The 54916-nt window shown below is 64.6% G+C and carries 59 protein-coding genes, 3 tRNA genes and 1 pseudogene (1 of these 63 cut by a window edge); 31 read left to right on the top strand and 32 right to left on the bottom strand.

Going from position 1 to position 54916, the window contains the following annotated elements:
* Positions 1 to 339 carry the end of a hypothetical protein gene (locus AB0J09_RS06980; RefSeq protein WP_360686387.1) on the top strand. 483 nt of this gene lie to the left of the window's left edge, so 339 of the gene's 822 nt are visible here — the last part of the coding sequence; the start codon falls outside the window, past its left edge; the stop codon is at positions 337 to 339.
* Positions 340 to 391: 52 nt separating this feature from the next.
* Here the strand turns inward: AB0J09_RS06980 and AB0J09_RS06975 are convergent, their stop codons facing one another.
* The 5 genes from AB0J09_RS06975 to AB0J09_RS06955 form a co-directional block, all read right to left on the bottom strand.
* Positions 392 to 817: an arsenate reductase ArsC gene (locus AB0J09_RS06975; protein ID WP_360686384.1), complete on the bottom strand. Its 426-nt coding sequence runs from the start codon at positions 815 to 817 to the stop codon at positions 392 to 394.
* Positions 810 to 1925, bottom strand: a complete 1116-nt coding sequence (gene arsB / locus AB0J09_RS06970; RefSeq protein ID WP_360686381.1) for an ACR3 family arsenite efflux transporter — start codon at positions 1923 to 1925, stop codon at positions 810 to 812. Before arsB ends, AB0J09_RS06975 begins: the two co-directional genes overlap by 8 nt.
* 11 nt (positions 1926 to 1936) lie before the next feature.
* On the bottom strand, positions 1937 to 2278 hold the full coding sequence (locus tag AB0J09_RS06965; protein WP_229824702.1) for a metalloregulator ArsR/SmtB family transcription factor: 342 nt from the start codon (positions 2276 to 2278) through the stop codon (positions 1937 to 1939).
* Positions 2279 to 2590: 312 nt separating this feature from the next.
* Positions 2591 to 3598: a GNAT family N-acetyltransferase gene (locus AB0J09_RS06960; RefSeq protein WP_360686378.1), complete on the bottom strand. Its 1008-nt coding sequence runs from the start codon at positions 3596 to 3598 to the stop codon at positions 2591 to 2593.
* Between the two features lie 244 nt (positions 3599 to 3842).
* Complete coding sequence (locus AB0J09_RS06955; RefSeq protein ID WP_360686375.1) at positions 3843 to 4166, bottom strand: metalloregulator ArsR/SmtB family transcription factor; 324 nt, start codon at positions 4164 to 4166, stop codon at positions 3843 to 3845.
* 316 nt (positions 4167 to 4482) lie between these two features.
* Between AB0J09_RS06955 and AB0J09_RS06950 the strand changes: the two genes are divergently transcribed.
* Positions 4483 to 6114 (top strand): restriction endonuclease, encoded by a 1632-nt coding sequence (locus AB0J09_RS06950; protein WP_360686372.1) that lies wholly within the window; start codon positions 4483 to 4485, stop codon positions 6112 to 6114.
* Positions 6115 to 6287: 173 nt separating this feature from the next.
* Here the strand turns inward: AB0J09_RS06950 and AB0J09_RS06945 are convergent.
* The 6 genes from AB0J09_RS06945 to AB0J09_RS06920 form a co-directional block, all read right to left on the bottom strand.
* Positions 6288 to 6353 (bottom strand) — tRNA-Arg (locus AB0J09_RS06945).
* Positions 6354 to 6667: 314 nt separating this feature from the next.
* Positions 6668 to 7381 carry an Eco29kI family restriction endonuclease gene (locus AB0J09_RS06940; RefSeq protein WP_360686369.1) on the bottom strand — a complete coding sequence of 238 codons (714 nt, stop codon included), beginning with the start codon at positions 7379 to 7381 and terminating at the stop codon, positions 6668 to 6670.
* 397 nt (positions 7382 to 7778) lie between these two features.
* Positions 7779 to 8390 (bottom strand): hypothetical protein, encoded by a 612-nt coding sequence (locus AB0J09_RS06935; RefSeq protein WP_360686366.1) that lies wholly within the window; start codon positions 8388 to 8390, stop codon positions 7779 to 7781.
* 9 nt (positions 8391 to 8399) lie between these two features.
* On the bottom strand, positions 8400 to 10055 hold the full coding sequence (locus tag AB0J09_RS06930; RefSeq protein ID WP_360686364.1) for a DEAD/DEAH box helicase family protein: 1656 nt from the start codon (positions 10053 to 10055) through the stop codon (positions 8400 to 8402).
* Between the two features lie 8 nt (positions 10056 to 10063).
* Entirely contained in the window at positions 10064 to 12340 is a 2277-nt protein-coding gene (locus tag AB0J09_RS06925; RefSeq protein ID WP_360686361.1) for an ATP-binding protein, read from the bottom strand.
* Between the two features lie 276 nt (positions 12341 to 12616).
* A complete protein-coding gene (locus AB0J09_RS06920; protein ID WP_360686358.1) occupies positions 12617 to 13372 on the bottom strand; it encodes an Eco29kI family restriction endonuclease in 756 nt (251 codons plus the stop codon).
* A gap of 117 nt (positions 13373 to 13489) precedes the next feature.
* On the opposite strand from AB0J09_RS06920, the gene AB0J09_RS06915 reads away from it, so the two are divergent.
* From AB0J09_RS06915 to AB0J09_RS06905, 3 genes are all read left to right on the top strand, one after another.
* Positions 13490 to 14815: a DNA cytosine methyltransferase gene (locus AB0J09_RS06915; RefSeq protein ID WP_360686355.1), complete on the top strand. Its 1326-nt coding sequence runs from the start codon at positions 13490 to 13492 to the stop codon at positions 14813 to 14815.
* A gap of 395 nt (positions 14816 to 15210) precedes the next feature.
* Positions 15211 to 15588: a very short patch repair endonuclease gene (locus AB0J09_RS06910; RefSeq protein WP_360686395.1), complete on the top strand. Its 378-nt coding sequence runs from the start codon at positions 15211 to 15213 to the stop codon at positions 15586 to 15588.
* Positions 15589 to 15717: 129 nt separating this feature from the next.
* Positions 15718 to 17202, top strand: coding sequence for a PIN-like domain-containing protein (locus tag AB0J09_RS06905; RefSeq protein WP_360686352.1), 1485 nt, complete (start codon positions 15718 to 15720; stop codon positions 17200 to 17202).
* Between the two features lie 403 nt (positions 17203 to 17605).
* On the opposite strand, the gene AB0J09_RS06900 is transcribed toward AB0J09_RS06905, so the two are convergent.
* Positions 17606 to 18514, bottom strand: coding sequence for an HNH endonuclease signature motif containing protein (locus AB0J09_RS06900; RefSeq protein WP_360686349.1), 909 nt, complete (start codon positions 18512 to 18514; stop codon positions 17606 to 17608).
* A gap of 722 nt (positions 18515 to 19236) precedes the next feature.
* On the opposite strand from AB0J09_RS06900, the gene AB0J09_RS06895 reads away from it, so the two are divergent.
* Complete coding sequence (locus AB0J09_RS06895) at positions 19237 to 19464, top strand: hypothetical protein (protein WP_360686346.1); 228 nt, start codon at positions 19237 to 19239, stop codon at positions 19462 to 19464.
* A gap of 270 nt (positions 19465 to 19734) precedes the next feature.
* On the opposite strand, the gene AB0J09_RS06890 is transcribed toward AB0J09_RS06895, so the two are convergent.
* Positions 19735 to 20070, bottom strand: coding sequence for a hypothetical protein (locus tag AB0J09_RS06890; protein WP_360686343.1), 336 nt, complete (start codon positions 20068 to 20070; stop codon positions 19735 to 19737).
* 164 nt (positions 20071 to 20234) lie between these two features.
* On the opposite strand from AB0J09_RS06890, the gene AB0J09_RS06885 reads away from it, so the two are divergent.
* Positions 20235 to 20414 carry a hypothetical protein gene (locus AB0J09_RS06885; protein ID WP_360686397.1) on the top strand — a complete coding sequence of 60 codons (180 nt, stop codon included), beginning with the start codon at positions 20235 to 20237 and terminating at the stop codon, positions 20412 to 20414.
* Between the two features lie 97 nt (positions 20415 to 20511).
* On the opposite strand, the gene AB0J09_RS06880 is transcribed toward AB0J09_RS06885, so the two are convergent.
* The 3 genes from AB0J09_RS06880 to AB0J09_RS06870 all read right to left on the bottom strand — a co-directional run bounded on the left by AB0J09_RS06880 (position 20512) and on the right by AB0J09_RS06870 (position 24156).
* On the bottom strand, positions 20512 to 21690 hold the full coding sequence (locus AB0J09_RS06880; protein ID WP_360686340.1) for a hypothetical protein: 1179 nt from the start codon (positions 21688 to 21690) through the stop codon (positions 20512 to 20514).
* A gap of 157 nt (positions 21691 to 21847) precedes the next feature.
* A complete protein-coding gene (locus tag AB0J09_RS06875; protein ID WP_360686337.1) occupies positions 21848 to 23137 on the bottom strand; it encodes a hypothetical protein in 1290 nt (429 codons plus the stop codon).
* A 266-nt stretch (positions 23138 to 23403) separates the two neighbouring features.
* Positions 23404 to 24156, bottom strand: coding sequence for an XRE family transcriptional regulator (locus AB0J09_RS06870; protein WP_360686334.1), 753 nt, complete (start codon positions 24154 to 24156; stop codon positions 23404 to 23406).
* A gap of 154 nt (positions 24157 to 24310) precedes the next feature.
* Between AB0J09_RS06870 and AB0J09_RS06865 the strand changes: the two genes are divergently transcribed.
* The 3 genes from AB0J09_RS06865 (at position 24311) to AB0J09_RS06855 (ending at position 25744) form a co-directional block, all read left to right on the top strand.
* Positions 24311 to 24646 carry a hypothetical protein gene (locus tag AB0J09_RS06865; protein ID WP_360686331.1) on the top strand — a complete coding sequence of 112 codons (336 nt, stop codon included), beginning with the start codon at positions 24311 to 24313 and terminating at the stop codon, positions 24644 to 24646.
* 12 nt (positions 24647 to 24658) lie between these two features.
* Positions 24659 to 25111 (top strand): GntR family transcriptional regulator, encoded by a 453-nt coding sequence (locus AB0J09_RS06860; RefSeq protein WP_360686328.1) that lies wholly within the window; start codon positions 24659 to 24661, stop codon positions 25109 to 25111.
* A gap of 66 nt (positions 25112 to 25177) precedes the next feature.
* On the top strand, positions 25178 to 25744 hold the full coding sequence (locus tag AB0J09_RS06855; protein ID WP_360686325.1) for an HD domain-containing protein: 567 nt from the start codon (positions 25178 to 25180) through the stop codon (positions 25742 to 25744).
* Here the strand turns inward: AB0J09_RS06855 and AB0J09_RS06850 are convergent.
* Positions 25712 to 26188 carry an NUDIX domain-containing protein gene (locus AB0J09_RS06850; RefSeq protein ID WP_360686322.1) on the bottom strand — a complete coding sequence of 159 codons (477 nt, stop codon included), beginning with the start codon at positions 26186 to 26188 and terminating at the stop codon, positions 25712 to 25714. The genes AB0J09_RS06855 and AB0J09_RS06850 overlap by 33 nt on opposite strands.
* A gap of 3 nt (positions 26189 to 26191) precedes the next feature.
* Entirely contained in the window at positions 26192 to 26932 is a 741-nt protein-coding gene (locus tag AB0J09_RS06845; protein WP_360686319.1) for a helix-turn-helix transcriptional regulator, read from the bottom strand.
* Positions 26933 to 27083: 151 nt separating this feature from the next.
* Between AB0J09_RS06845 and AB0J09_RS06840 the strand changes: the two genes are divergently transcribed.
* A complete protein-coding gene (locus tag AB0J09_RS06840) occupies positions 27084 to 27290 on the top strand; it encodes a hypothetical protein (RefSeq protein WP_360686316.1) in 207 nt (68 codons plus the stop codon).
* A complete protein-coding gene (locus AB0J09_RS06835) occupies positions 27287 to 27478 on the top strand; it encodes a hypothetical protein (RefSeq protein WP_360686313.1) in 192 nt (63 codons plus the stop codon). The genes AB0J09_RS06840 and AB0J09_RS06835 overlap by 4 nt, the downstream gene beginning before the upstream one ends.
* Here AB0J09_RS06835 and AB0J09_RS06830 read toward each other — a convergent pair.
* Positions 27438 to 27803 carry a winged helix-turn-helix domain-containing protein gene (locus AB0J09_RS06830; protein WP_360686310.1) on the bottom strand — a complete coding sequence of 122 codons (366 nt, stop codon included), beginning with the start codon at positions 27801 to 27803 and terminating at the stop codon, positions 27438 to 27440. The two genes, AB0J09_RS06835 and AB0J09_RS06830, sit on opposite strands and share 41 nt — an antisense overlap.
* Positions 27804 to 27910: 107 nt before the next feature.
* Here AB0J09_RS06830 and AB0J09_RS06825 point away from each other — a divergent pair, with 107 nt between their 5' ends.
* The 10 genes from AB0J09_RS06825 to AB0J09_RS06780 all read left to right on the top strand — a co-directional run bounded on the left by AB0J09_RS06825 (position 27911) and on the right by AB0J09_RS06780 (position 37042).
* On the top strand, positions 27911 to 28240 hold the full coding sequence (locus tag AB0J09_RS06825; protein WP_360686307.1) for a hypothetical protein: 330 nt from the start codon (positions 27911 to 27913) through the stop codon (positions 28238 to 28240).
* Positions 28233 to 29552: an FtsK/SpoIIIE domain-containing protein gene (locus AB0J09_RS06820; RefSeq protein WP_360686304.1), complete on the top strand. Its 1320-nt coding sequence runs from the start codon at positions 28233 to 28235 to the stop codon at positions 29550 to 29552. Before AB0J09_RS06825 ends, AB0J09_RS06820 begins: the two co-directional genes overlap by 8 nt.
* A 21-nt stretch (positions 29553 to 29573) precedes the next feature.
* Positions 29574 to 30236 carry a DUF2637 domain-containing protein gene (locus AB0J09_RS06815; protein WP_360686301.1) on the top strand — a complete coding sequence of 221 codons (663 nt, stop codon included), beginning with the start codon at positions 29574 to 29576 and terminating at the stop codon, positions 30234 to 30236.
* A gap of 20 nt (positions 30237 to 30256) precedes the next feature.
* Complete coding sequence (locus AB0J09_RS06810) at positions 30257 to 30598, top strand: hypothetical protein (RefSeq protein ID WP_360686298.1); 342 nt, start codon at positions 30257 to 30259, stop codon at positions 30596 to 30598.
* Positions 30599 to 30616: 18 nt separating this feature from the next.
* Positions 30617 to 30778, top strand: a complete 162-nt coding sequence (locus AB0J09_RS06805) for a hypothetical protein (protein ID WP_360686295.1) — start codon at positions 30617 to 30619, stop codon at positions 30776 to 30778.
* 216 nt (positions 30779 to 30994) lie between these two features.
* Positions 30995 to 32377 (top strand): replication initiator, encoded by a 1383-nt coding sequence (locus AB0J09_RS06800; protein WP_360686292.1) that lies wholly within the window; start codon positions 30995 to 30997, stop codon positions 32375 to 32377.
* Positions 32374 to 32565 (top strand): helix-turn-helix domain-containing protein, encoded by a 192-nt coding sequence (locus AB0J09_RS06795; RefSeq protein WP_360686289.1) that lies wholly within the window; start codon positions 32374 to 32376, stop codon positions 32563 to 32565. Before AB0J09_RS06800 ends, AB0J09_RS06795 begins: the two co-directional genes overlap by 4 nt.
* A complete protein-coding gene (locus AB0J09_RS06790; RefSeq protein WP_360686286.1) occupies positions 32562 to 33926 on the top strand; it encodes a tyrosine-type recombinase/integrase in 1365 nt (454 codons plus the stop codon). The genes AB0J09_RS06795 and AB0J09_RS06790 overlap by 4 nt, the downstream gene beginning before the upstream one ends.
* A gap of 1038 nt (positions 33927 to 34964) precedes the next feature.
* The gene (locus AB0J09_RS06785) at positions 34965 to 36749 is read left to right on the top strand and encodes a hypothetical protein (RefSeq protein WP_360686283.1); all 1785 of its coding nucleotides are present in this window, start codon (positions 34965 to 34967) and stop codon (positions 36747 to 36749) included.
* A 2-nt stretch (positions 36750 to 36751) separates the two neighbouring features.
* Positions 36752 to 37042, top strand: a complete 291-nt coding sequence (locus AB0J09_RS06780; protein ID WP_360686280.1) for a hypothetical protein — start codon at positions 36752 to 36754, stop codon at positions 37040 to 37042.
* A 14-nt stretch (positions 37043 to 37056) separates the two neighbouring features.
* Here AB0J09_RS06780 and AB0J09_RS06775 read toward each other — a convergent pair whose 3' ends face one another.
* The gene (locus AB0J09_RS06775; protein ID WP_360686277.1) at positions 37057 to 37554 is read right to left on the bottom strand and encodes a hypothetical protein; all 498 of its coding nucleotides are present in this window, start codon (positions 37552 to 37554) and stop codon (positions 37057 to 37059) included.
* A 300-nt stretch (positions 37555 to 37854) separates the two neighbouring features.
* On the opposite strand from AB0J09_RS06775, the gene AB0J09_RS06770 reads away from it, so the two are divergent.
* Positions 37855 to 38853: a serine/threonine-protein kinase gene (locus tag AB0J09_RS06770; RefSeq protein WP_360686274.1), complete on the top strand. Its 999-nt coding sequence runs from the start codon at positions 37855 to 37857 to the stop codon at positions 38851 to 38853.
* Positions 38854 to 39097: 244 nt separating this feature from the next.
* Here AB0J09_RS06770 and AB0J09_RS06765 read toward each other — a convergent pair.
* A tRNA-Arg gene (locus AB0J09_RS06765) sits at positions 39098 to 39170 on the bottom strand.
* Between the two features lie 816 nt (positions 39171 to 39986).
* Between AB0J09_RS06765 and AB0J09_RS06760 the strand changes: the two genes are divergently transcribed.
* A complete protein-coding gene (locus tag AB0J09_RS06760) occupies positions 39987 to 41024 on the top strand; it encodes a D-alanyl-D-alanine carboxypeptidase family protein (protein ID WP_360686271.1) in 1038 nt (345 codons plus the stop codon).
* A gap of 2 nt (positions 41025 to 41026) precedes the next feature.
* Here the strand turns inward: AB0J09_RS06760 and mscL are convergent, their stop codons facing one another.
* From mscL to AB0J09_RS06730, 6 genes are all read right to left on the bottom strand, one after another.
* Positions 41027 to 41419, bottom strand: coding sequence for a large conductance mechanosensitive channel protein MscL (gene mscL, locus AB0J09_RS06755; protein ID WP_360686268.1), 393 nt, complete (start codon positions 41417 to 41419; stop codon positions 41027 to 41029).
* Positions 41420 to 41440: 21 nt separating this feature from the next.
* Positions 41441 to 42028 (bottom strand): RcpC/CpaB family pilus assembly protein, encoded by a 588-nt coding sequence (locus AB0J09_RS06750; protein WP_360686265.1) that lies wholly within the window; start codon positions 42026 to 42028, stop codon positions 41441 to 41443.
* The gene (locus AB0J09_RS06745; protein WP_360686263.1) at positions 42025 to 42831 is read right to left on the bottom strand and encodes an S-methyl-5'-thioadenosine phosphorylase; all 807 of its coding nucleotides are present in this window, start codon (positions 42829 to 42831) and stop codon (positions 42025 to 42027) included. Before AB0J09_RS06745 ends, AB0J09_RS06750 begins: the two co-directional genes overlap by 4 nt.
* 107 nt (positions 42832 to 42938) lie before the next feature.
* A complete protein-coding gene (locus AB0J09_RS06740; protein WP_360686260.1) occupies positions 42939 to 43253 on the bottom strand; it encodes an FmdB family zinc ribbon protein in 315 nt (104 codons plus the stop codon).
* A 67-nt stretch (positions 43254 to 43320) separates the two neighbouring features.
* Positions 43321 to 44826, bottom strand: coding sequence for a potassium/proton antiporter (locus AB0J09_RS06735; protein ID WP_360686257.1), 1506 nt, complete (start codon positions 44824 to 44826; stop codon positions 43321 to 43323).
* A gap of 23 nt (positions 44827 to 44849) precedes the next feature.
* Positions 44850 to 45419, bottom strand: coding sequence for a 5-formyltetrahydrofolate cyclo-ligase (locus AB0J09_RS06730; RefSeq protein WP_360686254.1), 570 nt, complete (start codon positions 45417 to 45419; stop codon positions 44850 to 44852).
* Positions 45420 to 45443: 24 nt separating this feature from the next.
* Here AB0J09_RS06730 and galU point away from each other — a divergent pair, with 24 nt between their 5' ends.
* From galU to AB0J09_RS06695, 7 genes are all read left to right on the top strand, one after another.
* On the top strand, positions 45444 to 46346 hold the full coding sequence (gene galU, locus AB0J09_RS06725; protein WP_360686251.1) for a UTP--glucose-1-phosphate uridylyltransferase GalU: 903 nt from the start codon (positions 45444 to 45446) through the stop codon (positions 46344 to 46346).
* The gene (gene glp, locus AB0J09_RS06720) at positions 46333 to 47520 is read left to right on the top strand and encodes a gephyrin-like molybdotransferase Glp (RefSeq protein WP_360686249.1); all 1188 of its coding nucleotides are present in this window, start codon (positions 46333 to 46335) and stop codon (positions 47518 to 47520) included. Before galU ends, glp begins: the two co-directional genes overlap by 14 nt.
* Positions 47517 to 48002 carry a cyclic pyranopterin monophosphate synthase MoaC gene (moaC, locus tag AB0J09_RS06715; protein ID WP_360686246.1) on the top strand — a complete coding sequence of 162 codons (486 nt, stop codon included), beginning with the start codon at positions 47517 to 47519 and terminating at the stop codon, positions 48000 to 48002. The genes glp and moaC overlap by 4 nt, the downstream gene beginning before the upstream one ends.
* The gene (locus AB0J09_RS06710) at positions 48002 to 48481 is read left to right on the top strand and encodes a MogA/MoaB family molybdenum cofactor biosynthesis protein (protein WP_360686243.1); all 480 of its coding nucleotides are present in this window, start codon (positions 48002 to 48004) and stop codon (positions 48479 to 48481) included. The genes moaC and AB0J09_RS06710 overlap by 1 nt, the downstream gene beginning before the upstream one ends.
* A gap of 54 nt (positions 48482 to 48535) precedes the next feature.
* The gene (locus tag AB0J09_RS06705) at positions 48536 to 49180 is read left to right on the top strand and encodes a GNAT family protein (RefSeq protein ID WP_360686240.1); all 645 of its coding nucleotides are present in this window, start codon (positions 48536 to 48538) and stop codon (positions 49178 to 49180) included.
* Positions 49181 to 49304: 124 nt separating this feature from the next.
* Entirely contained in the window at positions 49305 to 49883 is a 579-nt protein-coding gene (locus AB0J09_RS06700; RefSeq protein WP_360686237.1) for a hypothetical protein, read from the top strand.
* Positions 49884 to 49931: 48 nt separating this feature from the next.
* Positions 49932 to 50008, top strand: a tRNA-Ala gene (locus AB0J09_RS06695).
* A gap of 244 nt (positions 50009 to 50252) precedes the next feature.
* Here AB0J09_RS06695 and AB0J09_RS06690 read toward each other — a convergent pair.
* From AB0J09_RS06690 to AB0J09_RS06670, 5 genes and pseudogenes are all read right to left on the bottom strand, one after another.
* Positions 50253 to 52040 (bottom strand): hypothetical protein, encoded by a 1788-nt coding sequence (locus AB0J09_RS06690; protein ID WP_360686234.1) that lies wholly within the window; start codon positions 52038 to 52040, stop codon positions 50253 to 50255.
* On the bottom strand, positions 52037 to 52465 hold the full coding sequence (locus AB0J09_RS06685) for a hypothetical protein (protein WP_360686232.1): 429 nt from the start codon (positions 52463 to 52465) through the stop codon (positions 52037 to 52039). Before AB0J09_RS06685 ends, AB0J09_RS06690 begins: the two co-directional genes overlap by 4 nt.
* A gap of 93 nt (positions 52466 to 52558) precedes the next feature.
* The gene (locus AB0J09_RS06680; protein ID WP_360686229.1) at positions 52559 to 53476 is read right to left on the bottom strand and encodes a TIGR03564 family F420-dependent LLM class oxidoreductase; all 918 of its coding nucleotides are present in this window, start codon (positions 53474 to 53476) and stop codon (positions 52559 to 52561) included.
* Positions 53477 to 53511: 35 nt separating this feature from the next.
* The gene (locus AB0J09_RS06675; protein ID WP_360686226.1) at positions 53512 to 54165 is read right to left on the bottom strand and encodes an NAD(P)H-binding protein; all 654 of its coding nucleotides are present in this window, start codon (positions 54163 to 54165) and stop codon (positions 53512 to 53514) included.
* Between the two features lie 88 nt (positions 54166 to 54253).
* A pseudogene (locus AB0J09_RS06670) lies at positions 54254 to 54616 on the bottom strand (tyrosine-type recombinase/integrase); the annotation flags it as partial.
* Positions 54617 to 54916 lie beyond the last annotated feature (300 nt).

Below are 54916 nucleotides of genomic sequence, written 5' to 3'. Positions count from 1 at the left end.
CGTCGTTCCTCTGCCGGAGGCCATGCCAGCATCAAGGCGATCGCGCTGGAGATGGACGTGCACGATCAGATGCGCGCCGCCGTGCCCGAAGTGGCGCGCGAAACGGTCGCAGAAATCACCCAGCGGGTACGGCGCCGCGACATGGCGCTGGAGTTCGAGGTCAAAGACCAGTTGCGCGCGCAGGTTCCGCAAGTCAGCAAGGAGATCATCCGGGCTCTGGCCGAGCAGGTCGCGCGCCGCGACCCACTGTTGGAGGTGGACTTGCTCGACCACATGCGGGCCGCGGCGGCGGACGCGGGACGCGACGTGGTCACGGAGATGGCTCGTCGCCTCACCTGACGTCCCGTCGACCGGCACCAGCCCGCCCGCCGGCGACCCGGCGCCATCGCCGCTAGGGCAGCAGATCCGCCACCAGCTTCGCGACGCGATCCTTGATCTCCTCCCGGATCGCCCGCACGGCCGCGATGCCCTGCCCGGCCGGGTCGTCGAGCTTCCAGTCCTCATACCGCTTGCCGGGGAAGATCGGGCAGGCGTCCCCGCAGCCCATGGTGATGACCACATCCGAGGCCTCGACCGCGTCGATGGTGAGGATCTTGGGTTGGGCGGCGGTGATGTCGATGCCGACCTCGGCCATGGCCTCGACGGCGACCGGGTTGACCTGGTCGGCGGGCGCGGACCCGGCGGAGCGGACCTCGACGTGGCCTGCCGCCAGGTGGGTGAGCCATCCGGCGGCCATCTGGGAGCGTCCGGCGTTGTGCACGCAGACGAACAGGACCGAAGGCTTACCGGTGATGGTCTCGGGGGCGTTCTCAGGCACGTGTGGGCTCCTCGGTGGTGGGGTGGAACAGGCGGCGGCCGGCCAGGCTGACGTAGACCAGGGCGACCAGGACGGGCACCTCGATCAGCGGGCCGACCACTCCGGTCAGGGCCTGGCCGGAGGTGACGCCGAAGACGCCGACCGCCACGGCGATGGCCAGCTCGAAGTTGTTGCCGGCGGCGGTGAAGGCCAGCGTGGTGGAGCGCTCGTAGCCCAGGCCGATCAGCTTGCCGGCCAGGAACGATCCGCCCCACATGAGCGCGAAGTAGACCAGCAGCGGCAGCGCGATGCGCGCGACGTCGCCGGGCTGGGAGGTGATCGTGCCGCCTTGCAGGGCGAACAGGATGACGATGGTGAACAGCAGCCCGTACAGGGCCAGTGGGCCGACGCGGGGCAGGAAACGGCTTTCGTACCAGTCCCGGCCGCGGGCGCGTTCGCCGAGCTTGCGGGAGGCGTAGCCGGCGGCCAGCGGGATGCCGAGGAAGATGAGCACGTACTGAGCGATGTCCCAGGCCGAGACCTGAAGCGCGGACTGCGCGAGGCCGAGCCAGCCGGGCAGCACCTGCAGGTAGAACCAGCCCAGCGCGCCGAACGCGACCACCTGGAAGACCGAGTTGAGCGCCACCAGCACGGCGGCGGCCTCACGGTCGCCACACGCCAGGTCGTTCCAGATGAGGACCATGGCGATGCACCGCGCGAGCCCGACGATGATCAGGCCGGTGCGGTACTCGGGCAGGTCCGGTAGGAAGACCCAGGCCAGCGCGAACATGACGGCAGGGCCGAGCACCCAGTTCAACACCAAGGAGGAGAGCAGCAGGCGGCGGTCACCGGTGACGGTGCCCAGACGGTCGTAGCGGACCTTGGCCAGCACCGGGTACATCATCAGCAACAGCCCGAGCGCGATCGGCAGCGAGATCTCGCCGACCTTCACCGCCTCCAGCGCGGTGTTCAGTCCCGGTACCAGGCGGCCGAGCAGCAGCCCGGCGGCCATCGCCGCGATGATCCACACCGGCAGGAACCGATCGAGCGTGGACAGGCCGGCGATGACGCCCTGCGCGGGTGCGGCGGTCGGCGAGGCCGATGAAGCCGGGGACGTGGAAGAGGACATCGCGCTGCTCCTCAGACGGTGGCGGGCACGTCGAGCAGGGCCGACAGCTCACCCAGCGTCTCGGGAACCAGCCGGTAGTACACCCAGGAGGCGCGCCGCTCCGAGGTCAGCAGCCCGACCTCCTTGAGCACCTTCAGGTGGTGGCTGATGGTCGGCTGGGACAGCTCGAACGCGCCGGTGATGTCGCACACGCACACCTCGCCGCCGGCGCGGCTGGCCACGATGGACAGGATGCGCAGGCGTACGGGGTCGCCCAGCGCCTTGAACACCCGCGCCACCCCGGCCGCCTGCTCGGCGTCCAGCGGCTCGCGCATCAGCGGCGGGCTGCACTCCAAGAGCTCCAGAGGTTCCACATCTACTCCGTATAGACAGCCATCGAAATCGACGTCTCTCTATATTGACACACATCAAAGCCTGGAAGAGCTCGCGGAGCGTGTGTGAGATCTCGTAATGGCGAAGGCCCTCGCCGACTCGGCGAGGGCCTTCAGCCACGAGTGGGTACCGGTGTGCGTGTCGCCTCTCGGCGAAGGGCACAACGCGACTCCAGCCGAACGGTAGTCCGCGAAGGCAACAGGTGAGGCCCGGGGACACTGGGCACACCGGCCACGACGGATGTAACCATCAGATGGCCATCCCTGTTCCCGGTCACCGTCCCGAGCGGCGAATCAGGCCCCGGTCAAGGTGCTACGGCGCTCGATCATCAGCACGTCCCGCCAGAGACCGTGGTGGCAGCCGATGCGCTCGCGGGTGCCCACGACGCGGAAACCGAGCGCTTGGTGCAGGTTCAAGCTGGCGGCGTTCTCCGGGAAGACACCCGACTGGATCGTCCAGACGCTGGCGTCCTCGGTGGCGGCGATGAACGCCTCCAGCAGCGCCCGGCCGATCCCGTGGGCCTGGCAGCCGGGGTGGACGTAGATGCTGTGCTCGACCACCCCCGCGTACACCGGACGGGACGAAACCGCGGAGGCCGCCACCCAGCCGAGCACCTCGCCGGAGTCGGCGTCCACGGCCACGTACCGCAGGTGGGGCAACCGGCTCGCGGTGAACCCCTCCCAGCTGGGCGCGGTGGTCTCGAAGCTGGCCTGGCCGGTGTCCAGCCCGGCCTGGTAGATGGCCAGCACCTCGGCGGCGTCGCTGTCGCGCATCGGCCGGATCTCCAGACCGGGCCCGATGGCGGGCTTGACGGCCTGGACGATGGCCGAGTGCACCCCGTCACCGTGATCGGCGGTCAACGTGATGGCGATCCGGACGAAGCCGGCCGCGACGAGCAGGTTCCGGTACTCCTGCACGCTGAGCGACCCGGCGGCGCAGCCGATGCGCTGCTCGGCCCGCTGTCGCGCCTGCTCGTCGAGCACCTGGGTGGTGACGACGTCGCTGACGCCGACCCGTCCGCCGGGCCGCAGCACCCGGAACGCCTCGGCCAGCACTGCCGCCTTGTCGTCGGACAGGTTGATCACACAGTTGGAGATGACCACGTCGACCGTGTGGCCGGGCAGCGGGATGGCCTCGATCGTGCCGTGCAGGAACTGCACGTTTTGGACGCCAGCCTGTTCCGCGTTGCGCCGAGCCAGTTCCAGCATGGCGGGGCTGGCGTCCAGGCCGAAGACAGTGCCGTGCGGGCCGACGCGGCGGGCCGACGCGGCGGGCTGACAGCAGCACGTCGATGCCGCCACCAGAGCCCAGATCGAGCACCGTCTCACCAGTACGCAGCTCGGCGACGGCGACCGGGTTGCCGCACCCCAGGCTGGCTCGAAGCGCCCCGTCGGGGAGCGCGGCGGTGTCGTCGTAACTCGCCGGTCCGAAGCCGCCATCGGTGAAGGCGACGGGATCACAGTCGGCGATGCGCTGCCCGCTCAGCGCGCTGCGAGCCAGGGCGGAGTAGTGGTCGACGATCTCGTCGTGCGCCATGAGATCTCCTCAGTCACAGGTCGGCGCGGTCGGCGCCGGGTTGCCCATCACCACGTCGGCGGCGGTGGGGAAGCAGCTCACGCAGTTCTCGTTGATGCGGTACAGGCTCGACGTCCCCTGCCGCTCCACCAGGACGAACCGCACCTCGGACAGGATCTTCAGGTGGTGCGACACCGTGGACTGCCCCACTCCGGAAGCGGCCACGATCTCGCCTACGCTCATCGGCTCACGCCGCCGGGCCAGCAACGACACGATCTGGATGCGGGTCGCGTCGGCCAACGCCTTGAACCAGCTCGCATACTCCTCAGCCTCGGCACGCGGCAGAGGCCCCATTGCTCCATTCATCGAGAATCGACGATAGACGATGAAGCGTCACGCGTAAACGGCCTACGCGCCAAACTTGCATGAGGTGTGCGGATTGCTACGTCGCGGATGGGGATACGTGCGCGTCGATGCAGATCCTCAAGTGGCATCCCAGTCGAGTGCCTCTGGTCCCGCCCTCCTGCGTCTCGAAGGGTGACGTGATTGGGACGGCCTACTGCCCGAGATCTGTTCAGTCCATTAGCAGAGAGTTGCCCACTCGATTTACGATCACGTGCAGTAGAGCTTCGTCTTGGATGCTTCAGCTCCCTACCGTCTGGAGGAAGCTATGGCCAAGCGCCGCGGGCAACTTACGGACCGGCAGAGGGAGCGCGCCAGGCGGTTGCGTCTGGAGGAGCAGGCAAGACGAGCGCGAGCGCAAGCCGAGCTCAAGGCGCAGCGGGAGCGGCAGCGCGCCGAACGAGCCGCCGCGCAAAAGGCCGCAGCCACGGAACGAGAGCGCAAGCGCCTGTACGTCGAAGGCCGCAAGGCTGAAGCGGCCGAGATGACGGCAGACGTCGCCGAGACGATCAAGACGTTGGATTCTGTGTTGATCGCCGGCATCGGCCAGCAGATTTCCGTGACGTTCAGCTCCTTGAGGCGTACATATGACGCCCCGCCATTTGATCCTGGTGGCCTCGACCAGCCAGATCCACGGCCTTCCTGGGCGCAATTCGCGCCACGGCCGCCAGGCATGTTCGGACGTCTTCTCGGTGGGGACGCCCGATACGAGCAGAAGGAGGCGGAGCAGCGTCGCCTCTATGAGCAAGCATGTGCTGAATACGACACTCGTGATGCTGAGCGGCATCGCCGTCTGGATGAGCGTTACCGTGCCCACCAGCAACGGATCGCCCAGGAGAAGGCCCAGGTAGATCGCCACAACGGCGAGATCGACGAGTTCGAGCGCGCCGTACGTGCAGGGGAGCCAGAGCCGGTCGCACAGTACTTCACGATGGCCCTCGACGCCTCGGTCTATCCCGATGACTTCCCTCACCAGACTCGTGCCATCTATCGGCCTGAGGCGCGGGAACTGGTTGTGGATTACGAGCTTCCGCCGCTGAAAGTCGTTCCGACGGTGCGGGGATACAAGTACGTACAAACAAGGGATGAGATGGATGCCATCCCGGCGTCCAAGAAAGAGATCGATGCGCGCTATGCGAGATTGATCGCGCAGGTTGCCATTCGGACTCTGCATGAGATCTTCATCGCAGACCCCGCAGAGCTTGTCACGGTTGCCACATTCAAGGGCCGCGTCTCGATCAAGGACAAGGCCACCGGCCTGCCGGAGCGTCCGTACTTGATCGACGTCAGCGCCGAGCGCGAACTCTTTTCCACCTTCGTACTCGCTGATCTCGACCCGGTTTACACCCTCAAGAAGCTGAACGCGCTCGTCTCTCCACACCCCTATGACCTGGAAGCGGTGCGGCCGGTGGTCGACTTCGAGGCGCTGCTCGCGCAGTACAAGTTCGTCGAGGGGATCGACGCAATGGCGGGGCTGGACAGCAGGCGCGATCTGCTCGGGCTGTCGCCGGCCGAATTCGAGCACTTCGTGCGCCAGCTCTTCGAGGCGATGGGAATGAAGTCCTGGGTGACCCAGGCTTCGCGGGATGACGGCGTGGACGCGGTTGCGATCAACGAGGACCCGATGTTCGGGGGGCTCTGCATCATCCAGGCCAAGCGCTACAGCAAGGCGGTCGGCATCGAGGCCGTGCGTGCCCTGGCTGGCGTCATGGAGGACAAGCGTGCGACGAAGGGCATCCTCGTCACCACGTCATGGGTGGGCACGGACAGTCGTGATTTCGCTGCACGTCATGGACGTATGCAGATCATCGAGTGCGAAGAGCTCAAGTACCTGTGCAGGGAATATCTGGACCTTGATGTGCTGATCAGCCTGCCGAAGGCGCCACCGAAGCGCTCGTGACGAAGCGGCGGGCTTTCTGTCTGCCTCGGATCAGACGATCATGCTGCGTCTTGGGAAGGCATTGGGAAGGATCAGCCGCAAACGATCAGTGTCAGCCGTACGGCACCGGACACATCAAGAAGCCCTTGACTAGCGTTGCTGCTGGTCAAGGGCGTTTCGCTGCTGGTAGAGCCTGGTGCCCCCGGCAGGATTCGAACCTGCGGCACCCGCTTTAGGAGAGCGCGGGCTGTACGGCTGGCTTACATGCTCTGACCTGCGTAGATGCTTCGCGCCGCTTGCGCTACCTGAAAGATCATCCCGTACATGTCCCCGCATCCGACGAGGCTGGCCACCACGTAACTCGGTGGCAGCGGACCCAGGACCGTAGGGCTGCTATGGGCCGTAGGAGCGGAAGGGATGCGGCAGGCCTTTAGTCGTCGCAGAATGCTTGACCTGCGGGTCGATCTGATGGGGTGGTATAGGCAAGATCGCTTCTTGTGCCTCTTCACCTCCCCTGGTGTGGCAGCAACACCTGATCCAACAGTGTGGGAAGACGAGGCGAGTAAGGTCCATATTAGTCAAGGGAGAAGAGAGCCGGCTCGTCAGGCGTATCAGTTAGAAGAGAATTTGGTACAGGCTGATGCTGAATGATGGCGGTGATAGCACGACGAATACGGTCCTCGAACACGTCTGCCGATTGGGGGTGAGAATTCAGCTTCTCGGCCCAGGAGCGGCCAGGATGTACCGTGTCCCACGGGGAACGAGCCTGATCGTAGCGACCCTTGCCCGGATCGTTGTTCCCAAAGCCATCGAGGATTTTATTCCAGATGGGTGTATATCGCTGGAGTAGCCCATATTCTCCAAGGGGAATCCAGATATCCCGCACCCGAAGGTAGCGGACCCGGAAGTCACTGATTTTGAGCGTATCTTGAGCGGCTTCAATTGAGCGCAGGTGTTTACTGATTCGTAGGAATAGAGTCTTGTCCTTGACCTTCTGCACGTTGCCGTGGCGGCTTGCTCCGGCAGCCGCTTTGCCAACGTAAATAGGTACGGCCTCTGGGCCGATGTCAAGATCTTCGGGTTTGGCTTGGCGACGACATTGTTCGGAGAGAGGGGCATAGAGTTCAAAGTCCCCTACGTAGTACAGGGCGTAGAGGCCAGCCCCAGTGAAGCTTGGCGGAGGAAGGCGGTGGACCGGTTGGCGCTCAAGCGCATCGGCGACTCCTCGCGCAAGGTTCTCCTCGTCCAGGGGGTTGTAAGGCTCGTGGCCTTCGTGGGCGTTCGCCATGATCAAAGACTACGTTTATGGTGACATTGGCGGGCATAGCCATCCGAATCGTTATCTTTGGTCGAGGTGTGAGACGCATCTGCTTGGTGCAGTGCACCTTGGCTCGAACGCTAAGGAGCGTCTTTGACCGCGCGCGGGCTGAGGCCGGGCGGCAGCGTTCCGGCAGCACCTACGGTGCCCGGCGCGTGCACGCCGGGCACCAGCTGGGCCACAACGTTCCAGTCAGCTACGGCGCAGTGGAGCTACTGATGCACCGCGCAGGACTGGAAGACCTGAGCGGCCGGCGGTCTATGCGGCGGCGCACCAAGCCGTACCAGAATGTGATGAGAAGGCGACCCACGGAAACACTATTCTAATTAGGGGGCAGTGTGAGTGAATCGTCAAATGGAATCTGGGTCTAACCGATATAGTCGGGATTCTGAATCTTGGAGCGATGCAAGTAGCTCATGTTAATCTTGCAGTGTGCTGCTATATTTTTGTACAGTGCTTTATCTTCATCGGCGACATTCTCGCCATCTCGGATAGTAATCACGATCGCCGGTTCATGCCGATTCCTGATCGCCACTTCGAGCGCGGCGTAGAGAAGGTCTTTGAACTGCGCGTCCCGACCCCAGAAGACGTAGCGTTCAACCTTGCCGTCGGTCGCTAGACAGCGGTTAGGCTTCACGTCTATCGTGTCAGACATTATGGCCCAATCTGGCCCGACCGCAGCCCTAACGACTTCCTCGGGTCCCCGAAAGCGTGTGGGGATGTAGCGCACGTAGTGCCCAATTCCCTCTTGTGATCGGGCGTATTCCTTCATTGGAACGTCCTTGAGCCAGACTCGGATGTCTTTCTCTGCGTGGTGCTCGATCAGCACGCCGCCGACTCGTGGGTCTTCTACCCACTTGCGATACTGGGCTGTCTTTTGTGTATTGCTCAGGAACTCCCAATCCATCTGATCCGCTTGCCGGTACACCTCAAGGAGAAGACGCTCACGCAAGTCCGGGGGAAGATTCAGGCGTGGCATGAGTCACTCCTAGGTGTTGGGGATGGCCGGGAATTGGAGGCGATATTCGTCATATGCGGTTTCGAGGCTGGCCGCGTCCTTGATCCATTCGTCCATGAGTGTAGCGACTCGCTGATCGCTGAAGTCAATACTCGATGGTGTTATGTGAGCAAGGGTTTCGATCTCGCCATCCCCTTCCAAGGACCGCTTCAGGTTGAGTGCCGCCGCGATGCGACGGAGATCGCTTACGAAGTCCAGAACCACAACGCGATCTTTTCCCTCGCGAAGTCGAAGCCCACGCCCCAACTGTTGGACAAAGATTCGTCGAGAGTGGGTGACTCGGGCGAAGCAGAGGATGTTGACGTCGGGGACATCGACTCCCTCGTTGAGGATGTCCACCGCAGCGAGAATCGGCACCTCGCCGGATCGAAAGGCAAGCAGGCGTTTTTGCCGTTCACGCTTTGGCAAGCCCGCGTGCAGCGCGAGGGCGCCGGACCAGAGCGGAGTACGGCGCAGCACATCAGCCAGGCGTTCGGCGTGTTGAATGGTCCGGCAGAACACGATGGCCCGTGGCTTGGCCGTGGATGCCCAAACGGTGCCGAGTTGATCGCGAATGGCCTCGTCTCGCTGGGGGAGAAAGAGCCGGGCGTTGAGTTCAGCCAAGCCATAGGAATGGGCGCTTGCCTGCTTGACAGTGTCCCAGTCGATGTCGTCGACGAATAGCTTGTAGTCTACTTGAGCGAGGTATCCACGCCGCATGCCTTCCTCGATGCCGAGGTTGAAGCTCGGTGGCCCGAGTTGTTCGGTGATGTCGTGCGCGTCGCCCCTCCACGGTGTGGCTGTAACACCGAACTGCCGGGAGTGCTCAAGAGTCAAGAGCAGCTCGTCATATTGTCCACTCGCTCCGAGATGATGCACCTCGTCGATCATCACCAGGCTAGGGCGGTAGCCGAAGCGGACGGCGGGAAGAGCGGACGCGACGGTGGCGCAGGTGAGTCCTGACAAGTCGTCCGGCCTCGTCTCTCCGGTGAGGAGACGAGTCGGAACCTCCTTTGGGAGGTGTCGCCACAGTGCGCGTTCAAGCTGAGCGACCAGATCCCGTGAATGGGCTACGACCAAGACTTGGTCACTAGGATGCCGCTCAAGGTGAGTGCGGATGACCTCACCGCCAACAACGGTCTTGCCAAGGCCAGTGGCGAGTACGAGCAAGGCACGGCCGGTGTTGTCCAGGTCGTCGTTCAATGAACAAAGCGCTTCGGTTTGATAGGGCCTAGGGATGACATGGCCGAAGCGGGTCGGAATGCGATCGAAGCTGGTTAGCAAATCTCCACCAGTCCATAGAAGGATAGGTGGTCCGAGCCGAGCAAGATTGGCGGCACGTCGCTGAGCGTCTGGGCTAAATCGAGTGTTGGTTACGACGACGGCTCGATGGGCGCGGTAGCTGTCTCGGGCCCGTGCGACCTCATCAATCGCTTCGGCGCCCACCGCGCCCCTTCGCTTCCATTTGCATTGGATTACCCAGTCCTCTCCGCGAAGGTGGGCGAGAATGTCTCCACCTTCGTCGCCTGGCCCGTCGATATTCGCGACCGACGTGGACCCTAGATGCCAGAGCAGGCGCTCGATCTGGCGAGGAAACTGAAGAGGCCCGGCATCCAGGAGGGAGGCCGGGGAGAGGAAGCTTCGCACGCCGCCGCCTAATCGTTGTCTGCTAGTTCGCGGACTATGAGCCGGCAACTAGAGCGAATTCGAGCGAGTTCTTCTAGATCGAGACGTGGCCGGTGTTGCTCCAGGAGTGCGAGATCGCTGAGCGGATTGATGAGGCGTTCCGTAACAAGTTCCTTGGCTGTTATGTCCGTCAGGGTCTTGTAAGGACGTGTGAAGACCTTCCCATCTAGGAATGTCGCGGGAGACGCGGCGACGAGTCTTACGATAGCGTTAGCGGGAATGTAACGCACGAATTCCCCGCTACTAATTGTTTCGTCCCAAGTCGTGACGCTGGGTGATTCAATCGCGAATCGCCGCTCAGAGCTAGCACGTTCAGCCTCAGTAAGGAGCTCCCAGTGCGCGGCTGGATTCTGAGCAATTTGGGGAACCATGCCAGATCGGACCTGATCCAAGATCCTCTCGGCCTCGTCCGCGAGAGCGGCGGGAGTGAGTTTGGGAGAGGTGCTCCGCGCCTTCAGATGGGCGACAATCTCGGTGAGCGGCATGCTCACCTTGTTCGCGCGAACTCTCATGAACTCCGCAACTTCGACCAGGGCTAGATCACGGACGTCTGTTCCCTGCTCCTGAAAGAGCGGAGCGTCCACGTTGACGAATACTTCCAGCTGTGGCGCTCGCTTCATAATGGCGACGACAGGGGCTGGGGTGTTGTCCTTGTTCGAGAGCTGCTGGCCGCGCACAGTCCAGGCTGTAAGGTCCACGGTCCCTAGATCGGGCAGAGAATAACTGCCTGTGAGATCGAGAATGCGCTCGCCGTGGTCTCTGTATCTCTGGAGTCGCTGATCAAGGGTTTCCTCGATGGGGTCTGGTTCCTGAGCGGGAGGGGTCGGTGAAGGCTGGGTCCCCGTTGAGGGGTCACCGGCCCCCGGCTCAGGGGTGACCGGGTCGGCGGGGAGCCCGGGCAGGATGTCGCCGCCCTGTGGGTTCGGGTCGGGAACTGCGGGGTGGTCATGTTGATAGGCGGCCTGATACCAAATCTCATCGGACTGGTACGCCTCTTCTTCCTTACGGAAGAGTGCCGCCCATTCGAGTGCCTTGTCATGGAGAGGCGAGTGGCCATCGCCGGGGATGAGGTAGTTGAGCCCTGGGTCCTGGCGCCGGTATCCCCTAAAGAGCAGGGCGAGCGGGCTGTCATTCTCTGGTAGGCCGAGGCTCTTGGCGATGTTCGGACGGATGGGGCTTATGCCTCGGATGGCGTGAATAACCTGGCGCCATTCGTGGGTTTCGAACTCGAAAGCTGTCTTCTGGTAGTTCGGTGCGACGTGATCGCAGTGAATCTCTCCGACAAAGCGCCCGGTTGGGATCTTGGTGTCAATGGGGTATTCGAGTTCAGGCTCTGAGAGCTCATCTTCATCTTGCCAGTAGAAGACGCGCTTGTCCTTTAGAAGGATCTTGCGGCCGTTGCGAAGGAAGTCTAGGCCGTAATCCGTCTTGTGGATATATCGCTGAATACCGATCCAGCCCCAGATGCGTCGTGAGCGCAGCTCAAGTCGTTCTTGGCCGCATTCCTCGCATCGCTCGGCATCGGCACGGCTCCAGTAGCCGCAGTCCATGCACGCCTTCTTGTCCTTGAGTGGCTGGTCAATCCGCTGGATGGCGTGAATCTGCACACCTTGGCGCGTGACATAGCGGTTTTCATCCCACACACAGGGGAGGCGTGGCTTGACCTTCTTATTGTTAATCGTAAGTAGGAAGCCGCGCTCACGAAGCAGGTAGCTGTAGATGTCGCCGAGCTTCTCGCGGATGACATTCTGTGTGTTGGGACGCTTAAGGGCATCGAATTGCTCAGACTTGAGATCACTAACCGTTACGGTGGTCCCGTGCTCAGCGGGATCTGCCTTGGGTACTAGGCGATAGGGTGCCTGGTACTGGGACGACTCCGCGATCTTAGGGAGGTCAAGCACGACCTCGACCCACGAGGGATCGCCAGCGCGACTGGTTCGAATGGTAGTGTGACGGCCGAGTCTTGCGGTGCTGATGTTGAAGCCCATGCCGAAGAGGCCTAGCGAGCCGTGGCGGCTATTGCTCGTCCAGCCAGCGCTAATGGCGTTTGTGACCGCCTCCAGGCTCATTCCGCGACCGTTGTCCTTAACCACTATCGCGGCTGTCGACCGGGTAGCTGTGGCGGTGGGAAGCGTAATTGAGACTGAGGGACGTTCTTCTATCTCGCCAGCAGCCTGAAACTCGTCAAAAGAGTTGTCGACGAGCTCGGCGAGGCACTGCCAGTGAGAGAACTCGATGTCGCCCAACACGCCGAGGATACGCGGGTGGGGGGTGACATTGATGAACCGGTTCTCGCTCACAATCGCTCGCTTCCGATGCAGGACTCTGTTCGCCATCAACCATCAAGGATGAGCGACCCGTAGGCCGAGCCCGACGGAACCCATCTCAGCGTCCCTCAGGATAGTGCTTGAACTGGAGGTTTCGGATGAGTAATGCCGTTTTCTCAGAGATGCGGGCGCCAGCCTGAGTCGGCGACCCGCATCCCAACCCGCGCACCGCGGAGCAGCTACCGTGGCCTCGGCTTACTGGCCTGGGGAAACGATCCGTCCCCCTCGGTAGGAGCGGAGGCTGTCGGGGTACTCATCGTGATTCGGGTACGTGATCAACCGGCCTGGCAGAGCCGTGATCTGCCATTCGGCCGGTAGCGAACTGGAGATGAGTGCGAGCACCTCATCAACACATGGCCGGGCAGGCAGACGGATGATGATCTGGGAGAACGCTTGTGATCCCTGGTATCGGAAGCGATACGGGAGCTCCCTGGCCAGCCAGGACAATAGCTCCTCAAGAGTCATCGACCCGCCCGGGAGGTCGAGGGTCCAGCTCAGATCGATCGGGTAGAGCCGGTCGAAGTGGTCTGCGTCGAGCTGCGTCTTGTCCCGGTTCTTGCCGGGATCGTTGTTGCCGAAGCCGTTGCCATTCCACGGGATCTCACCCAAGCTCCGGTGGCGACTGATCAGTAGACGTTCAGGCGCGACTGCGGAGAAGTCCTCCTCGACGTACAGGCACGTGAAGCTCATGTCGGTGATGGAGATTCCAGCACGTCCGGCGATCTTGCGGTGGTGCATCTCCAGCCTTTGGGGGAGAGATCTGTCCGCCTTGCCGATGTAGACAAGCACGTCGCCCAGGTAGAGCTGATAGACGCCGGCTCTCGCTGAGAGCGCCCGGATGTTGGCCAAGGTCATGGGGGCTGGACTCAGGTATTGAAGAGCGGCCGCGAGTTGATCGCTGAGGGCCTTGGTGATGCTGAGCTTGAACTCTGCGGCGTGCCTACCCGGCATCTCGCTGCCCTTCTCCCTCAGGTTCCAATGTGCGCACTCTAGATCACGTCGCTAGATGGGATGCGAAGTTCGTTCGAAACCATACGAAGATCGCCTCTTCCGCGGTATGGTTTTCCCATGTCTGAGCAGCAAGAAGAAGTCGCAAAGGATCGTACGGCTGTCGAACTCTTCGCTGGTGGGGGCGGATTGGCCATGGCGGTCCAGAACGCTGGCTTCCGTCCACTGCTGTTCAACGAGGTCGCCAGGTGGGCCTGTGAGACTCTAGCGGTGAAAGCTGATCGGGTTCCACCGAAGCAGCGGCCCCCGATCCCTGAGCCAGGTCAGCGTCCACCGTTGGTGGAGGGGGACATCCAGGAGCTCGACATGAGCTACTTGGCAGATGCGGGTGTGGACGTCCTAGCGGGAGGACCTCCGTGCCAGCCGTTCAGCCTCGGAGGCATCGCCAAGGGCGATGAAGACAAGCGGAATATGTTTCCGCAGATGTTCAAAGCGATCAGACAGATCCGACCCAAGGCCGTTATCTGTGAGAACGTGCGCGGGCTCCTGCGGCCATCCTTCGCCCCGTACTTTGAATACATCCTGAGGGAGCTGGAGCTACCCTTCGAGGAGCGTAAACCTGAGTCAACCTGGCAGGAGCATGACGCGACACTCCGAGAACGCATCGACCAGGCCGAGACCGACCCTAAGAAGCGCTACGTAGTCAGGGCGGTTCCAGTGAACGCGGCCGATTACGGCGTTCCCCAGATTCGCCACCGAGTGATCATCGTCGCCTTCCGGTCTGACCTTCCGGTTGATATGGACGCCTTCGAAGACTCGATGAAGAGGACGGAATACTCCGAAACAGCCCTAATCCGGTCCATGCTCGGCCTGGGAGAGGATGATTACTGGGCGCGACACCCCGGCATTCCTGATCATGTAAGGCAGCGTGTGTTGGCCCGCTTGCCGGAGAAGCCACCTGCGGATGACGGCAAGAAGCCGTGGCGAACGCTTCGGGACGCTATCGCTGGGGTGTGCGCTGGAGGCAAAGCGCTTCCCCCCATCACTGATGATCTCCTGGATCGAACCGACCACAACCTTGGCGATGTCACCGATCACATTGGCTGGCCCGACGCGAGGATCTACGACGGTCACACCCCCAACGAGCTCGATCGTCCGGCCAAGACTGTTAAGGCCGGCGTTCACGGAGTTCCCGGAGGGGAGTCCGTAATGCTCTTGGATGAGCGAGTCCGTGACAAGTCCGCCCCGGATGGTTGGCGCTACAAGCACCGGTATATGACTGTGCGCGAGACCGCACGGGTGATGACCTTCCCTGACGAGGTAAAGCTGAAGGGGCCACGTGGGGAGCAGATGCGGCAACTTGGAAACGCGGTGCCAGTGCTGCTGGGTGAGGTGTTCGCTAAGGCAGTGGCGGCCGCCCTGGACAAAGCGGAGAACTGCAAGTGAGTAGCTCGGCTAAGGATGCCCCGAGCCGCTGGAAGGACAAGTCTCCTCCGGACAGGGCGTGGAAGGGACGACCTGGCAGAAGTCGTACGGCAGTCGCTGCGGAGCAGGATCGAGCCGCTGGCGGACGCCACCGGCGGGTAGTAGGCCTGGGCGACGGCAGATTCGCCCGTGCCTCCGTGGAACTGAAGGTCCTCCCGAACACTCGCCGAATTCGCGCGTACTTGCGGTGGTCTGATCGACAGAAATCACCCGCGAAGTATCTAGGGCAGGTAGAGCACGATAGCCGTGCGGCGAACCTGGCTGAAGCATGGAGGCGGGCGTGGGCCAAAGGGCTGCTCATAGAGGAGCCACCCCCGGATAGTTCTTGGGCCTCCTCGCGTGCGGTTCGGGCTGTCATGCAGGCAAACCGGAGCAAGAACACCAAACCGGAGATGAGGATCCGGAGCTTGCTCCATAAGGAGGGCCTGCGATATCGCGTCGCGAAGCAGCCGTTGCCCGGGCTTCGGAGGAGCGCCGACATCGTGTTCCCCAAGGCACGGGTCGCCGTCTTCGTCGACGGGTGTTACTGGCATGGGTGCCCTGAGCATCATCGAGCGGCGACGATCAATGCCGAGTTTTGGAACGAGAAGATCGCAAAGAATCGGGCCCGTGATGAGGAGACGAGTCGAGTCCTCAATGAAGCCGGGTGGACTGTGATCCGAGTCTGGGAGCACGAGGATCCCAGAGAAGTCGCCGCGCATGTGTCAGCTGTGGTGCGTGGATCGAGTAGTTGACAACCTCCCCCGGCTCCTGGGCGGAGGACGTAGCCAACTAAATAGACTTCCCTTGTTCCGGCCTCATGCGGGAGATTTGTCCGCGATGATCGTGTCACGCAGTGACGTCGCGAAGAACGAGGAGTCGGTGTGGTCGCGGGGGAGCAACCCACAGGACCGTCTAGTGGCGGATTGGCCGATGGCTTCGAGGGCTACCTCTCACCGTCCGATGAGGACTATCGATCAGTCCTAACGTCGGGTCTCGTTGTCCTGGATACCAACGTCATGCTCAATCTGTACCGCTACGACCCTCAGACCCGTGCCGACCTCCTAGCCGTACTGGAGAGGCTAGCGAGGAACCTCTGGGTGCCCCATCAGGCGAAAGACGAGTTCTGGCGCAATAGGGAGCTTACGATCATAAATCGCCGAAACAGTGCGAAAGAAGCTATCTCGGCGTTAGATCGGCCAGAACGGCAATCGGGCGAGGTGATCGCTAATTGGGCGCGGAGCGTTGGCCTCCCAGAGGAGCGTCACACCGATCTACGAAAGCTCATCGAGGACACATTCAACACATTGCGAGAGGCAGTCAAGGGACCCACGGGCAGAGATCCACTGGCTGATGCTCGGGACACAAACAGAGACCCTGTCCTGGCCGCCCTCGCACCTCTCTTGGATGGTCGAGTTGGTGATGCCTTGCCTCAGGAGGACCTGGCAAAAGCGCTTAAGGAGGCCGATCGCCGTGCGGCTGAACAGATTCCACCGGGCTATATGGACCGCGATAAACCGGATCATCGTGGAGCAGGTGACTATCTGGTCTGGGAGCAGACCCTTCGAGAGGCCGCACACCATGGTGTAGATGTGCTGCTGGTCACAAGCGATGTAAAGGAGGATTGGTGGCGGAAAGTGCATGGACGATCATGTGGTCCTCGTCCAGAACTTGTCGCTGAACTCCGGCAAAGGGCTGGCAGTCGCCTCTTCATGCTCCAGCCGCAGGACCTCTTGAGAATCGTTGGGCGACTTCTGCAGGTGACCGTTCAACCGGAATCTGAGGCGGAGATCGCGCGCACAGCGCAAGGAACTCTTGGAGAAGGGGATACTAGTCGAGATCGCATTCGCCTTTATCTGGTCACAGCTCTCACTCAAGCTCTCCCCAACGAGGTCCAGGTACGTGTTGGGGGTTCGGCTGGCGCCTCAAAGTGGGATGTGACGATCGAGGCTCAAGGCATCACGCTGGCTGGCATCTGGATCTACGACCCAATTAAGCCGTTCAACGACATGGTCACGGACTCTGTGGGTTCGTCAGCCATGACGATGGCACGAGAGCTGCGCGGGGACAGTCCTGGTCAATTTGATCCATGGATGGGATGCCTCGTGGACCTCGCAAGCCTCGTTCGTGCTTTGGGGAATGAGTCCGATCATTGGCGCCGAGGAAGAGATACTGAGACGTGCCTTCCCGACCAGGCGGAGTCGACCTTTGCTCCCTATATAGAGCATATGATTAACGCGGGATTCAACCGTGTTGAGATGCTATCGGGGCTCGATGGGGTTGCGGATGCGGACTTTGAGAGCTTCTCTCGCGTTGATCAGTTGGTTGACCTCGTGAAGGACTACGTTATTAGTACACAAGCTAATTAGCAGACGGTAGCTTCAATTCGAAGCTAGCCCCGTTGCTGGGGCGTCGGTGGTCAGCTCAGGTTACCCGGTGGCAAGGCCCGACGAAGGAGGGCTGCGGCAGCCGATCGCCCCAGCCCGAGAGGCGAGTACCGAAGTCAGCGATCGTCCCAGCCTTAGCCGAACACTTTATTAGGAGTAAAGCGGAGGATCGTGGTCCAGGGCCGGCGCCGCTGCTCAACCGTGCGAGGCCGTACGGGACGGTCTGGCTACGTGAGGCGGCGTTGCTGTACTTCCTTGCTGTACAGCAGGCTACGGTTACCCGCGTGTCTGGTGGAAAGACGACCCGGAGCGCAGGGCCGCCAGGCCTGAGCACCGTTACCGGCCGTAGGGCCACACGCGACTAGCTCCCAATCTCGTTCAAGCCTCACACACTAAACCAGCGACGATAGCGCTCACTCGCGATTACCTCTTTATCGGACTTAGCGTTATTGCACTTCTGGCACAGGAGTTGAATGTTAGTGACGTCATTCAGTCCGCCATCCGCCAGTGGAACAACATGATCAAACTGTTCTTGAGGGAGGGCATCCAGCAGTCCAGATAGATCTTTGCCACAGATGGCACACTTACCGTGCTCGCGAAAAAACACAGCTCGCTTGACCCATTTCGGAATACGAACACGCCTAAGACGGCCGTCGCGGGCGAAATATCGGGCTATTGCAGGGTCTTCGATCGAGTTCACCTCTACATCGGCTATGAGATTTGCGACGAAGAGATTCAGTCGAGCCAGTAGCATGCGGTTCTGAAAGGCTATGTGAAAGACTTCCTCGGCGATTCGGCCCAGGAGTTTCTCATACGCTTCCGTGATGGAGAGCCATCCGAAGTAGTCGAAACACGCATCCGCTACCTTATTGGATTCCTGCCAGCGCGAGACATTGCGCATGACCGGATCGCGAACCATCTCACCGTCTGGGGGTGGAACCTCAAACGGCTCCCAGGGAATGCCATATACTCCCATCGCTAGGTCGACCGGCAGGTATCTCTTACGGACGGCACGGGACATGCTCTCGTCTACAAATTCCTCTCTAGAAATATACGGGCCAGAAGTGTCGTCATAAAATAGATCGTGCGCGAAGCGCTTGGCAAATGCGTGCAGGAGGCTTTCTTTTTGCCACGGACGAACAAAGGATGGATAAGACTGGTCGCCTAACAGATCTTCCCATTCATTGATAGTTCTATAGGGGTCCGCAGCGAAACGGGTTAGTTTCTGAGCGATTCTATATGTTCGAACATATTTGTGTTCAATCCAATCCCTGTCCGCGCTTCGGTCCGTCACAGTTCCTTAGCGTAACGTCCGGATTGGGGTCGCACAAAGGCACTCTTGATACCTCATGCCGCCGCACGTTCCCGAACCTTGAGGTTGTCGGCAAGAGGGCTGCCGCTCGTACCCTGATCACCTCGTACGCCGTCGATTCACTGCGGAGCGGCAGCGGGCCGGGGCGGAGCGTCAAGCCCGGCTTCGCGTGTACGTTCGTCGGTCGCCGTTCTTCGGTTATCTGTTGTACTGCGGTCACAGCTGGGCATGAGCGGAGGAGTCGGTCTGATGGGCTTGCCTGGGTCGATGGTGTGTGAGGTGATCAGGTTCCACCTCAGCCACTCCACGAACTCAGCCCATGCGAGATGATCATCTGTGGGCCGGGGATCTCTGCCGGAGACATGACCGACCGTTCGCAGGCCGGGGCCCGCACATCGATCGCTTTGTCGTACCCCGTGACACGCTTCGACTGCTCGCGCTGTACGTCGTCGTGGTCAGGCGCGTGGGCGCGCTGGCCGCGACCGGCCGGAGAGCCGCAGCGCGGCCAGCGACCGCCCAACGCGCGGCGGGCCGCCAACGGCGGGCCGCCCTTGATCACGTACAGATAAGTTGCTTTCTGATCTTGTTCTGTCGTGTGTCGTGTCTCGCTTGATGGTTGACACACTGGCCTCGCGTTATGCGTGACACCTTGATCGCTTTCTGTGCCTGATCGTGGCGTTATCGACGCTTCGGGAGAGACTCAGGTGGCATTGGTGGAGTTGAGCGTCGTGGAGCAGCGCTATCGCGCGGTGATCGAGATGTTGTCGGAGGTGAAGGGCGCCGATGTGGCCGACCGCGCCGCCGGGCCGTACGCTGACTCCGGCCGCCGTCGAGGCGCTGATTTGCGAGCTGCGGCGCTCTCATCCGCGGTGAGTGCCGCGAACCTGTTGTGGGAACTGGGGCGGCGTGGTGTCAACCGCTCTTCTCTGTGACCACGTAGGGGATCTTTAGCGCCATTCACCGTGGGCATGATCAGGTGGGGTTCGGCAGGGGGCAACCGTCTTCGTCTCCGCCGCCGCTGTGGGGACGTTTCTACTGGTAGCGGTGGCCCACTCGCCAGCTTGCAGGCACGCGGGCCACCTCGGTGCAGAACAGGTACCTGGATGATCACCGTACGGGGAGATCCGGCGAGCGTGGAGCGACGGCTCGTTGCCGGGAGGTTGCGTTGCCTGATGTGCAGCGGAGTCTTGACCGGCTGGGGGCTATGCGCGGGAGCGGTCGGTCCTGCGCTGGAACACCGAGGCCGGTGGTGACGAGAGGGGATGGGTGGCGATCCGGTGGCGGATCCGTCCGCGCCGGACTCGGTGCCGGGGCTGCCAGGCGACCCATGTGGTGCTGCCGGTGGAGTGTTTCGCCCGCCGGTCGGCGTCGGGGGAGGTGTTGTGGTGGGTGCGGCGGATGCGGGTGGCGGGTCGCAAGCCGGCGGCGATCGCCGCCCGGGCCGGGCTGCCGGTCTCGAGGGCGCGGGAGTGGGTGGCGCGGCTGGCGGCGCGGGCCGGGCCGGTCCGGGAGGCGTTCATGCGGCTGATGGACGTCATGGGCGGGGGCTGCTTCTGGCCGATGGCAGCGAGGCGAGGGTGATCACGGGTGGGCGATCCTTCCCGGTTATGTTTGATCACTTCGGCGGTGGTCCGCCGACAGTGCGGATAGTGTGTGCCGCGTTCGCCGCGTTCGCCGCGTTCGCCGCAGCGATGCGGTGCCGGTGACCGAACCGCAGCAGGTGCAGGCCATCGAAGTCGATCGGGTGGTGACCGACACGGGGAACCTGGAGATCGTCGGCCAGCAGGTCTGGCTCGGCCCCACAGGGCTGGGCTTCCATCACCTTGGGATCAGCGCCACGCACCTGCACGTGCTCACCGTTGGTGGCGAGGGCTTTGCGTGACGACTGAACAACAATGGTCCTTCTGATGATCAAGGTGATGTCAGGTCGAGGCTTGGGCTATGAATGCCCGTCTCGTGTTCTCGTGTCAGCTTGGGCTCTAGAATAGATTCGACTGCGTACCGCCTTTATGCGCTCGGGTGTGCCGGTCTGGAGCGGCCCCGGCTGATCTATCGAAAGAAATGTTTGCAATTGGCGAAAGTCGTTGCGCAATTTGCTTGGTGGCGACCTGTCCGAGGGTTGCGATAGCGGCAAGAAGGAGGCCCTGATGTTCGGCCGTAAAAAGGTGATCAAACGCTGGCTGTGTCCATGCGTCGCCGTCCAGTAGAGCATCAAAGCAAGTCAACTCTGCAGTCCGAAGAATATGGCGCGATACCTCCGGGTTCGTTCTAAATCGCTCTACTAGATCGATGTAGCTGCTCAGAAATCCTGGCGGCGTTTCGATGATCTCTCGGAGCTTGATCGGATGGATCTCCTGGCGTGCGGCACCTGCTTCGATATAGGCACGGTGAACGCGATCCATCATAAATTGGACTAGGTCGTCAGCCCGATTGAGTACATCAAGTATGTGATCGTCGTCAGGATTGCCTGCGGTAAGAGCTCTCTCAGTGCGTCGCCGAAGAACATCGGCGGGCACGAGATCCAGCTGCGCCGCATCCTGAAGCGCCGCCAAGAGAAGAGCGATGAGAGCGTGACCTGCAATGACTTGGCCGGTAGGTTCAGGTAGAACGCCTCGCCTTTCAATAGCCCGTCCAAGATTTCCCAAAGCTCCAAGGATTGCGTATGGACTTGCGAGGAGTGCATCATGACGGAGGAAGGTGATAACGTCAGAAGATAGCTCTGGAAGTCCTTTGAGCTGAGAGTCAGTTCGGGCCTCGGCGGCTAGACATGCCTCCCCTCCAAGATGCGCAAAGGTTTCGGGAAGCCATTCATGCGCGGACTCTCGGTGCTGTAGAGTCGAAATATCCATGATTCCGATGTCCAGTCGTCGTGCCAAGGCGCGACCTCGACGACTTACAGTTGGACGAACGAGGACTGCTCGTTGTATCGCTAGATATTGGCGCAAGCCCGCCAAGCAGAAAAGCCTGTCGGCCTCCTTGGCTTCGCCTTTCTCGCCTTTACATTCAAGCGTTGATCGACTCACTCGGAGGCGAGGGTCCACGTCGATAGCTAGGATATCAAGGTCGGTCAGTATGTCCCGGCCCGGTTCAGCATCCTCGGCTCGTACAGGGACACGCAATCTGGAAAATGCGCCTTCCGCAAACTCCAAGCGCGCCACCCTCAGCTCCAGCCCGGTGCCACTGTCGCGACTCATGTCACGTCGATCTGCGGCCCTTGACTCGCGCCGACGCCGACCGCTGGATGCTCTCCCGGCTTCCTCGCCGCTATGGGCATTGTGTACGGAATCCGTTCTGTTCGTAGGGTCCGTCATACGCTCAGCGACTCCTAAAAGTGCCCCGGGTGGTCTCATCTCGAAGCGCAGAAATGAGGCGCGCCTGCTCCACGTCGTCAGCCTTCGCGTCCACTGCCAAGCGTGCCCGTTCTCGGTCAATGTGAACATAGCGTTGCTGAGCGCGGAGCGCGGCTACGCCATTTGAAGCGTTGCCGGAATCATCGCGTTCGCTGAGGATTGTCAATGCGTCCTCGGCGACATCGGATTGCAGGAGCTCCATCCGGAAACGGCCGTCACTGCTACCTGGCACGACTCGTACGATCCCTGCGGTCTCGAGCATCGGATAATCCGTGCCAATGGGTGAGGCGTCCCCTGCCTCCCCGTACTTGATAAGACTGGAGACGAAGGCGGCGGGATTATAGAGTTTATACGTAGCGAAGGTAGCAGCGTAGATCATAGAACCGACGAGCTGACGTACTTGCCCGGACGGGTCGCCAGCGGTCCCCCCGAATGGACTCCGGTTGAGGTGGGGGGTGAAGAGAAAAGCGCGTTCCTCGCCAGTAGATGTCTGGATTACGGATCGTTGGACCAGCCCTTGCGCCACGGCAAACGATATCCACTTAGGCTCGGTTGCAGTCACCTGAGCTTCAGGCATGCCAGGCTTGGCTGCAATCTCCTCCAGCAGCGCAGCGACTTCACTGGTGGCTTTAGCTCTAGCTGCATAAAGTGCGGCCCTGGCCATCTCCTCACCAGCAGTCCACACGTTTGGGTTGAAGACGACCTCTGCGTTGTCGTCAGTTACGACCTTCTTAACAAGAGAGATCGACGTAAGGTGTCGGAGTGCTTCGTCAGCAGCCTCGTCTCCCACTGGCTGTCCCTGAGCATCGAGTGCTTCACTACCGACTTGCAATGCTTGTTCGACGAGCAATGGTTGGAGGGTCGTGGATCGCAGGATCGCTAGCGCTGCCCACTCGCATTCGGTGACGCCGGCCATCGTGAGGACCTGGCGTGCTGCCTCAACTAGCTGCGGAGGCGCGGGGATGGTCTCGGACACTGCCAGTGGCTTCTGGTTGCGATCGCGCTGAACCTTCACCCAGTTGAGCATCTCCAGAGCCACAAGTGCGTCCCGCAATTGCCGACGACCGAGATAAGCCTCAGTAGCAATTGCTGTAACTCGCTCAGGAGTGCTCGTTCCCGATCTGCGGAGCCGGAAAGCCATATCAAAAATCTGCCCAGCGAACTCCAGCTGTTCCAACCCGGCCTTCGCTGGGCCTGCCGCGTACGCTGAAAGATGACGCGATAGGCCAAGGACAAGCTCCGTGTCGCTGAGCATCAGCCCTCCTTCGTGCAGCCGCTAGTCGACCAATTGCTCCCGTAAAGTACGGGTTTGCGTCAATTTGGTCGATCCATCGTGACTTCTGGTCAGATGGCAGCATAGTTGAGCTTTCTGAATCTTGTGCACATACGCTGCTCACGGCGGATGGGCTGATCCAGCGGTGGATGGGTGAGGCTGGGCTTGCAGACTTCCATGATCGGGCTGAAGCTAACCCGTTCAGCTCTTCCTTTGCGCCGGCACACAAGTCCACTACCGCGCTCCTGTCAGCCCCTGGCGGCTGACCTGGTTGCGGGTGTAGACGGTTCGGCGCTTGCCCAAACGCGTTCGAAGCTGGCCAGGTAGGTGGCTGCGGCTGCTTCCTGTTCGATAACCCGAAGATGGATGACAGGGGCTTGAGCAGCAGGTGTTCCGTAGGCGTGGGTGTTGACGAGGAGCTCGGTGTCGGCGCGGTAGATCGAGTTGTAGAGCACCGTTTCGTGGAGGCGGATCTCTGCGTTGTCTGTGCCGGCGAGGGGCTGGTACAGAGCGAGCGCGTTCTGGACCCGGGCGGCCATGACGTCGGAGCCGATGGCCTCGTCGATGCCGCGCGCGGCCACGGCACGGGCTTCAGGATCGCCGAGCAGGACACGTACTCGCACGCCTGCCTTGGCTTTGTTGATCAAGAGGCGGATGATGCCGGTGTCCTCGGCGAGGAAGAGGCCGCTGTAGGTCAGGATGCCGATCTCATGGGTGGCCGACTGGAGCAGGTGCCGCCATGTGGCTCGTGGGATTGCCCAGCGGTGTGGGTAGATGGCCAGCACTTCGTCATTGAGAGCACGATGTTGCTGGCTGATCTCTGGCCAGAGTTCGGTTTCCTCGACCTGGAGGAGGTCGGCGATGGCCCAGCGGTGGCGCGGGTAGGGGATGCGCCCTTTGAGCCAGCGGTACACGGTCTTGGGGTCAACCGCGAGGTGGGCGGCGACGTCCGCAGGCTGGAGGCGGGCGTTGGTGAGGGCGTGGCGAAGGTTGTTGTTCATGGGCGCACCTCAAGCGTGACCAGGTGTTGCGCCTGCGACGCTAGCACGAGACGTCCCTAGACGTCCCTGAGTTGCGGTGTAGAGATTCCGCCATCCGGGCGAATCTCGACATGCACAGTCCGTGACAACGAAGGGACGGCTCGTCATGACGAGCATGAGAGAACAACAGTACGCCTACGCAAAGCGAGTGCTGACGGCGCTCGGAGACCAGCTTACGAAGCGGCAGATCCCTGCGGCACCGGTCGTGGCCGAGGACGGCCGGCCCGGTCTGGACGTCACCGACGGTGGGCTCCGCGTCCGCCGGGTCTTCGTCCATCTCGCGTTCTGCTGGTTCTACTGGGGCGACCAGGGCGATGAGCGGGTGACGTGCTTGCGCCTGGAGGTCGCCGTCGAGCGAATCGTGCAGGCCGCGCGGAAGGGCTGGCGCGAGGGTGAACAAGGTGACCTTGGCATCGACCTGCGCCGGATCGCCGACGCCTACCGGACCTGAAGCGCATCGACAGTGAGCAAATGGCTGACCGGTTGGCGGATCTTCACTCAGATCGTTGGCCGGCTTCGACGAAGGATCGAGATGGGGATGTACCCGGTGGGTTCGATGCTGCCGTCCGAGGCGGCACTCTGCGCGGAGTTCGGGGTCGCACGCAACACGGTACGGCGGGCGCTGGCCGTATTGGAGGACGAGGGCCTGATCCTCACCATCCCGTCCAAGGGCCGGGTGGTCCTCGGCGGTGACAAGCCCAAGGACGAGCCGTACCTGTACCAGGTGATCGCACGGGAGTTGCGAGGCCAGATCGAGCGTGGAGAGCTGGAGCCTGGGACCACACTGCCCAGCGAGGCGCAGCTGCGGCGACAGCATGGAGTGTCACGGAGCACCGTACGGCAGGCACTTGCCATGCTGGAGCGGGAAGGGCTGATCATGTCAGAGCACGGGCGAGGGCGGTTCGTACGCCGGTGAGACGTCCTGGGACGTCCCAGCAAATGCTCTGGATCAATTCCGGCATCCTGTGCCTATCGTGAGCATGTGGGACAAGCTGAATGGGCTCATGACCTCGCCAAAGATCTGCTGGAGACGACGTTGCCGCGGCGCTGGGCGCACACCCAGGGCGTAGCCGCTCGCGCTGTGTCGCTGGCACCCATCCTTGGCGACGAGGCCGACACCCTGACCGCCGCCGCCTACCTACACGACATCGGATACGCCCCCGATCTCGTCGCGACCGGCTTCCATCCCCTCGACGGCGCGCGACACCTGCGCGACGTCCACCAGGCCGACGACACGCTCTGCCGCCTGGTCGCACATCACTCATGCGCCGTGAACGAGGCTCTTGAACGGTCACTGTTCACCGAGCTGACCCAGGAGTTCGACGAGGAACGGCCGGAACTGGTACAGGCGTTGACCTACTGCGACATGACCACCGGTCCGGACGGGCGGCATCTCGACGTCACTGAACGCCTGGCCGAGATCCATTCCCGCTACGGGGCAGATCACCTGGTCAGCCGATCGATCAGCGCTTCGACGCCGTGCATCCTGTCCGCGGTGCGGGCAGTCGAGGCAGCGCTAACCGATATAAGGCAGGGCGGTACCGGCTAGATAGTGCTCGATGCGCATCCGCATCGACCGGTCCATCTGCAGCTCGGTGACCTGCCTGCGAGGCACCCAGCGGACCTCGCGGGATTCATCGCTCGGCGTCGGCTCGCCGCTGATCGCCCGACCTGTCAGGACGAGAGAGAACTCCTGGCGAGCCTCGCCGTTGGAGGTGTAGAGGATCACGTGCCGGGGGTCGCTGTAGGTGCCGACCAAGCCGGTGATCTCGCAGACAATGCCGCTCTCTTCGCGCGTCTCCCGGATGGCGGCTTGCGGGATGGACTCGCCAAGGTCGATCGCCCCGCCAGGCACGGCCCAGTTGCCGTTATCGCTGCGGCGGATCATCAAGATCTCGTCCGCGGCGTTGGTGACGATGACGTTCACGGACGGGACCAGGCTGTTGGGCGCTGGGGCGTCGGAGTCGTCGTAGTAGTCGATCCGCTTGGCCATGGCTCAGGAACCTATCTGTCGTGCGCCTTCCCAGACGCGCTCGAAGCTTTCGGCGTAGGTGGCGACCATGTCGCCGCCGATGACTCTGCGTAGGTGCAGGACCGGCGCGTTCCCGGCCGGGACGCCGTAGACGTGGGTGTTGATGAGGAACTGATCGTCTGCGCGGTAGATCGAGTTGTACAGGACCGTGGCGTGCAGCCGGAACTCGATGTTCTCGCGTCCCTGGAGCGGCCGGTACAGGACGAGGACATTGCGGATCTTGGCGGCCATGCCACCGTCGATGCCCTCGTCCTGGCCGCGCTGTGCCACCTCGGCGCAGTCCGGATCGCCGAGCAGGATGCGCACCCGTACCCCGGCATCCGCCTTCTCGCCAAACATGCGCACCAAGCCTGTGTCGTCGGCGAGGAACAACCCGCTGTAGACCAGCACGCCGATCTCCTCGGACGCGCTCGCGAACAGACGTCCCCACACGTCCCGGGGAACGGCCCAACGGTGCGGGTAGACGGTGACGATCTCCGACTCTGATGCCGAGGCGACCTGTTCGCGGGTCAGGGCCTCCGGCCAGAGGTAGGTCTCCTCCGTATCGAGGTAGGAAGCCACCGCAAATCGGTGCTTTCGGTACGGCGCACGGCCCTTGGTGATCCACCGTTCGACCGTCTTTGGGTCAACCTGGATCGCATTGGCCAGGTCGGTGATGCTCACGCCCTTCTGTAGAAGGGCGGCACGTAGCCGTTCGTTCGCCATCTCACCTGCTCCGGGGACGTCCGGGGACCTGGACATCGTAGGCCGGACGTCTTGAACATGTCCCGTCGTGTAGTGATCTCGTCCTAACTCTCCGTCGCAATCTTGGTGTCACACAGCAACACCGGAGCGACTGGAAGGAGAGGTGATCACCATGAATCACGACATCTACCCGGACCCCACCTGCGAGTGCGGGGCACAGCTTGACGAGGGCCAGGCGCGCTGCCGCAAGTGCCTGGCGCGGGATCGCTGGCTCAGGAAGCAGACGGCCAAGCGCAAGGGCGGCAAGCGCCGCAGCGGAACCCGGCGTCCCCCGCGGGCTCCTCGCGGCCTGGCCGCGGCGGGGGTGATCTGGTCATGACCACGATCCCGCTGATCATCGCCGGAGTCCTCGGCGTCACCCTGCTCGTGGGCTACATCGTGGTCCTGGTCGGGATCCGCCGCGAGGACAAGGCGCTGAGCCTGCGTCAGCGTCCGAATGGGGCGTCGGCCTCGCTGGCGCGGAAGGTTACCGGCTGCTACGCCCGGAACGGTGTGTCGTGGACGTAGCCAACTGCTTCTCGACGCGTGCCAGACGTTCCGCCAGGTCGCGAACGGCGGAACGCAACTCGGTCACCTCACCCGCCAAGTCGGCGGCGGGCGCTTGGTCGGTGTCGCGGACGAACACGCCCTTGCCCTGCTGGCCGATCACGAGGCCTTCGTTGCGCAGGATGCCGACGGCCATCTTCACCACCGACAGCGAAGCGTCGTACTGCTCGGCGAGTTGGGCGGTGGACGGCAGAGGAGTGCCGGGCGCGAGAGAGCCGCCGCGGATCTGCTCTCGGAGATCGTCGGCGATCTGAAGGTAGCCGGGTCGCCCGGTTTTCTCGACCATCGCTGTCCATCACACCACGAAACAACAACCAAGCCAACCGAGAGGACGTTGACAACTGAGCCAACTAGGTTAACTATGTTGGCTAGGACGAATAAGGAGGTCACAGTATGCGTTCCGTTCCCATCCCCGTGGATGTCAGCAAGCTCGCCATCACCTGCGTCAAGGCCCCGCGTCCGCGGGTGCTCAACCGCGACACCGGCGAGATCAAGACCGACAAGAACGGCAACACCGTCTTCGAGGTCACCGTCTCGGTAGAGGACGAGTTCGGCCGGATCGAACTCGTCAAGATCGCCACCACCGGAGAGCCGCCCATCAGCGTCGGTGATCAGGTCAACCCGGTCGGCCTACTCGGCTACGTCTGGGAGATCGCCGGCCGATGGGGCATCAGCTACCGCGCCTCGGCCCTCCTCCCCGTGCGGGAGACCGCCGATGCGTGACGCGCTCCTCGCGCTCACAGCCCTGGTCGCTCTCGCGGCCGGGCTGTGGGCCTGGCGCCGCTGGCACCATCAATCGTTCTGGCTGGTAATCGGATTCCCGATCACAGCCCTGTCCGTACGCGCCTCCTGGCGGCGGGTCGCCCTCGGTTGCGGGCTGACCAAGAAGCGGCAACGCTTCTGGTTCACCACCGTGCCAGGCATGATCGCCTCCACCGGCGTCGTACGCGTCAAGCGCCGCTTCCAGCGCATCGCGGTGGACACCAAGCCGTTCATGTGGCTGCCCATGCCGACCCGGCACGGCTGGCGCGTCACCCTGCACACCCTGGAAGGCCAGACCCCCGGCGACTACGCCGACGCCGCCGAAGCCCTGGCGCACTCCTGGGGCGTACACGCCATCCGCGCCTCCTCGCCCCGACCCGGGCGAGTGGTGCTCATGGCCACCATGCGCGATCCGCTCGTCAACGTCGATCACCTGCCCGCCTCGACGGACCTGCTCAAGGTCACCGTGGGACGGCTGGAGAATGGCAAGCCGTGGACCATCGACTTCCGCACGGTGCCGCACTGGCTGAACGCGGGCGCGACCCAGTCCGGCAAGTCGAACCTCGCCAACGCCCTGATCGTCGGGCTGTCTCCGCAACCCGTCGCCTTGGTCGGCTTCGACCTCAAAGGCGGAGTGGAGTTCACCCCGTACAGTCCACGCCTGTCCGCGCTCGCCACCTCGCGCGCCGAGTCGGTCACGCTGCTGGAGGACCTCGTCGACCTGATGGTCGATCGGATGGGACTGTGCCGTCAGGCCGGTGCCCGCAACATCTGGCAACTCCCGCCCGGTATCCGCCCGACCCCGATCGTGGTCCTGGTCGATGAGCTGGCCGAGCTGTACCTGATGGCCGACAAGAGCGAGAAGGACGAGATCGCCAAGACCTCGACCGCGCTGCTCCGGGTGGCCCAGCTCGGCCGAGCGTTCGGCATCTACCTGTTCTGCTGCGGCCAACGCATCGGCTCCGACCTCGGACCCGGCGTCACCGCCCTGCGTGCCCAGTGCTCGGGACGAATCTGCCACCGGGTCAACGACCCGGAGACCGCCACCATGACCCTCGGCGACCTCGACCCGGCCGCCCTGGTCTCCGCCCGCGCCATACCTGCCGAGACACCCGGCGTCGCGATCGTCGCCGGTCAGGACGGCCAGTGGTACCGCGCCCGCTCCCTCTACGTCACCGAGCAGGCCGCCGAACACGCCGCCCGCACCCACGCCCACCTCACCCCGCCCTGGGAAGAGATCACCACCCACCTACCCGAAGCCGCCAACGCCTGAGAGTCCGAAGGGAGGGCAACGATGCGACGCTTGGCCTACTGGCTGCTCGACACCGGCCCCGTCCTCGTCCTGGCCATCATTGCCGGTGCCGGATCGTTCACCCACATCCGCGACACCGCCGCCGAGCACGGCCAGACCGGCTGGATGTCCTGGGCCATCGCCGTCTGCATCGACCTGACCTGCGTCATGGCCGCCCGCGAACGCCAACGCGACAACAAGACCGGCAGAAGCCCGCGGGGCCTGGCATCGTGGCCCGTCCTCGTCCTGGTCGGCGGCATCGTCCTGTCCCTGGCCGCCAACCTCGCCCAAGCCGCGCCAACCGTCTGGGGCTGGATCACCGCCGCCACCCCGGCAGGCGCCTTCCTACTCGCCGTCTCGATGCTCGAACGCCGCGCCTCCCACACCCATCCTGCGACAACCAAGGCTCCGGAAGGCTCGTCCTCGCCCGTCCTGACACCGTCCGCCGTCCCGGAACTCGTCCCCAGCGGCGAGCAGGACCAGGACGACCGCCAGGACAACCAGGCAGACAGTCCCGCCCCGGCACTCGTCGACTACGCCCGCCGTGTCGCCGACGAACACCAGGCCAAGCATGGCAAACCGATCACCCGCGACGTTCTGCGCGCCCACCTGGGCGTATCCAACCAACTCGCCTCGGACCTGCTCCGCACCCTGCGCACCGCCTAACACGGAAAGGAGATCACCCGATGACCCGCAACCGCCGCCTTGACCTCATCAACGGCCTACTCGACCTGGCCGCCTTCCTGGAGGCACACCCCGAGGTGCCCGTCTCCTCTCACGTCGTTGTCCACCACTTCCCCGAACACGACAGCGACGGCGACATGTGCGCCGAGATCGACGAGATCGCCACCCGCGTCGGCTCCAGCATCGAATTCGAGGACTCCCCGTACGGCCACTACGCCACCACGGTCTGTTTCGGACCGGTGGAGTACCGCGCCGTGGCCGTCCTGGCAGCCGCCCGCGCCCTCCACGCTGCCGAAAGAAGCTACACCGGCTGCGTCCAGCCTGACCCGGAACCCACCACCTGACCAGTAGGAGAAGCGACCATGCGCATCCGCCTCGACGGCACCCGCGCCGAAGTCATCGACGCCCTGTTCCGCCTACGCCTGAACTTCACCGTCACCGGAGTCTCACGCCTGTACCCCGACCGCGCCAAGCCCTCGCACTGGCGCATCTACCTCACCACCACACCGCGCGAAAGGAGGTGAACAGCCCATGATCGAAGTCATCCACTACCGCTGCTGCACCTGTACCGGAACCGGCCTCGACAACGACCGCAACCGCTGCCGCGACTGCGACGGCACCGGCATCGACAACCACGGCGCATAACGCGCAGCGCCCCCGGCCTGGCCGCACATCCGCCAAGACGACTGCCAGGTCGGGGGCCATCCCCTCACCCGAACGAGCGAAAGGAGGCTTCCATCTTGCCTGCATCCACCACCAACCCGCACGCCCTTGCAGGCGTAATCGCCCGACTCAACGCCCCGGACTACGACCGATGGGCCGCCCAAATCCGCGCCACCGGCGGCTGCCGTCAGCCCATCCACCTGCGCGGCAAGGTCGAACACTACGACCGCGCCATCGGCCGACTCCTGCACCGCTACACCACCCGCCACGAACCCGACGGAATCCTCCGCCTGCCCTGCAAGACCCGCCGCGCCTCCCGCTGCCCAGCCTGCGCCGAGATCTACCGCGCCGACACCTACCACCTCATCCGCGCGGGCCTGATCGGCGGCAAGGGCGTGCCGGAGAGCGTCACCGGCCATCCCACGCTGTTCGTCACCCTTACCGCGCCAAGCTTTGGAACGGTCCATGCGCGGTGTGAGAAAGACGGCAAGGTCCTGCCCTGCCACGCCCGCCGCAACGCCGAAACTTGTCCCCACGGGCGCGTCATGTCCTGCACCGCCAAGCACCGCCCGGACGATCCCCACCTCGGCGAACCGCTGTGCCCCGACTGCTACGACTACACCGGCTCGGTCCTGTTCAACGCCGTAGCGCCGCTGCTGTGGAAGCGCTTCGCCGATTCCCTGCGCCGCCACCTGACCAAACTCGGCGGACTGACCCTCAAGGACCTCCGCGAACACCTCACCGTCTCCTTCGCCAAGGTCGCCGAATACCAGCGCCGCGGAGTCGTCCACTTCCACGCCGTCATCCGCCTCGACGGTCCCGGCGGCCCGGCCGCATCACCACCGCCTTGGGCCAACGCCGATGCCCTGACTCAAGCAGTACGGCACGCTGCTCACGCCGTCAGCGCCCTCGTGCCCGCCATAGACGACCAACCCGCCCGCCTCCTCAAATGGGGGACTCAACTCGATATCCGCCCCATCACCCTGAACGGCGACCTCACCGAACAGACCGTCGCCGGCTACATCGCGAAATACGCAACGAAAGCGGCCGAATGCGTCGGTACCCTTGACCGCCGCATCAGCCCCCTCGACAACCTCGACGCCTTCAACCTCCGTAAACATCCCAAACGCCTGATCGCCGAATGCCTCCGCCTCGCCGCCATCGAGGACCTGGCCGACCTCCGCCTCGCCAACTGGGCCCACATGCTCGGCTTCCGCGGCCACTTCTCCACCCGATCCCGCCATTACTCCACCACCCTCGGCGAACTCCGCGCCGCACGCGAGCAGCACGCCCGCGACCGCGACATCTCCACAGGCCGCCTGCCCCTCTTCGAGGAGGACACGGTCCTCGTCATCAGCGAATGGACCTACGCGGGCAAGGGCTACAGCCTCGGAGACCAAATCATCGCTGCCGCAATAGCAGGGACTCGCACCCCAGAAATGGCGGGTGGTGCCCGATGAGTCGCCGTGACGAACTGCTGACCGTCCCAGAGGTCCTCTCCGAACTGGGCGGGGTCTCCCGTCGCACCTTCTACCGCTGGCGCGAGCTCGGCCGTGCGCCGGTCTGCATCCAACTCCCCAACCTCGAGCTCCGCGTCTGGCGGAGCGACCTCATGTCCTGGCTCGACTCGCGGCGGGAGGCCAGGTGAAGACCACCTACGACGTGAAGCTCGGCCAGATCCAGCAGCGCTCCAACCGCGGCACGCTCGTCTACATCGCTCGGTGGCGGGCTGCTGGCAAGCAGAGGTCGAAGAGCTTCCGGACCAGGGGACTGGCCAACGCCTTCATGTCCGACCTGCGGCAGGCAACCAAGGTGGGGGAGGAGTTCGACGTTGTCACCGGCCTGCCGGTGTCGATGCTCGCGCCCGGCTCTTCCGGGCCGACGTTCCTGGAGTTCGCTCAGGTGTACGTGCTCAGGCGATGGAACACCTCGGCGGCCCGGACTCGTGAGACGGATGCGTACGCGTTCCTGACGCTGGTCCCTGCCCTGGTGGCCGACGTGCCCCGCCGCCCCTCCGCCGAGGAGCTCCGGGAGGTTCTCCGGACTCACGTTCTCCTCCCGAAGAACAGGCGCGCCAACCTGACTACGACGCAAGCTGCGGCGTTGAGCTGGCTGGAGAGGGCGTCCCTTCCGCTATCGGCGCTGGGAGAGGCGCACATCCTTCGTGCCGCTCTCGACGCTATCTCGATCACCTTCGCCGGTATCCCGGCGGGAGCGAACACGGTACGGCGCAAGCGCGCCATCCTGCATCACCTGCTGGAGCACGCGGTAGAGCAGAAGGTGTTCAGCAGCAACCCGCTCGACGAGATCAAATGGACGGCACCCAGGGCCGTGACGGTCATCGACCCGCGCACGGTGGTCAATCCGCTCCAGGCACGTGAGCTTCTCGACGCCGTCCCCAAGGTGGGCCGTAAGCGTGGTGCCCGGCTCAAGGCGCTGTTCGCCTGCATCTACTACGCCGCTCTCCGACCGGAGGAGGCGGCGGACCTCCGGGTGAGGAACTGTACCTTGCCGGAGTCGGGCTGGGGCCTGATCGTTCTGGAGAAGGCCCGACCCCAGGGAACGAAGCGCTGGACCAACACCGGCGAAACCCACGAGTCGCGCAGTTTGAAGCACCGCGCGGACAACGAGACGCGAGAGATCCCAATACCGCCCGTCCTGGTCGCCATGATCCGCGAGCACATTGCCGGGTACGGTACGGCCAAGGACGGAAGGATCTTCCGCACCGGCACCGGCGGCTCCTACTCCAGCTCGGCCTACTCGTACGTCTGGCAGGAGGCCCGCAAACTCGCGCTCACCCCGGAACAGGTCGCATCGTCGCTGGCCGCCAGGCCGTACGACCTGCGCCACGCGGCGGTTTCGCTCTGGCTGAACGCAGGAGTCCCGGCCCCCGAGGTCGCCAAACGCGCCGGTCACAGCGTTGACGTCCTGCTGCGGGTGTACGCCAAGTGCATCGACGGCCAGCAAGATCACATCAACGGCAAGATCAACAACGCCTTGGACACATAGCTCACGCTTATCCACCTTCGGCCCTGGCTCGACCCGGGGCCGATTCACTTCGCGCGGCTCGCCACGCCGCGTCATTCCCGCCAAACGTCGACACGCTGCGGCACCCTGACAGGCACGCGCAGCCAGAGAGGAGGACCATGCATCAAGACCACGACCGCCCTGCTCCGTCATCCAGAGAGCTCCGCTCGCTGAGGCGGCCACCGTACGGCATGCCGCTTCGATCTCGGCTCCACACTGCGTCCGATTCTCTCTCCTGGCGAAGGTACTCAACCCCAGCCCCACCGAAGAGATCGACCATGCGAACTCGGGATCGCCTGACCCGTCCGGCGCTTCTCGCAGGATTCCTGGCGTGCGTAGGCTTCGGCGTCTGGTCGAGTACGTGGGGCACTGACAGCGCCTTGCCTCGAACGAACGCCACTTCGATGCCGACTCCACGGCTGAGCGTTGCTGAACGGTCGATCGTGCTCACCTCGCCTGTGCCATCTATGCCCGCGCCTCGGACGCCGCCACCCTCAGCGACGCCCAGCTCACGTCCCAAGGTGTCGAAGGGCAAGGCGATATCGTCGGGGAAGGGTCATCGATCGGCCACCTCCGCTGTGCCGCGTAAGCGCCCTGAGAACGTTCCGGCGACCTCGCACAGGAAGACAACGACTCGCGTTGATCGTGTGGAAGAGCCCAGGCGTATCGATCGAGAGGACAGCAGCGAGAAGCGAGTGGCGCCGCTGATCGCCGCGAAGTGCGACGAACTGTTCCCGCCTTCCCTCCCTGAGTTCCGGGTTCGTAACCGCGCATGCCACCTGCTTTACGGATAGCGCGTCAACGGCAGGCAGCGGAGATCCCGGAAGAGCAGGCTGGGCTTCGGGCCGACAACATGGCGGTTTCGCTGATATTGCGCTCAGATGGCCGCGATGCCGATTTGAGGCCGTCCGTTACCAAGCGAGTGTAATTCCGGTTGTTTATAGAGGTACGTGGGGCATTTACCGTGATTGGCTGGTGTGCTTGACTCCTGCCCTGTAACCACACCCTCTGGGAGGGTTCATGGGGGAGTTCGTCGGGATCGACCCCAGCGGGGCAGAACAGTTGATGCGCCAGCTGACCATCGGCAAGAGTGTCCTTGCCCAGACGCGACCCGGGCTGGAGGCGGCCATCGCCGAGGCAGGCGCGTCGTGGACCGGGCCACAAGGAGTGGCTGCCATGCACCGGTCCTGGGCGTTCTTCGATGACACGCAGCGGGATCTCAAGTGGCGGATGGACACGCTCAAGCAGATGGTCCCGAACTCGGGAAACGGTCTGCTGAGCGGGGTCCTCACGTTCAACAACGAAGCGGAAGCCGCCCGGCAGGGAAAGGCCGACGCAGCGCCTATCGCCGCGGCCCTCAAGCAGCATGACGTCCAGAACTCGGTGAAGAGCTGGCGTGACGTGACGGCTGCCGTGGCGGCGACGAAACAGAAGTTGAACGATCCCGCCTACGCCGCTTCCTTGCTGGCCGCCCTCGGCCCGGACAGATTCCGTGCGCTGTTCAGGCACTGGATGAAGGACAAGGGCCCCGCTGCCATGGACATGGGACTCCCGCCCTCTGTCCTTCAGCAGGGTCGCGAGGATCTGGGCCCGCTGGCCGAGGCCTACGCGAACGCCGAGCGTGCCGGACGGCTGGGTGAGGAATGGCGCGAGAAGTTCATGGAGGGGACCGATCCCGGCACGCTGACGGCGCTGGTCGCGATGTCCAAGCCTTCGAGCACGCTTCTCAACCAAGTGGCGCGTCGCGTCCTGGGCCGTCCGCTGACCGCAGATACGCCATCGAGCCCGAACTGGAACCTCAATGTGCTGGTGGAGGCCTATGACGCCGACCCGCAAGCGCTGCAGACGCTGCTGGCTGAAAGCAAGGACGCTGCGGGCTCGCTACTGCATCCGGGCCGGTGGCGATCAACTCGTCTTCCTGACTTCGAGAAGCGGTTGGCCGGCGTGCTGGACAAGGCGCTGAGACCAGGTGCGGGTGATGATCGCGTACGCGAGCGGGCCTGGCTCAACATCATTAGTGGCGTAGGTGTCGACGGCACTCCCTGGCTTGGTGGTCAATGGATTCAAAACGCGTTGGTTCTTCCCAAGTTTAAGGACTCACCGGTCAGCCAAGTGCTGGCCAAGAACGTGGTGCCCTACCTCGACAAGCTTGCACGTGTACAGGCAAAACAGTCTTCACCCAAGCTCACTTCGCTGTATCCGCCGCCGCCGTGGGACAAGCTCAACGCCGACGTGGCATCGCGGTTCTTCGGTGCCGTGATGCAAGATAAGGGGGCGGCCGACACGCTGTTGAAGGCATGGCATGAATACACAACGAATATGGACATCGGCCGATTCCATCCATTCGACAACGACGAAAAGATGCGCGCCGGATTTGTGGCTCACAGCGCTCTTTCGGGTGGGGCGGCGAATCTGCTTTTGGAAGGCTCCGCTCATGCGGAGTGGAGCGATGATGAGTATGCCGACTGGATCGCCGGTGTCATGCTCATGCCCGTCGATTGGCTCTCCAACAAATATTGGCCTATCGACAACCCCTCAACCGCGACCGCACGAGACCGAGGCCAGGATGACGCCAAGGACGCACTGAAGGAGATGATCACGGACTACTTCGACGGGAAAACACCTGAGACTGCGGAGGCAGTTGCCGACAAGATCATAACTGTACAGACGACCTGGGTGATCGAATCATTACGCCAGCATAAGCAAGAGCCGTTGACAGAGGCGGACCAAGACATGGTTGAAAAGGCGTTCCGAGGACGGCTGTATGACGCCCTGGTCGATGCGCTGAAGAAACGGGGAGGATGAGCATGTCCTTCCCCGACCCGGGCCAACTGCTCAGGCAGGCTGCTGAGAAGGAGTTGCTTGCCGCTACCCTTACTCGATACGCCAAGGCTCTGGAGGAGGTCTTCGTTGGCACTCTGGCGAATCCTCAGACCGTTGAGGCGTTTTGGAAGGGGCCTGCCGCAGGTCGGTTCAACACCCAGGCGGCACAGTTGCGGCGCGAGGTCGAACTCCTCCGGGAGAGTTGCGCTTCCTCTGCCGACCGCCTACGTAAACAGGCCGACCTGATGCGCAAGGAGGCGGCCCAGTTGCCCTGACTGCCATATGGCAGTCAGCGGTCGCGAGCGTAGCAATTGGTCTTGCCGACGATCATGATGTGGGGCTTCGGGTCCTTGCGTACGGTCAGAATAAAGGTCAATCCCGTCTTCGGGTTGTGCATAACGGACACGCCCAGGTTCGCATCGCGAAGGTCCCGCTGGCCCACAATCGTGTCGTAGCCCATGAGCCCCAGCAGGCCTCGCACCAAGCCGGCGGAGTTGTCCGGCATGTACGTGTCAGGCTGGCCGGAGAGATCCCCCTGAGCCCGGAAGAATCGCTGCACTTGGCCAGGCATGCAACCTGATTCCGTATCTTTGTCTGCTCGTTCCGTCGCTGCCACTTTTCCGGAGGCGGCTACTTCGCGAGAGGCGAGGAGTTTGTCACCGTCCGCGATGAGCTGTTTCGTGGCCTCGTCCAAGGTGGGCTTGTCGGAGTCCCCTGTGCAACCCGTCACAGCCATGAGGGAGACGAGCACCGCGGCGACAGACAGTCGGCGAATATCTGGGCGCACACCCCGGACGTTACCTAACACCTGCTTCCACGTACAGCTTGCATGCCTACTTCGTACTGAAACGCTCATCCCGCTTGCGAATCTGGAGCATGTGCAACGACTAGATTGGGCGGAACCGGACGCTAACCAGCGGAGGCGCTCCTTCGTTCGGTCCGCGTCGTCCTCGACCTCGACAGCGGCTGAGAAGCGCAATCCGTAGCCATGCTTCCTCGGCTGGGCTGAGCGGAGTGAGTACAGTGACGAGGTTCAGGACGTGATCGAAAAGCTACTCGTCCTGGATAGGTCTGAATCAAGGCAGGGGTGACCGTGGCGCAGGGCACGCGACCGGGCAAGCTGATCGGTGGCCGCTATCGGCTGGTCTCCGAACTTGGGTCAGGGGGATTCGGAAGGGTCTGGGGGGCTCATGACGAGACCCTGCGCGTCGACGTCGCCGTCAAGGAGTTATGGCTGCCCCCGGTGATGGCCGAGGATGAAAAAGCAGACCGGCTGGCCAGAGCCACGCGTGAGGCCCGCAATGCCGCCCGACTGCGCGACCACCCGAACATCGTCGGGGTACACGACGTTCTCGTTGAGAACGGCCTGCCCTGGATCGTCATGCAGTTGATCGACGGCCGCTCGATGCAGGATCATCTCGACGCGCATGGGCCGCTATCGGTCGAGGAGACCGCGAACGTCGCCGCGAAGCTGCTGCGGGCCCTCAACGCGGCGCACGATGCCGACATCGTGCATCGCGACGTGAAGCCGGCCAACGTCATGATCAGCAAGAGCGGGGAGGTTCTGCTCGCCGACTTCGGCATAGCGTTCCACCGCGCGGACACTGCCCTGACCGTCACCGGGGCGGTCATTGGCTCGGTGGAGTACATGGCCCCTGAGCGTGCTCGCGGCGCAGACGGGCTCGCGGCTAGCGACCTGTTCTCGCTGGGGGTGACGCTGTATCAGGCCGTTGAGGGAGTCTCACCGTTCCGTCGCGACACCCCCACAGGCTGCCTGACCGCGGTCCTGTTCGAGGAGGCTCCGCCGCCCGTACGCGCGGGACGGCTCGCTCCGCTGATCACAGCGTTGCTGGACAAGGACCCGGACAGACGCCTGACCATCGAGGCGGCGCTGACCTTGATCGATGCGCCGAAGGCGCCCACAGTCAAGGCCGCCCGAATCGACCGCCTCGGGCCTGTCCCCGCCACCAAGTCCGCCGAGCCGACGCCACCATCGTCCCTGGCGTTTCTGTGGATAGCCATGGGTATTTTGATCTTCTTAATCGTGATCATGATTGTCTCAGCGAAATTTGGTATCGGGAGGTAAGGTCCCTCCACCGAATCTGGAGGCTGTCTCATCGACCGATCGATGGGCTCGATGGGCTCGTGACCTGCGAGATTCCCCCTGTCTGAGGTTGATCGGCCCTTCAAGATCATCCCCCATATATCCCCAGATCATGGTCCTACGGCTGCATAGGGGTACCTTCGGCTGCCCATCAAGGGCCTGGGAAGCAAGAGACCTGCGGTCAAGAAACCGCAGGTCGGAGGGCAAAATGCCTGGTGGAGATGAGTGCCCCCGGCAGGATTCGAACCTGCGGCACCCGCTTTAGGAGAGCGGTGCTCTATCCCCTGAGCTACGGAGGCGGACCCTCGTAAGCCTAGCGAAAGTCTGGCACTGCGTGCGACGTAGGGCGGGAGTGAGTTTGGCGGGGTTGGTTATGGGTGGTCTGAGCTGCGGTAAAGGCATGACAAGTGATCAGATTCGGTCGCATCCGGCGTGGATAGCGTCTGCCTGTGACCACGAGGCAAAGCAAGCAAGCACGTCGGCGGCCCGTCGTGTTGTTCGGGGCGTTGTTGGCGCCCGCGATCCTGGCTGGGGGGTTGTTGGCTGGGGAGATGCGGGGGTTTGAGCAGGGGGTCGGCGGCCGTGTGGTGATGGGGGACGGCGTCGGGCGGGTGGGGTTCGGGCCGGTGTTGATGCGGGCGCCGGCGCATCCGGAGCGGATATACGAAGGCAGCGTGCCGGGGCCCGTGCGGGTGGTGTCGCGGCCGCGGGTGGCTGATGCGCCCCAGGCGGTCGCTACTGAGGGGCCCAGTTATGCGGAGCCTGTTACGCCGGCTCCTGAGCGGACGCATGTTGGCGAGTGTCCCGGGGAGTGGGCGGACACCTGGTTGTGGGATATGTGCCTCGAGCGGGAGCGGCAGGCGGCGGGGGTGGGGACGGAGATCGAGGTGCCTGATCTTAGAGGTGCCGTACGTTGGTGACGCTTCCCGGCGGTGGATGTGGGAGGTGGGCGGAAAGAGTGCGCCTTTTGTCTCATAACAGCTCTCCCGAGTTCGGCTCGGGCACTCGGCGGGCTGTAGTAACGTGCGTCCCTGACCAGGGTAACGAGTTTGCAAACGGAGGAGTCGAACGTGCCAGCCCCTCGATCAGCGGGTCTGATCGCGGTAGTCATGGCGGTGGCTTCTCTTTTCGTGCCTTCCGGGCAGGGGCGCGCGCAGGCGCAGGTCGTACAGGTGCAGGAAAAGCCGGATCCCGGCAGCCTGACCGCGCTGCGGAAAGAGGCCGAGCGGTCGGCCAAGGAGCTCGAGGACGCCACCAAGGCCCTGGAGAAGCGGCGGGCGGACATCGCCGCCTCCGACAAACAGCTGAAGGACAAGCTGGCGGCGCTGCAGGATCTGGAGCGGCGGGTGGCGGTGATGCGGCAACCCGTGTCGCAGATGGCCGAGCTGCTGTACGAGCAGCCGCTCATGGCGGATGGGATCGTGCCGTTCCTGTCCGGGGGCGCGAACGAGAGCACACTGCGGGCGCTCTCCGACGCGACGCAGATCGTTTCCGTACGGCAGAAGGCCGTCGAGCAGACCAGCACGCTCTACACGGAGGCCGAGCGGCTGGCCGCGGAGGCGCAGGAGCTCCGGGCCGGGAACTTGCTGGCCGAGGCGCAGTTGTCGGCCGAAGTGGACACGCTTCGGCAGCGGTCGGACAAGATCGTGAAGTCTCTCACGGCGGCGCTCGTGAAAATGGGGATCAAGGTTGACAAGGTCGGGCGGGCGGCCTTGGGGTGCAATCCGCTGCGAGCCGCGACGGCCGGCGAATACCCCAACGGTCTGATTCCCAAGACCATGCTCTGTCCGTTGCAGCAGAAGGGGTTCAGCCTGCGGGCCGATGCCACCATCGCCTTCGTGAGCCTGAACGAGGCCTATCGGCGGCGGTTCGGGAAGAGCATCTGCGTCACCGACGCCTATCGGAGCCTGGCCGAGCAGCAGTCGGTCTACTACCGGCGGCCGGGGTTCGCCGCCGTGCCCGGGCGGAGCAACCACGGGCTCGGGCTGGCAGCGGACCTGTGTGGCGGGGTGGAGAGGTCCGGGTCCACGGAGTTCGTCTGGATGGAGAAGAACTCCAAGAAGTATGGGTGGTTCCATCCCTCCTGGGCGTACACCGGCCCGTTCGAGCCGTGGCACTGGGAGTACGACCCGAAGAACGACTCTCTGCTCTAGCCCTACGCCACCTGCGTGCTGCAGAAGGCGCAGCGGGACGCGGCCTTCGGGATCTCCGACAGGCATTCCGGGCAGTCGCGGGTCTTCGACTCGATCTTGGCTGCGGCGCGGTCTCTGAGCCGCGTGTACGGCTTCGCCACCAGGAAGTAGACCACCGCGGCGACCATCAGAAACGAGACGACCGCGTTGATGAAGTTGTCGTACATGAAGTTGGACCGGCCCACCGTGACCTTGAGCGAGGAGAAGTCGGGCAGACCCCCGAACGCCGAGATCAGGGGCGTGAGGAGGTCGGCCACGAACGACTGCACGATCGAGTTGAAGGCCGCTCCGATGACGACCGCCACGGCCAGGTCGATGACGTTTCCCTGCATGAAGAACTTCTTGAATCCGTCCATGAGAGAATCGTAATCGAGTGATTACGTAGAGTTGGGTTTGATGGTGATCGCGAGGTGGCCGGTGGTCTGGGCTGCCGCCAGTTCTGCCGCTTGGGTCGGGGTGGTCGCGAGCACCACCAGGGCGCCGTGGGTCTCGCTCGTGGCCTGGGCCGGAGGTGGGATGGTGATGACCCGTACCTCCTCGGCGACGGGACGGGCCGGCTGGGCTTCCTCCCACGTGGCCAGGACGGTGATCGTGGCGCCGGGGGAGAGAAGCTTCGCGGCCGCCGCGTCGGCTATGCGCACGGGTGTGGCGACCATGCCGGGCGGGAGACGGAACGACTGGAGGAGGCGGACGTCGGTTAACGGCTCGCCCTTGCGCATGGGGCTCGCCAGGACCTGGCCCGCCGCGGCTGCGCGTACGGCGCCGGTGGGTGGGTGGTTGAGCGCGGCGGGGGCCAGGTCGCCCGGGCTGAGCGGGCCGGGGGACAGGTCGCGGGTCGCCACCAGCACCGTGGGGGCAGGCGTGGGACGGGTGGCGACAAAAGCGGAAATGACGGCGAGGGCGGCCAGCGCCGCCGCGATGAGGCGGCGACGGCGGCCATAGCGGATCAGCCAGGACTGGATCACGGCAGCTCGAAGGGGAGCTTGATCCCGTCGAGGGCCGAGCCGCAGGGGCACGTGCGCTCCTCGGGAAGGGCCTGCACGGTCTCCGCCACCAGGGCGCGCATGCGTGTGACGTTTTGCGCGAAGAACTCGAGGACCTCGTCATGGGTGACGCCCTGGCCCGCCTCCACCCCGGCGTCGTGGTCGGTCACCAGGGAGAGTGACGTGTAGCAGAGGGCCAGCTCGCGGGCCAGGATCGCCTCGGGGAAGCCGGTCATGCCGACGATCGACCAGCCGTTGCCGGCGAACCACTGTGACTCGGCCCGGGTCGAGAACCGTGGGCCTTCGATGACCACCAGGGTGCCGCCGTCGACGGTCTCCCAGTCGGTGGAGCGGGCGGTCTCCACCGCGGTGGCGCGGCCTGAAGGGCAGTAGGGGTCGGCGAAGGAGACGTGGACTGCGCCGTCTATGTCGTAATAGGTCTGTACGCGACCTGAGGTGCGATCAACGAGTTGGTCAGGGATGACCATGGCGCCCGGGCCGTACTCCACTCTCAGCGAGCCTACGGCGCTGGGCGCGAGCACCTGGCGGACGCCGAGCGAGCGCAGCGCCCAGAGGTTGGCCCGATAGGGGATGCGGTGTGGCGGGAAACGATGATCTCGCCCGTGTCTGGGGATGAACGCGACGGAACGCGAGCCGATGCGTCCGACCGTGACGACATCGCTCGGGGGCCCGTAAGGCGTGGCGAGCTCAATCTCCTCCGCGTCGTCGAGCAGGGAGTAGAAGCCCGATCCGCCGATGACGCCGATGTCTGCGCGAGTGACCATGGCCGAGAGAGTAGCCGGATCGGCCACGAACCAGAGCGGTCCGAATCTCGTTCTGTGGATAACTCGCCTGTGGCCGCGCTGGGCGGCCACTTATCGGGAGGCCGAGGTCAGCTGGAGGCGGCGGCGGGGGCGGCGGCAGGGGTGGACGAGGACGAGCTCGTGTCGGCGGACTTGCTCTCCGAGGTCTTCGACGACGAAGAGGAATTCGACGACGAAGACGAAGAGGTGGAAGGCGAGGTCGAGGACGAACGGTTGTCGGTCCGATAGAAGCCCGAGCCCTTGAACACGATGCCGACGGCGGAGAAGACCTTCCGCAGGTTTCCCTCGCAAGCTGGGCAAACCGTCAGAGCATCGTCGGTGAACTTCTGAACGACCTCGAGCTGCTCGCCGCAGTCATTGCAGGCGTACTGGTATGTCGGCACGCGCTCCTCCTTCAGGTCTGGCACTCGAGGGATGCGACTGCTAATGGTAACCGATTAGGTCAAACGCCTATTCCAATCCCCGCTCGCCGTACCAGCCGGCCAGCTTGCCGCTGCGGCTCACGGCGCGCAGGCGGCGCTCCACCTGGTCGCGGCAGGAGGCCGTGGTGACCAGCAGGAGCTGGTCGTCCACCCTGATCCTGGTGTTGCCGGCGGGCACGAAGGATTTGCCGTCGCGAACGATCAGGGTCACCTGCGCGCCGGCGGGCAGGCGGAGCTCGAAGATCTCCACGCCGTGCAGCTTCGAGCCGACGGGCACCTTGACCTGCAGCAGGTCCGCCTTGAGCTCCTCGAGCGGCGCCGACTCCACCTCCAGTTCGTGCGCCTCCCCAGGCGCGGCCACCCCGAGCACCCGGGCCACGAAAGGTAGCGTCGGCCCCTGGAGCAGGGTGAACGTGATGACGATCACGAAGACCTCGTTGAAGATCTCCTTGGACCCTTCGACGCCGGACGCCCACGGAATGGTCGCCAGCACGATCGGGATCGCGCCGCGCAGCCCCGCCCAGGACAGGAAGGCCTGCTCACGCCAGCTCACGCTGCCAACCCGTAGCGCCCACGCCATCAGCGAGCTCACCATGACGGACAGCGGTCGCGCGAGGAGCACGAGGACGGTGCCGGCGATCAGGCCGGGCACGATGGCCGACGGCATCTCGCTGGGGCTGGCCAGCAGACCGAGCATGACGAACAGCCCGATCTGCGCCAGCCACGCCGCGCCCTCCGCGAACCCCCTGGTCGCAGCCCGGTGCGGCAGCCGCGAATTGCCCAGGATCAACGCCGTCAGGTAGACGGCCAGGAATCCTGAGCCGTGCAGCAGCACGGCGCCGCCGTACGAGACGAATGTGAGCGACAGCACGGCGAGGGGATAGAGGCCGGAGGCGGGGAGCGCGACGCGGCGCAGCGCATATGCGCCTGCAGGGCCGACGGCCAGGCCGACCGCGGCGCCGATGATCAGCTCGACCGAGGTCTCCAGCAGGAACGTTCCCACGGTCGCCGACGAGTGCGAGGCCCCGCTCAGCAGCACGACCGCGATCACCGTGGGCGCGTCGTTGAAACCGGACTCCGCCTCCAGTACGCCGGCCAGCCGCGGGGGCAGTGGCAGCCTGCGCAGCACGGAGAAGACGGCGGCGGCGTCCGTGGAGGCCAGCACCGCGCCGAAGATGAGCGCGGTCGACTGATCTATGCCGAGAAGTCCCTGTACGACCAGCGCCAGCACCACGATGCTGACCGCCACGCCCACGGTCGCCATAACCAGGGCCAGGGGTACGGAACGCCGCACATGGGACCAGTTCGTGGTGAGACCACCCTCGGCCAGGATCACCGCCAGCGCCGTGAGGCCGATTTGCTGGGCGAGCTGGGGATTGTGGAAAGGGATCCCGAACCCGGCCTCGCCCAGCACCAGGCCGAATCCGAGGAAGATGAGCAGGCTGGGCAGGCCGGTGCGATGCGCGAAGCGTACGGATGCGATGGCCGCGATGACAATTGCGGCACCAAGAAGAAGCCAGATATCAAGCGTCATCTGGCCCCCTCTCGTACCTGCGTTCACATAAGACTAATGAGTCCCTGTGGTGTCACGGCAAAACGGACGTGGCGGTCATGCGGCTCCGCGGGGAGATCGTCGATCAGCTCCCCGTCGTGGAGCAGCGCGACGGTCGGGACGTTGGGCCCCACCCTGGTCAGGGCACGATCGTACGAGCCGCCACCGCGCCCCAGCCGTACACCTGTCTTCCTGTCCACCGCCAGCGCGGGCACGATCACGAGCGCGGCGGTGCGGATGGCGTCGACGCCGCGGCGGGTGTCGACCGGCTCCATGATCCCGAAGCGGCCCGGGGCCAGCGAGTCGGGCCCGTCGTACACCGCCCAATCGAGGTCATAGTCCTCGCGGAGGACGGGGAGGACAACGGTGGCTCCATGTTTCCACAGAGCGAACACGAGCCCGTGCGTCTCCGGCTCCGACCCCGTTGACCAGTAGCAAGCCACGAGACCGGCCATCTGGACCCACGGTTGGTCGAGCAGTGTTTCGCGGACCTTGATGGCGTTTGCTCGCTGCTGTTCGGGGGAGAGGGAGGCACGCGCGGAGCTCAGCTCCCGACGCAGGTTCAGCTTGTCCACAGATACCTCCACTAGGGTCTACTCATGGCTGACTTCGACCCTGTGACGAAAGCCGTCGTGCCCGCCGCGGGTCTGGGCACCCGGTTTCTTCCGGCGACCAAGGCGACACCGAAGGAGATGTTGCCCATCGTCGACAAGCCCGCGATCCAGTATGTCGTCGAGGAGGCCGCCTCCGCGGGGCTCCTCGATGTGCTCATGGTCACCGGCAAGAATAAACGGTCCATCGAAGATCATTTCGACCGCGCATTCGAGCTGGAAGAGGCCCTCGAGGCCAAGGGCGACGAGCACCGGTTGTCCCAGGTGCGCGAGCCGGCTTCGCTGGCGACCCTTCACTACGTGCGGCAGGGCGAGCCCAAGGGGCTGGGCCACGCGGTGCTCTGCGCCAAGCAGCACGTCGGCGACCATGCCTTCGCCTGCCTGCTCGGCGACGACCTGATCGACCGCCGCGACCAGCTGCTCAAGCGCATGATCGAGGTGCGTGACACGTTCGGGGGGAGCGTGATCGCGCTGATGGAGGTGCCCAAGGAGCAGGTCTCCCTGTACGGCGTCGCGACGATCGAGGCCACGGCCGAGGACGACGTCGTACGCGTGACCGACCTCGTGGAGAAGCCGCCGGCCGACGAGGCGCCGTCCAACTGGGCGATCATCGGGCGTTACGTGATCGATCCCGCGGTGTTCGAGGTGCTGGAGAACACACCGCCGGGGCGCGGGGGCGAGATCCAGCTCACCGACGCGCTACGCACGCTCGCCGCGCGCGGCTCTGCGGAGGGCGGGCCGGTGCACGGGGTGCTGTTCAGAGGGCGCAGATACGACACCGGCGACAAGCTCGACTATCTGCGGACGGTGGTGAAGTTCGCGGCGGATCGGGAGGATCTGGCGCCGGATTTCGTGCCGTGGCTGCGGGAGTTCCTCGATGAAATCGGTTGACGAGCATCTGGCCGAGATCCTGGCCACAGTTCGTCCGCTGGCGCCGATAGAGCTGGAGCTGGAGCAGGCGCTGGGGACGACGCTGGCCGAGGAGGTCTCGTCGCCGGTGCCTCTGCCGCCGTTCGACAACTCGGCCATGGACGGATATGCCGTACGCGCCGCCGACGTCGCGGACGTCCCGGTTACCTTGCCGGTGATCGACGATGTGGCGGCCGGGTCCGTGGAGCTGCGGGCCGTGGGACCAGGGCACTCCGTGCGAATCATGACCGGCGCTCCCATGCCTGCCGGGGCCGATGCCGTGGTGCCGGTGGAGTGGACGGACGGGGGGACGGTCTCCGTACGGATCACGCGTTCTGCAACCGCCGGCAACGCGATCCGGCGGGCAGGGGAGGACGTGGAGGCCGGTGAGGTCGTGCTCAAAGCGGGCACGGTGATCGGGCCCGCCCAGCTCGGGATCATCGCGGGGGTGGGGCGGCGGCGGGTCTGGGCGCGGCCCAGGCCTCGAGTCGTCGTCATCTCGACGGGCGCGGAGCTGGTCGAGCCGGGCAGCCCGCTGGTCCACGGGCAGATCTGGGAATCCAACAGCTTCACGCTGACCGCGGCCGTGCGGGAGTCGGGAGGCGAGGGGTTCCGGGCGGGGTCTGTCGGGGACGATCCGGCGGTGCTGCTCGATCGGCTCGACACGCATCTCGTGCGGGCCGACGCGATCATCACCAGCGGTGGGGTGTCCATGGGGGCGTACGAGCCGGTCAAGGAGGCTCTGTCGCCGCTGGGGACGGTTCGGTTCGAGAAGGTGGCGATGCAGCCGGGGATGCCGCAGGGGTTCGGCGTGCTGGGGGAGGATCGGGTGCCGATCTTCGCGCTTCCCGGCAACCCGGTGTCGTCTTTCGTGTCTTTCATGCTGTTCGTGCGCCCGGCGCTCGACAGGATGCGTGGGCTTCCTGCGGGCATGCCCGAGCCGGTCACCGCTCGCGTCACCGGGCCGTTGCGGTCGCCGGCGGGGCGCCGGTCGTTCCTGCGCGGTGTGCTGGCCTCCGACGGCACGGTGTCGCCGGTGCACGGGCAGGGGTCACACCAACTCGCCGCCCTGGCCTCGGCGAACGCGCTGATCGTGGTGGCCGAGGACGTGACCGAGGTGCCCGAGGGGGCGTCGGTGGAGGTGATCCCGCTGTGAGCGAACAAGGTGGGCTGACCCATGTCGATGAGACCGGGGCGGCGCGCATGGTGGACGTGTCCGCCAAGGACGTGTCGGCCCGGACCGCCACGGCAACGGGGCGGGTGCTTCTGTCCAGCGAGGTCGTGTCGCTGCTGCGGTCCGGCGAGGTGCCCAAGGGTGACGCGCTGGGGGTGGCGCGGATCGCGGGGATCATGGGGGCGAAGCGGACGCCCGACCTGATCCCGCTCTGCCATCCGATCGCGCTGCACGGGGTGAAGGTCACGCTGGACGTCGAGGACTGGGGCGTGGCGATCACCTGTCGGGTGAAGACGGCCGACCGCACGGGGGTCGAGATGGAGGCGTTGACGGCGGTCTCGGTGGCGGCCCTGGCGCTGTTCGACATGGTCAAGGCGGTGGATCCGGGCGCGGTGATCACCGATGTACGGGTGGAGGAGAAGCTGGGCGGCAAGACCGGCCACTGGACCAGGGACGCGGAGTGATGCGAGCACTCGTGATCACGGTGTCGAACCGGGCGTCGGCCGGGATTTATGCCGACAAATCCGGTCCGCTCCTCGCTGACCTGCTGCGTCGCGAGGCGGGCTGCGAGGTCGTGGACGGCCCCCTGGTGGTGCCCGACGGGGAGTCGGTCGAAGGTGCCCTTCGAGACGGGTTGGCGGAAGGATACGACGTCATCGTGACCACCGGGGGGACCGGGCTGACGCCCATGGACCTGACGCCGGAAATGACGGCCCGGGTAATTTCCCGGGAAATTCCCGGTATAGCCGAGGCCATTCGGCTGGCGAACCGGGAAAAGGTCCCTGCCTCCGTGCTGTCCAGAGGTCTGGCAGGCCAGGCAGGCGACACCTTGATCGTTAATTTGCCTGGATCGTCCGGTGGCGTACGCGATGGCGTCGCCGTACTCGCGCCGATTCTCAAGCACGCGGTCGATCAGATCCGGGGCGGCGATCACCCGCGCTGACCTCGATCCCGTGATCCGTGGCGACATCATGCCCGATGGGGGGATGATGAGGGTGTGGATCGACTTCGTGGCTGGCCGGCGACACTGAACGACGGTCCGGTAGGCCTCCGGCCGCTGCGGCTCGGCGATGTGCGCGTGTGGCGCGAGACCCGGCTGCGCAATGCCGACTGGCTACGTCCCTGGGAGCCGAGCAATCCTGAGACGCCGCTGTTCAGGACCGGCCTCGGCCCCTACATCTCCATGGTCGGCACCCTGCGCCGCGAGGCCAGGCAGGGCCTGGCGATGCCGTGGGTGATCACGTACGGAGGGCGCTTCGCGGGACAGCTGACCGTGGGGGCGATCGTGTGGGGATCTGCCCGTTCCGCCCAGGTCGGCTACTGGATCGACGGCGCGCTGGCCGGACAGGGCATCACCCCCACCGCCCTCGCCATGGCCGTTGACCACTGCTTTTTCACCACGGGGCTGCATCGGCTGGAAGCGAACATCCGCCCCGAGAACCAGGCCAGCCGTAGGGTGGTTGAGAAGCTTGGATTCCGGGAAGAAGGCATTCGGCGGCGCCAACTCCACATCGACGGGGCCTGGCGCGACCACATCTGCTACGCGTTGACCGTCGAGGACGTTCCTGGCGGGCTGCTCGTGCAGTGGCGTCGCGCGCGTGAGTCAGCCGCTCATGGAGGGTCTTCCGTCGAAGAGGTTTGACGATCTCGCGACACACCGCACCGAATGCTCGTCAATTAGTGACACGCGGTCTTACGGTGCGTGACGTGAGCACATTGAAGGCGCGACGAGCACACTCGCGTCTTTGTGCTGCCCGGAGGTGGTCGTGAGCAGCGTCCTCCTCTATCTGGCGATCGTCGTGATGTGGCTCTGCGTCCTGATCCCGATGTGGCTGCGCAGGGACAAGACGAACCTCGCCGAGCTGGCCGAACTCGAAGAGCACTACACCGGCGAGCACCAGCTTCCCGACCTCGACAACCTGGACCCTTCGGACGCGGACGAGGACGACGGGGCCGAGGTGGAGAAGGTCGACGTGCGCCAGTTCCGGCTCCGGCGCCGCGCCATCATCGTGGCCCGCCGGCGTCGGCTGCTGTTCTTCACGGCCCTGCTTGTCCTGGCCTCGATGGTGACGGCCGCGGTCGAGATGATCCCGTGGTGGGGCGTGGCGCCCTCCGTGGTCATCATGTTCTCGTACACGGCCTTTCTCCGCATCGCCGTACAAGTGGACAGGGAACGCCGCGAACGAGCCCGCAGGATGCGTGCGGAGCGCCTGCGGCGCACCCGGGAACAGCAGCGGGCCGCGGAGGATGCCGCCCAGGCCGAGATCATCGATCTCACGTCGCTGCACACGGACGTCCTGTTCGATCAGTACGCCGAGCCGCCCAAGCGGGCGGTGGGCGACTGAAGGGTGGCGCGAGGACCCTCAGGAGTTTGCTAATCTGGTCGAGTCCTTGGGGATGTAGCGCAGTCCGGTAGCGCACTTCGTTCGCATCGAAGGGGTCAGGGGTTCGAATCCCCTCATCTCCACCAGGGGCCGTTCTTGAGACGGCCGGACTGAAGTTGACGGGATCCCGTCTGATCGTTGAGATCGGGCGGGATCTCGTCGTTTCAGGGGTTTCCGAATCGGATTCGTCCTGGTTCGGGGACTGCGGAGTCAGCTTCTGGGAAGGCCCGGGTGGTGTCAGGCCGCTGGTGGAGGAGCGAGATCCGGCCGTTGGGCATGGCGAAGCCGACGGTGAGCGGGGCGCTGCGACAAGGTGGCGGGTTCTGCGGCTTATGGGGCGGGTGGCGGCCTGCTCTGGCCTGCGGGTGGTATGCCGTCGAAGGGCTGGGCTGGAGCCTGCGGAGTGACGGCGAGTGTGACGGGCCTGTCCTGAGGCTCGTGGATGTGGCGCCACTGGTCGAGGAAGTGGTCGTTGGCGACAGTGACGAGCAGCGCGACCAGGATGGTCTGGGCGACGCGGCCGTGGGCGAGCCGGTTCTTGGCATCGCCGAGGTCGAGGTCGTGTCCCTTGAGCCTGCCGTTGATGCCTTCGGTGTTGGCCCGGACAGACTTGTAGGTCCCGATCCAGGCGGAACTCAGGTAGGCCAGGTCCTGGCGGAACTTGTCGAGGTGGCCGAGATCGTCCTTGCGGACGGTGATCGTGTGCTGGCCGCAGATCTTCGGCAATTGGTCGGCCTTCAGATCAGGCTGTGGCGGCAGGACGCGGGGTTTGGCCGCGGAGTGGGCGGCTCGCTGCCGGGTGTCGGTCAGGTCAACTGCGGTGGGCCGGTTGGGTCCGCGCTGGTGGAGGCGGTCGAAGCGGGGGCAGGTCAGCGATGGGGAGGTGCCTGCTGCCGGGCATTGGTAGCGGACGGCGCCGTCTGCGTTCGCGCTCTGTTTGAGGCGCAGCAAGTACGGCTCTCGCGCGGCGATCAACGCGGTGAGCTCTTGCGATGGTGTGCGGATGGCGGCGTCGTCCAGGCCGGTGGTCGCCTGAGCAAGCCTGTCGGGAATCAGCGGGCAGGCCGGGGAGCCGTCGATGAGCGGGGTGTCGTGGACGCTGCCCTGCACTCCCCGCTGCTCCACTTTGTAATCGAGTGCGAGCCGGTAGCCGAGTTCGCGTGCTGGCCGGGCGAAGTGGCCAGGTTGCTGGTCGGTGTAGGCGCGGTCGGCGACGGCGAAGCCGGTGGGAAAGCCGAGCGTGGCCAGGGGTTTGAGGGTGGCGATGGCATTGGCGCCGATGCGTTTGTGTGGGGTGTCGAGGACCAGGCCGAGCGCCAGTTGAGGGAAGGAGCCGAGTGCTGTGCGGGTGCGGGCGGCGACGGTGAGGGTGGCGCTGTAGCCGTACTCGGGTGGGCCGTTGCCGGCCGAGTGGTGCCAGCCCGCAGTGATCTCGGTGGAGGCGATCAATTCCCCGGTGGAGCGGCGGGCCCGGGGTGGGCGGGCGAAGACAGGGGCGGCGGTGGTGTCGATGCCGACGTCGCCGCGGAAGTGACGGAGGTAGCCCCGCCCTTTGGCCCAGCGCACTGGGGTGAGCACCAGCGCGGTGACGATGTCCTGCAGCAGTTCCCGCTTGCGCGCGTGTGCTGGGTCGTCATGCTCCCAGGCGGTGGCCAGCACGTTGGCCTGGTGCTGGGGCAGGCGGGCGCGCCGATCGTGGCGGGCCGGATCCAGCACGGTGGTAAGCCGGTCAAAAGCCCGGTAGAAGCGGCAGGAGGAGGCGAGCACCTGGTGGACATCTTCGGGGTTGATGTCGGGCAGGCTGAGCCGGTGGCGTGCGGCGGCGGTCAGACAGAACGCGGCGATCCGCCAGGCGTCGACGAGAGTGGCCTTGCCGGTGTGGTTGATGGACAGCAGCAGGCAGGTCAGCACCGCGGCGATGGGCAGCCCGGGCGGGCCGGGTCTCGGGCCGAGTTCGGCGTCGATCAGCGGCATGATGCCGGAGTCGTCCAGCAGTCGGGCGTAGTGACTGACGACGGCGTCGGGGATCTGTGCCGTCTGCTTGGCAGGAGGTCGGGGTCGGGTGGCTCGGGCTCGGGTGGTGTGCGGCGGCCAGGCGCGTGGCTGCGCCGTACTCACCTGGCCTGTTCGTCGGGCCTGCCGCGCAGTAGCGCGACCGCGGTGGGCTCGTCCAGGGCGGGGACGAAGTGTTGGTAGCGGGCCAGTGCGGAGGTGCTCATCCCGGCCGCGGCGGCCACCACGCCCAAGTCGATCCTCGCGCTCAGCAGCTCGACGAGCCAGGAGGAGCGCAGCCGGCGCACCGACAGGGCGGGCAGGCCGCCGGTCGGCCGGTGGCGGGCGGTCCAGGAGCTGAACAGGTTCTTGGCGTGCCGGGCGGCGCGCCTGGGCCGGAACACAAACCGGTCGCCCGGTTGATCGGTGGCGTGAACCAGGACGTCCTCCCATGCGGCGCGGCAGACGATCAACCGCTGCGTGTCGGGGACGGCGACCACGACCGCGCCGGAGTCCAGACCGCGAAGATGCCCGGCCCGGACGGCGGCCACCTCCCCATACTGGGGCAGAGCACTTATTCCGAGAGTGCGGTATTCCGGCTCCCGACGAGTGCAGATGCGCAGTGCCAGCCGGACTGGCCAGAGTCAGCCGTGCTCGTTGAGATCACCGAGGACTGTGAGGGTCCGGGTGATCTGCTGCTCTGAGCCGAACGGCACGGCGATGAACTCCGTCGCGCCGGCGTCTGCGAACCTGCGGAGTTCCTTCTCCACCTGCCGTTCATCGCCGACGACCACGACGTCTTCGGCTCCGCCCACGCCTTCGCGTTCGAACAGCGCCCGGTAGCTTGGCACCCGCCGGGAGGCCCCAAAATGCTCCGCGACCCAGGAACGTGCGCCGTCGGGGTCATCGGTGATCGCGATCGGCAGGTTGACGACGACCTGCGGCACCGGTCGCCCGGCAGCCTCGGCCGCCGCCGTGATCAGCGGAACGATGTGCGCCGCGATGGTGCGGACGCCGGTCCAGACGGTGACCGTCCCGTCGGCGAGTTCGCCCGCGGTACGGAGCATGACGCGACCCAGCGCGGCCAGGAGCACGGACGGCGGCTGTGCACCCGGCGTGCGGATCTGCCCAGTGACGTGGAGGAACTCACCATCGAACTCGACCGGCTCGCCGTGAAGCAGCGGTATCAACGCGCTCAGATATTCGCGGATGTGCCGGGCCGGTCGGTCGAAGTTCATCCCGAGAGCCGTTTCAACCTGCTGCTTGTGCCCGGGTCCTATGCCGAGGGTGAGCCGGTTCCCGGTGGCCGCCTGCACTGTTAGAGCTTGGCTGGCCAGTGCCAGCGGGTGGCGCGGATAGGTCGTGACGACAGCCGTTCCGAGCCGGAGTCCGGGCACCGCGAGTCCGGCGACAGTGGCGGACGTGAGTGCGTCGGCGGTATGCCGTTCCGCCCACCAGGCACCGCCCAGTCCGAGGTCAGCGGCGCGCCGAGTTTCTTCGACGATCTCGGCCATCGTCCGTGGACGATCGATCCCGATACCGACGTTCGTGCTGATGCGCATTCACGCTCCTGCGGTGAAGATGAAGCTTTGGGCCATCAGGCGACTACGGCGGCCAACGTACGGTGGTGCTTCGGGGTCTCGATCTCGTCGACGAGCGCGACCGCGAGATCGGCGTAGGAGAAGGAGGCCGAGCCGTCACCGCCCGGAAGGACCTGGTTGCCGCCGATCCGGTACTGGCCGGTGCGAGGCGCGTCGTCGTCCAGGACGACCGGTGGCGGGGCCAGCACCAGCCAGTCGATCCCGGTGTCCGCGTCACGGAGCACGTCGAGTTCCGTGACATGCCCCAATGAGAACTCCCGGCCTTCCGCCGGGAAACCGGGCGAATCATGGACCATGACCCCCGGTGTGATCTCCAGCGTGGTGCCGATCCCCACCAGAACCAGCCGGCCGACTCCGGCGCGTCCGAGACCATTCAGCAGGGCATGTGCCGCGCCCGTGAAGAACTCCTGCGAGGGGACGTCGAGCCGGACGGCGGCATTGATCGCCGCATCGTGCCCCGCCGCGGTCGCCGCAACGCTGTCCGCCTGAGTCACGTCTCCGGCGACCAGCCTCACGCCGTCACCGTCCAGATGCCGGTACTTGGCAGGCTCACGCACGACGGCCGTGACCTGATGACCACGGGTGACAGCCTCGGAGACCGCACGCCTGCCCGCACGTCCGCCGGCGCCGAAAACAACGATCTTACTCATCGGTAGGGCTCCGTTCGACAGAGGCCGCCTGGTCGACGACCGCTGCCCCGGACGCTACGGGGTCCCCCCTTGGTTCCCGCAACGATAGTTACGTACGCTTCTTACGTGAGACAGCCACTCGATCCGGACATGTTCGCGGAGTGCCGCGCCTCGGAGACGCGAAGATTCGGTTCATGGCCAGCGCGCCCGTCTGAATGACTGGCCGGATCTGGTGACGGTAGACGGTCTCGGTCACGGTGGTGCTGGCGTGGCCGCAGAGCTTGGCGATCTCGTCGATGGAGAGACCACCATCGTCAGAGAGTAGAGACACGAAGCTGTGCTGCAGCTCTCGTGGTGTCCATGCGTCGGCGTAGATGCCCTTGATTCCTCTGATGGCGTTGCGGAACTCACTCCGTACGTTGTGAGCGTCAAGCGGTGCGCCGATGCGACTGGTGAATACGAGTCCGTGTTCCTTCCAGCGTTGGCGGGCCGCTGTGCGTTCGGAGGTCGCGCGCGGCTACTCACGTCAATCCGATCCTCACATTCACGCGGAGGAGTCAGCTCAGTTGAAGCCCGGCGCCCATACCGACATGACGATCTACCGAACTGTGGGCCAGTGCTCCGGCGTTCGCGCCGGGGGTGAAGGCTCACGCGGGAGTGCCTGCTAGGGCGCGAGCGTGCTCTAGCCTTCCGCGTCGGTGAGCAGGTCAGCTCACACGGGTCGTTTCTGCTGTTCGATGTACTGCTTGAGGACCGTGAGCGGTGCGCCGCC

Origin of the sequence: Nonomuraea sp. NPDC049784 (assembly GCF_040659615.1) — a bacterium.
Taxonomy (GTDB): Bacteria; Actinomycetota; Actinomycetes; order Streptosporangiales; family Streptosporangiaceae; genus Nonomuraea.
This window is presented reverse-complemented; position numbering and strand designations above follow the sequence as displayed.

What these genes read in the sequence shown, in the direction of transcription:
- arsB (WP_360686381.1), bottom strand. Translation starts at nt 1,925, where the DNA reads ATGTCCTCTTCCACGTCCCCGGCTTCATCGGCCTCGCCGACCGCCGCA.
- AB0J09_RS06955 (WP_360686375.1), bottom strand. Translation starts at nt 4,166, where the DNA reads ATGGGGCCTCTGCCGCGTGCCGAGGCTGAGGAGTATGCGAGCTGGTTC.
- AB0J09_RS06950 (WP_360686372.1), top strand. Translation starts at nt 4,483, where the DNA reads ATGGCCAAGCGCCGCGGGCAACTTACGGACCGGCAGAGGGAGCGCGCC.
- AB0J09_RS06940 (WP_360686369.1), bottom strand. Translation starts at nt 7,381, where the DNA reads ATGGCGAACGCCCACGAAGGCCACGAGCCTTACAACCCCCTGGACGAG.
- AB0J09_RS06935 (WP_360686366.1), bottom strand. Translation starts at nt 8,390, where the DNA reads ATGCCACGCCTGAATCTTCCCCCGGACTTGCGTGAGCGTCTTCTCCTT.
- AB0J09_RS06920 (WP_360686358.1), bottom strand. Translation starts at nt 13,372, where the DNA reads ATGCCGGGTAGGCACGCCGCAGAGTTCAAGCTCAGCATCACCAAGGCC.
- AB0J09_RS06915 (WP_360686355.1), top strand. Translation starts at nt 13,490, where the DNA reads ATGTCTGAGCAGCAAGAAGAAGTCGCAAAGGATCGTACGGCTGTCGAA.
- AB0J09_RS06910 (WP_360686395.1), top strand. Translation starts at nt 15,211, where the DNA reads ATGCAGGCAAACCGGAGCAAGAACACCAAACCGGAGATGAGGATCCGG.
- AB0J09_RS06890 (WP_360686343.1), bottom strand. Translation starts at nt 20,070, where the DNA reads ATGACGTCCATCAGCCGCATGAACGCCTCCCGGACCGGCCCGGCCCGC.
- AB0J09_RS06875 (WP_360686337.1), bottom strand. Translation starts at nt 23,137, where the DNA reads ATGCTCAGCGACACGGAGCTTGTCCTTGGCCTATCGCGTCATCTTTCA.
- AB0J09_RS06870 (WP_360686334.1), bottom strand. Translation starts at nt 24,156, where the DNA reads ATGAACAACAACCTTCGCCACGCCCTCACCAACGCCCGCCTCCAGCCT.
- AB0J09_RS06865 (WP_360686331.1), top strand. Translation starts at nt 24,311, where the DNA reads ATGAGAGAACAACAGTACGCCTACGCAAAGCGAGTGCTGACGGCGCTC.
- AB0J09_RS06850 (WP_360686322.1), bottom strand. Translation starts at nt 26,188, where the DNA reads ATGGCCAAGCGGATCGACTACTACGACGACTCCGACGCCCCAGCGCCC.
- AB0J09_RS06845 (WP_360686319.1), bottom strand. Translation starts at nt 26,932, where the DNA reads ATGGCGAACGAACGGCTACGTGCCGCCCTTCTACAGAAGGGCGTGAGC.
- AB0J09_RS06840 (WP_360686316.1), top strand. Translation starts at nt 27,084, where the DNA reads ATGAATCACGACATCTACCCGGACCCCACCTGCGAGTGCGGGGCACAG.
- AB0J09_RS06835 (WP_360686313.1), top strand. Translation starts at nt 27,287, where the DNA reads ATGACCACGATCCCGCTGATCATCGCCGGAGTCCTCGGCGTCACCCTG.
- AB0J09_RS06830 (WP_360686310.1), bottom strand. Translation starts at nt 27,803, where the DNA reads ATGGTCGAGAAAACCGGGCGACCCGGCTACCTTCAGATCGCCGACGAT.
- AB0J09_RS06825 (WP_360686307.1), top strand. Translation starts at nt 27,911, where the DNA reads ATGCGTTCCGTTCCCATCCCCGTGGATGTCAGCAAGCTCGCCATCACC.
- AB0J09_RS06820 (WP_360686304.1), top strand. Translation starts at nt 28,233, where the DNA reads ATGCGTGACGCGCTCCTCGCGCTCACAGCCCTGGTCGCTCTCGCGGCC.
- AB0J09_RS06815 (WP_360686301.1), top strand. Translation starts at nt 29,574, where the DNA reads ATGCGACGCTTGGCCTACTGGCTGCTCGACACCGGCCCCGTCCTCGTC.
- AB0J09_RS06810 (WP_360686298.1), top strand. Translation starts at nt 30,257, where the DNA reads ATGACCCGCAACCGCCGCCTTGACCTCATCAACGGCCTACTCGACCTG.
- AB0J09_RS06805 (WP_360686295.1), top strand. Translation starts at nt 30,617, where the DNA reads ATGCGCATCCGCCTCGACGGCACCCGCGCCGAAGTCATCGACGCCCTG.
- AB0J09_RS06795 (WP_360686289.1), top strand. Translation starts at nt 32,374, where the DNA reads ATGAGTCGCCGTGACGAACTGCTGACCGTCCCAGAGGTCCTCTCCGAA.
- AB0J09_RS06785 (WP_360686283.1), top strand. Translation starts at nt 34,965, where the DNA reads ATGGGGGAGTTCGTCGGGATCGACCCCAGCGGGGCAGAACAGTTGATG.
- AB0J09_RS06780 (WP_360686280.1), top strand. Translation starts at nt 36,752, where the DNA reads ATGTCCTTCCCCGACCCGGGCCAACTGCTCAGGCAGGCTGCTGAGAAG.
- mscL (WP_360686268.1), bottom strand. Translation starts at nt 41,419, where the DNA reads ATGGACGGATTCAAGAAGTTCTTCATGCAGGGAAACGTCATCGACCTG.
- AB0J09_RS06745 (WP_360686263.1), bottom strand. Translation starts at nt 42,831, where the DNA reads ATGGTCACTCGCGCAGACATCGGCGTCATCGGCGGATCGGGCTTCTAC.
- AB0J09_RS06735 (WP_360686257.1), bottom strand. Translation starts at nt 44,826, where the DNA reads ATGACGCTTGATATCTGGCTTCTTCTTGGTGCCGCAATTGTCATCGCG.
- galU (WP_360686251.1), top strand. Translation starts at nt 45,444, where the DNA reads ATGGCTGACTTCGACCCTGTGACGAAAGCCGTCGTGCCCGCCGCGGGT.
- glp (WP_360686249.1), top strand. Translation starts at nt 46,333, where the DNA reads ATGAAATCGGTTGACGAGCATCTGGCCGAGATCCTGGCCACAGTTCGT.
- AB0J09_RS06710 (WP_360686243.1), top strand. Translation starts at nt 48,002, where the DNA reads ATGCGAGCACTCGTGATCACGGTGTCGAACCGGGCGTCGGCCGGGATT.
- AB0J09_RS06680 (WP_360686229.1), bottom strand. Translation starts at nt 53,476, where the DNA reads ATGCGCATCAGCACGAACGTCGGTATCGGGATCGATCGTCCACGGACG.
- AB0J09_RS06675 (WP_360686226.1), bottom strand. Translation starts at nt 54,165, where the DNA reads ATGAGTAAGATCGTTGTTTTCGGCGCCGGCGGACGTGCGGGCAGGCGT.